Source organism: Streptomyces sp. NPDC126503, from assembly GCF_040302405.1.
Classification (GTDB): domain Bacteria; phylum Actinomycetota; class Actinomycetes; order Streptomycetales; family Streptomycetaceae; genus Streptomyces; species Streptomyces gulbargensis.
The window spans coordinates 337457-388575 of the sequence record NZ_JBEORS010000003.1; the positions used below are offsets into that span (position 1 = coordinate 337457).

The window sequence follows — 51119 nt, forward strand, 5'->3', positions numbered from 1 at the left end:
TCGTGGTGGTCCAGTCGGCGACCAGCACCTTCCAGGAGAGCTGGGCGCCGGAGCAGCACGCCTCCCTCGGGGCGCTGCGGGCGGCGGAGACGGGCCGGCCGGTCGTCCACGCGACGCTCACCGGGGTGAGCGCCGCCTACGGTCCGGACGGGCGCCGGATCGGCCCGGCGCTGGGGACGGAGGCGAGCGCGGCCGCCGTCCGCGAGCTGCCGCTCTCGGCGGCGACGACGCCGTACGTCCGGTGGGGCGCCTGGCCGGTGTACGGGGCGGTCGCCGTGGTGGGCGCCGTGTGCGCGGCGGCGGGCGCGGGGGCGTTCAGGAGGCCTGGGCCAGGGCCTCGCGGACGATCCGCTCGCACAGTTCGTGGGTGAGCAGGGCGTCCCGGGCGTCGAGGAGCCGGTCCTCGCGGACGGCGTCGAGGAAGGCCAGGACGGCCTGTTCGATGCCCCGCTGGCGGGCGACGGGCACCCAGTCGCCGCGCCGCCGCACGGTCGGCTGGCCCTTGTGGTCGATGACGTCGGAGAGGTTGACGACCTGGCGCTTGGTGTCCTGGCCGGAGACCTCCAGGATCTCCTCGGTGGAGCCGTTCATCCGGTTCATCACGCCGAGGGCGGTGAAGCCGTCGCCGGAGAGCTGGAGCACGACGTGGTGCATGAGGCCGTCGCGGACGCGCGCCCGGACGTCGGTGTGCTCGACCTCGCCGGGGAGGAGGAAGCGCAGGGTGTCCACGACGTGGATGAAGTCGTCCAGGACCAGGGTGCGGGGGTCCTCGGGGAGGCCGATCCGGTTCTTCTGCAGGATGATCAGGTCGCGCGGGTGGTCGAGGCACTGGGCGTAGGCCGGGGCGAGGCGCCGGTTGAAGCCGACGGCGAGGCTGACGGCGCGCTTCCCGGCCAGGTCCACGATCCGCTCGGAGTCGGCGTAGTCGTAGGCGAGGGGCTTGTCGACGTACGTGGGGACGCCGGCTTCGAGGAGGCGGCCGGCGATCTCGGCGTGGACGGCGGTGGGGGCGTGCACGAAGGCGGCGTCGAGCCCGGCGGAGAGCAGCGAGTCGAGGTCGTGGTGGCGCCGGGTGGCGGGCAGGTGGAGGCTGTCGGCCACCCGTTCCAGGGTGGCCGGGGTGCGGGTCTGGAGGTGGAGTTCGACTCCGGGGAGGGTGGCGAGCACCGGGAGGTAGGCCTTCTGCGCGATGTCGCCGAGTCCGATGCAGCCAACCTTCACGGGGTCTCCCTCGTCGCTGTGTCCGGGTGCGCGGACCGTGCGGGTACGGGCCGTTCGCGCCGGTCAGCTTACGCGCGCAGGCCCGGGGGTGACGGGCGGGTGCCAGTCGGCGATGCCGTCGAAGCCGCGCAGGACGAGGCCGGGGCCGAAGCGGGAGACGGCCCGGACGAGCGTGTCGCGCAGGGCGACGGCGGGGCGGGCGGAGAGCGTGGTGAGGGCTCCGGTGCGGGCGGCGGCGCGGACGAGGGCGGTGGTGCGCGGGAGCCGGTCGGCGGTGTAGGCGGCGAGGTCGCGGCCGGGGGTGAAACCGGCCCCGGGGCGGGCGTGGTGGGCCAGGACGACGGCGTCCTCGACGGCCTGGTTCCCGCCCTGGCCGAGGCTGGGCATCATCGCGTGGGCGGCGTCGCCGAGGAGGGCGACCCGGCCGCGGTGGAAGGCGGGCAGCGGGTCCGGCAGGTGGTGGACGTCGTGGCGGAGGACCCGGCCCGGGTCGGCGGCGGCGAGGAGCTCGGGCACCGGGTGGTGCCAGTCGCCGAAGAGGCGCAGGAGTTCGGCCCTCTCGTCGTCGGGCGCGTGGGCTCCGGCGGGCGCGGTGGCCATGGCGTAGGCGTAGACGCGGCCGTCCTTGAGGGGCTGGGTGCCCCAGAGGCGTCCGGCGCCCCAGGTCTCGTGCGGGGCGAAGGGCCGGGCGGGGGCGGGGACGACGAGCCGCCAGGTGGTGCGGCCGCAGTAGCGGGGGCCGGGGTGGCGGGGGAAGAGGGTGCGCCGGGTGGCGGAGTGGATGCCGTCGGCGGCGACGACGAGTTCCGCCTCGGTCTCGCCGTCCGGGGTGGTGAGGCGGGCGGGCCGGTGGTCGTCGCCGGGGTCGGTGAGGGTCGCGGGGGCTCCGGTGCGGACGGTGCCGCCGGGGAGCGCCGAGGTGAGGATCTCGACGAGCGTGGCGCGGTGGAGCAGTACGAGGGGGCCGCCGAAGCGGGCGGCGGCGGCCCGGGCGTCGGTGCGGGCGAGCCAGCGGCCGTCGGGGCGGCGCAGGCCGCCGTCGCCCTGCCAGGCGGAGAGGTCGCGGACGCGGTCGCCGAGGCCGATGACGTCCAGGGCGCGCTGGGCGTTGGGGGCGAGTCCGATGCCGGCGCCGACGGGGGCGAGGCTCGCGGCGCGTTCGAGGACGGTGACCCGCCAGCCGGCGTGGTGGAGGGCGACGGCGGCGGTGAGTCCGCCGATGCCGGCCCCGACGACGAGGGCGCGGGGGGTGGCGGCGCGGTGCGGGTCCATGACTGCTCCTCGGACTACAGGTGTAGTGATGCCGTAACTCCGACCGTACTACAGGTGTAGTCCCGGCGGTAGTGAGTAGGGTCTGCCGCATGAGTACGCGCACCTCCGGCGAGTCCCCCTCCCGCGCCGAACGGATCGGCGACGCCGCCCTGGAGCTCCTCGTGGAGCGCGGCATGCGCGGGCTCACCCACCGCGCCGTGGACGAGCGGGCCGGACTGCCCCAGGGCTCCACGTCCAACCACGCGCGGACCCGGCAGGCCCTCCTGGAGACCGCCGTCCGCCGCCAGGCGGAGCTGGAGGCCCGGGTCATCGCCCCGCACGAACTGCCGCCGCCCGGCGCCGGCGCCGAGGCCCTCGCGGACGCGCTCGCCCTGGCCCTCCACCGCTATCTCACCCACCACCGCCCGCTGCTGGTCTCCCGGTACGAACTCGCCCTGGAGGCCACCCGCCGCCCGGAGCTGCGCGGCTTCTACGACCGGGCGGGATCGGCCTTCCGCGGGCCGGTGATCGCGATGATGACGGCGGCCGGCTCGCCCGCGCCGGAACGGCACGCGCTCTCGCTCATCGCCTGGTGCGAGGGGCTGATGTTCTCCTGCGCCGCCGGCTCCTTCCACTCCGCCGTGCCCGGCCCCGACGAACTGCGCACCGGTTTCCAGGAATTGCTGCGGGGCATGCTCGGCGGCCCGGAAACCGGTGGCACGGCCCGCGATCATGGGGGACGATGCCAGGCATGACCACCGAACGCACCGCAACGACCCCGCGCGTCGACCCGTCCACCACCTCGGGCGAGCGCGAGGCGCTGGAGCAGTGGCTCGACTTCCATCGCGCGACCCTCGCGATGAAGTGCGAGGGGCTCGACGACGCCCAGCTGCGCACCACCTCCGTCCCGCCCTCCGACCTCAACCTCCTCGGGCTCGTCCGGCACATGGCCGAGGTCGAGCGCGGCTGGTTCCGTCACGTCCTCGCCGGCGAGGAGGCCGGCTGGATCTACGCGACGGAGGAGGACTACGACCGGGACATCCACGCCACCGAGGACGACACGTACGAGGAGGCGTACGCCACCTGGCAGGCAGAGATCGCCCACGCGCGCACGCTGGCGGCCGCGCACGGCCTCGACGACTTCGGCAAGGGCAAGCGCCGCGACGGCCGGACCTACAACCTCCGCTGGATCTACCTGCACATGATCGAGGAGTACGCCCGCCACAACGGCCACGCGGACCTCCTGCGCGAGCGCATCGACGGCGCCACCGGAGACTGACCCCCGGGCCCCGCCCGGTGGGCCGGTCAAGGCACGGCCACCGGCCGCTCACCCGTGCGGGGCATTCCCCGCCGGTAGGGGCGCGAAGACCGCTCCCCTGCCAGCAGAGTGGCGCGGTGCACACCCGAACCACAGCGAAGATCCTGGCCGGGGCGGCGATGGCCGCCCTGGCGGGCTGCGTCGCCGTCGACGCGCCGCCGCCCGCACCGGCCCCCGCGCCCACGCCCGCCGCCTCGGCGAACGCCGTCCGCCCCGCCCAGGGCGGGGCGCCGCAGTTCGTCGAAGGGCCGGCCCGCGAAGCTCTCGAAGCCGCGCTCCCGCCGGCCCCGCCCGCGCCACGCGCCACGCCGTCCGTACGGCCCGCGCCCCGGGCCGGGCAGTCGCCGCGCGCCGAGGCGCCACGCTCCGCCCCCGCACCGCGGCGGCCCGAGCGCCCCGCACCCGGACGGCCCGCCCTCCCCGATCCGCCGAAGCTGCCCGAAACCCTGCCGTCGATCGCTCCGCCGGTCTCCCGGGCGGAGGTCTGCGCACTGGGCGAGCGGTACGGAGGGTGGGCGCCCGGCAGCGATCAGGCGCGGATCTGCCGGGGGTCGTAAGGCTCCTGCCCCCGCCCGGCCGGCCGTCAGTCGCCGCGGAGGCGCCGTTCCAGGCGGTCGATGGCGGCCCGTACCCCGTTGCCGTAGCCGTCGTCCTCGAGCGCGTCCGAGGCCGCGCGCGCCCGGTCCAGATGGAGCCGGGCCGCCTCGGGCCGCTGGAGCTTCAGGTAGTCGGCGGCGAGATTGAGGTGGAGGGAGGGGTACAGCGCCCGCAACGCCACCGCCGAGTCGTGGGCGGCGAGCCGCTCCTCCCCCAGTTCACCGGCCGCGTTGAGCGCCCGGAGGTCCCAGGCCAGCTCGTCACCGGGATCGTCCTGGGCGTCGGCCATGTAGTGGGCGAGGGTGCAGCGGTGCAGCGGGTCCCCGTCGGGGCCGATCTGCTCCCACAGCAGCCCGAAGCGGTTGCGGGCCTCCTCCCGGTCACCGCCGTGGAGCAGCATCATGGCCTGCCCGATCCTGGTCATGACGCCGTCGTCCGCCACCTGCCGCTGCTCGGTCACCGCGACCTCCACGCACTCGCACTCCCGGAAAGACATGACGCTAACCGCAGCCGGCCCCGATCGGGCCGAGGCTCAGCCGAGGTCCGGGATCCGCCAGTCGATCGGCTCGTGGCCCTGCGCGGCGACGGCCTCGTTGATCCGGGTGAAGGGGCGCGAGCCGAAGAACTTCTTCGCCGAGAGCGGCGAGGGGTGGGCGCCCTTGACCACGACGTGCCGCTCCTCGTCGATGAGCGGCAGCTTCTTCTGTGCGTAGTTGCCCCACAGCACGAAGACGGCCGGGTCGGGCCGCGAGGCCACGGCCTGGATCACGGCGTCCGTGAACTTCTCCCAGCCCTTGCCCTTGTGCGAGTTCGCCTCGCCGGAGCGGACGGTCAGCACCGCGTTGAGCAGCAGGACGCCCTGCCGGGCCCACGGCATCAGGTAGCCGTTGTCCGGGATCGGGTGGCCGAGCTCGGCCTGCATCTCCTTGTAGATGTTCCGCAGGGAGGGCGGGGTCTTCACGCCCGGCCGCACGGAGAAGCAGAGCCCGTGCCCCTGGCCCTCGCCGTGGTAGGGGTCCTGACCGAGGATCAGGACCTTCACCCGGTCGTACGGGGTGGCCTCCAGCGCCGCGAAGACCTCGTCCTTCGGCGGGTAGACCGGCCCCTTGGCCCGCTCCTCCTCGACGAACTCGGTGAGCTGCGCGAAGTACGGCTTGCGCAGCTCCTCGCCGAGCACGTCCCGCCAGGACTCGGGCAGCATGCTGGTGTCGGTCACGGTCAACAACCTCCGGTGGACGTCCCTGTGTCTGGTACGGAACCTACCGGGGGCCACTGACAACCGGTCCCGCGGGCCGGTCCCCGCGCCTCCTACCAGCTGGCCAGGCGGCTCAGCTCCCACAGCTGCATGACGGTCTGCGGGTCGAGGGCGCGCTCGCCGCCGCCGATGTCCTCGCCGGCCGCGATGTAGAGCTTGCCCTGCCACAGGGGCAGCAGGCGGACGTCGCGGACCATGATCTCCTGGGCCTCCACGAACTCGTCCGTGACGGCCGCGCGATCGCTCTCGCGGCGCGACTGCGGGAGCAGTTCGTCGGTGATGCGGCGGCTCTCGTAGGGCGTGCCGAGGACGTTCTTCTTGCCCATGAAGGGGGCGACGAAGTTGTCCGGGTCCGGGAAGTCGGGGAACCAGCCGCGGCCGAAGACGGGGTACTGGCCCTTCTGGTAACCGTTCTGGAACTCCTTCCACGGCTTGCCGACGAGGGTGACCTTGAACAGGCCCGAGGCCTCCAGCTGCCGCTTGAGCTCGGCGAACTCGGCCGCCGTGGCGGAGCCGTACCGGTCGGTGGCGTACCCGAAGGTCAGCTGGACCGGCTCGGTGATGCCCGCCTCGCGCAGCAGCGCCTTGGCCTTGGGGACGCTCGGGGAGCCGAAGCGGTCGTAGAACTTGGTGGTGTGGGCGGCGATGCCCTTGGGGACCATCGAGTACAGCGGCTCGGCGGTGCCCTGGTAGACCGTGCTGACGAGCGCCTCGCGGTCGACGACCTGGGCGATGGCCTTGCGGACGGCCGGCTTGGCGACGGTGGCGTCCGTGGCGTTGAAGACCAGGTAGCGGATGTCGGCGCCGGTGGACTCGATGATCTGGAGGGACTCGTTCTCCGGGTTGTTGCCGTCCTGGAGCTCGACGACCTCGGCGGCGGTCAGACCGCGGTAGGTGGCGTCGATCTCCTTCTTCTTCAGGGCGGTGACCATCGCCTCGGACTCGTCGAAGTAGCGGATGGTCACCGCGCTGTTCTTGTGCTCGGCGAACCCCTTGTAGCTGGGGTTCTTGGTGAGCACGGCCGACTTGCGCTCCTCGTAGGAGTCGAGGACGTACGGGCCGGAACCGGTGATCTTCCCGTCCGTGCGGAGCTTGTCGGCCGGGTACTCGGCCGGGTCCACCAGCGACATGGCGGGGGTGGCGAGGACGAAGGGGAAGGTCGCGTCCGGCCGGTTCAGGCGGAAGACGACGCGGCGCTCGCCGACCGTCTCGACCGCCTGGAGGGAGCCCAGCATGCCGTTGGGGCCGCCCTCGTGGTCGATGGTCCGGATGCGCTCGATCGAGTGCTGCACCGCCTTGGCGTCCAGCTTGTGGCCGTTGGAGAAGGTCAGCCCTTCGCGGAGCGTGCACTCGAAGACCCGGCTGGACGTGTCCGTGAATTTGCAGTCGGCGGCGTCGCTCTGCGGGGTCGTACTGCCGGTCGGGAAACTCACGAGCGTCTGGAAGACATTTCGGAAAAGCTCCCAGGAGTTGTCCCACGACGCCGCGGGATCGAGCGTGGAGGGCGAACTCGTCGTCCCTACGACAATTCTCTTCTCCCCGGCGGATTCACTGTCCGAAAACACACCGCATCCGGACAGCAGGGATATGGACGCAAGGGCTGCAGCGGCCTGCAGACTCGTCCGGTTGAACACGTGCACGCTCCTCGTTCAGCCTGGGGTCGGCCGACGATACCGCAGCACCCCACCAGGTCAATCGCCGAGCCTGGCGGGGCACACGAGGCATTCGCTGCGTAATCGGGGCCAATCCGGACAGGAATTCCGGAGAGTGTCCGATTATCGGTCAGCCGACACCGGCGTTCAGGAAAATGCCGCCGTCGACCACGAGGGTCTGACCGGTGATCCAGGCCGACTGTTCCGAGGTCAGGAAGGCGGCGGCGCCACCGATGTCCTCGGGCACGCCGAGCCGGCCCATGGGATAGGCGGCGGCCGCCTCGGCCTCCCGCCCCTCGTACAGCGCCTGCGCGAACTTCGTCTTCACGACGGCCGGGGCGATGGCGTTGACCCGGACGACCGGCGCGAACTCGTGCGCCAGCTGGAGGGTCAGGTTGACCATCGCGGCCTTGCTCATTCCGTACGCGCCGATGAACGGCGAGGCGGAGACACCGGCGATGGACGCGATGTTCACGATCGCGCCGCCGTTCTCCTTCTGCCAGGCGTGCCAGGTGCGCTGGGCGAAGCCGAGGGCGGAGATCACATTCGTCTCGAAGACCTTGCGCGCGACACCGAGGTCGAGGTCCGCGATGGGCCCGAAGACCGGATTCGTCCCGGCGTTGTTCACCAGGAAGTCCACCCGGCCGAAGGCGTCCATCGCCGCGTCGACGGCGGCGGCCTGGTGGGCCTCGTCGTGGGCCTTGCCGGGCACGCCGACCGCCCGGTCGGCCCCGAGGCGCTCCACGGCCTCCTTGAGGGCCTCCTCGCCCCGTCCGGTGATGACGACCCGGTCGCCGCGGGCGACGAGCGCCTCGGCGATGCCGTAGCCGATGCCCCGGCTCGCGCCGGTGACGAGGGCGACCTTGCCGGACGGTTCCTGCCTTACCTGTGCGGTCATGCCCGCCTCCTCCTCTGGTTCGCGTACGTCAGTTGAGCGGGCCGCCGGCCACGTACATGACCTGGCCTGAGACGAAGCCGGCGTCGTCGCCGGTGAAGAAGGCGATGGCGTTGGCGACGTCCTCGGGGCGGCCGACGCGCTGCACCGGGATCGCGGAGGCGGCGGCGGCCTGGAACTCCTCGAAGCCCATGCCGACGCGCTCGGCGGTCTGCGCGGTCATCTCGGTGACGATGAAGCCGGGGGCGACCGCGTTGGCGGTGACGCCGAACTTGCCGAGCTCCTTGGCGAGGGTCTTGGTGAAGCCCTGGAGACCGGCCTTGACGGCCGCGTAGTTGGCCTGGCCGCGGTTGCCGAGCGCCGAGGAGGAGGAGAGCGAGACGATCCGGCCGAATCCGGCGTCCACCATGTGCTTCTGGCAGGCCTTCGCCATCAGGAACGCGCCCTTGAGGTGGACGTTCATGACGAGGTCCCAGTCGTCCTCGGACATCTTGAAGAGGAGGTTGTCGCGCAGCACGCCCGCGTTGTTCACGAGGATGGTGGGGGCGCCGAGCTCGGCGGCCACGCGCGCGACGGCGGCCTCCACCTGGGCGCCGTCCGAGACGTCGCAGCCGACGGCCAGGGCGGTGCCGCCGGCGGCGGTGATCTTCTCGACGGTGTCCTTGCAGGCCGCCTCGTCGAGGTCGAGGACGGCGACGGCGCGGCCCTCGGCCGCGAGGCGGATCGCGGTGGCGGCGCCGATGCCCCGTGCGGCACCGGTGACGACGGCTACGCGCTGCTCGGTGGTGGACATGCTTGGTTTCTCCTCGCCCTTGGATCATCCGTGGATACGGCCGGCACGCTCTCGACCCGCTCCTGCGTCCCGCACATGAGCGACCGCTTAGTATCGTCCGCAGACGAGACGCTAGAAGCCCTGGCACCCGGTGTCAACGGCCCACCGGGTGCGTACCGTCACTCCTCGGTCACGCGGGTGATCCCCGGATGGCCTCAGCGCACGAGGAGGTCGAGCAGCCGTTCCACCTCGGCCTCCGGATCGGCGGTGAGACCGGTGTGCACGGGCCCCGGCTGGACCACGGTGGAGCGGGGCGCGATCAGCCAGCGGAAGCGCCGCCCCGCGTCGTCGCGCGCCGCCTGCCCCGCGGCGTCCCCACCCAGGCAGACCCCTTCGACGGCGTGCAGCGCCGCCCGTACGCCGGTCACGTCGGCCGCGGGGTCGAGGGCGGTCAGCTTGGCCTCGTCGAGATGGGTGCGGGCCGCCACGAAGGAGCGGGCGCGGCAGTAGACGACCACCCCGGCGTTGAAGCACTCCCCCCGCTCGACACGGGGGACGACGCGCAGCAGCGCGTACTCGAAGACGTCGCGGTCGGTCACCTGGTGCTGTCCTTCTCGGGGGCGTGCGGCCGGGGTACGAGGCGTTCGGCGAGCCAGCCGGGGGGCTGCTGGGGCCGCCGCTCGGTCCGGGGGCCGAGCGTGATCCGCTCGTGGATGCTGGCCGCGCGCGGCAGCAGGGCCTCGACGTACGCGCGGCGCAGGGCGTCGGTGCTGTCGAAGCCGGGCTCGCCGACGAGCCATTCGTCGGGCACGTCGGCGGCGACCTCGGTGAGCAGCTCCTCGGTGACGAGCGGCGCGAGCTCGGCCGCGGCGGCGGCGACGTCCGGCGCGAAGGGCGCGAGCGCGTGGTCGGAGGCGTCGTACGGCTTGGCGGCGGAGGCCTGGGCGCCGGGCCAGTTGTGGTGCCAGATCATGGTGGCGCCGTGGTCGATCAGCCACAGGTCGCCGTGCCAGACGAGCATGTTGGGGTTGCGCCAGGACCGGTCGACGTTGTTGATCACCGCGTCGAACCAGACGACCTTGCCGGCCTCGCGGGGGTCCACCTCGTACGCCAGCGGGTCGAAGCCCAGCGAGCCCGGCAGGTAGTCCATTCCCAGGTTGAGCCCGCCGCTGGCCTTCAGGAGTTCCTGGACTTCCTGGTCGGGCTCGGAGAGCCCGATGACCGGGTCCAGCTGGATCGTGACGAGTTCGGGCACCCGCAGCCCGAGCCGGCGGGCGAGCTGCCCGCAGACGACCTCGGCCACCAGGGTCTTGCGGCCCTGCCCGGCGCCGGTGAATTTCATGACGTACGTCCCGAGATCGTCGGCCTCGACGATCCCGGGGAGCGAGCCGCCCTCACGCAAGGGCGTGACATAGCGGGTCGCTACGACCTCTTCCAACACTTTCCCAGGCCACCCATCTCTTCAGCCTTACCATCCACGGACGCCTTCTCCGGAGCGTAGAGGCAGGAATCACGGGTCAACGGCGCTGGGGAGGATCTGGGGGGCGGCCGGCAGACCGGTCTCCCCGCTCCCCCAGCAGACCGTCGATGGTGCCGCGCCCCTTGCTGCCAGCTTCCGGCATGAAGTGAGCATAGTAACCGAGGGTGATCACCGGCGAGGAGTTTCCGAGCCGCCGAGCGAGGGTCACGACGGGACTTCTTCTGATCGGCACTCATACGGAAACGTGCCCCCCGAGCGATCGGGGGGCATGTTCGTTCACCACCGCACCGAGAAGGAGCGGTCGCCGCCCTTGTCAGGCGTGACAACCGACGTGCCCGGCGACCCCGCCGCGACTCGGTCAGCGCTTGAGCTCACCCAGGTACTTCGCGAACTTCTCCAGGCCGTCGATGTTGCGTGGCCCGCTGATGCCCTCGTTGTAGTCGAGGATGAAGAAGTTGTTCTTCTTGACGGCGGGCAGCCCCTTCGCGTGGGGGGAGGTCTTCAGGAAGTCGATCTTCTTCTGGGCGGGCAGGTCCCCGTAGTCGAGGATCATGATGACCTCGGGCTCCGCCTTGGCGACGGCCTCCCAGTTCACCTGGGTCCACCGCTGGTCGAGGCCGTCGAAGACATTCCTGCCGCCGGCGTTCTTGATGATGTCGTTGGGCGGGACCTGGTTGCCCGCGGTGAAGGGCTGGTCGGTGCCCGAGTCGTAGAGGAAGACCGGGACCGGGTCGCCCTTGGGGGCCTTCGCCTTGACGTCCTCCACCCGCTTCTTCAGCCCACCGATGACCTCTTGCGCCTTCTTCTCGACCTGGAAGATCTTGCCCAGTCGGTCGAGGTCGGTGTAGAGCGCTTCGAACGGCGTGTGCTTCTCCGGGTACGTGGGGTAGTTGAAGCAGCTCTCGCTGTGCATGAAGCTCTGGATGCCGAGCTTGTCCAGGATTTCCGGGGTGATGCCCCGCTCGTCCTTGAAGCCCGACTTCCAGCCGGCCAGGACGAAGTCGGACTTGGCCTCGACCACGATCTCCTTGTTGAGGAGGTCGTCGCTGAGCATCTTCACCTTGGCGTAGTCGCTCGCCCAGGGGGACTCCGTCACCGGCGGGTTCGCCGGCGGCATCACGTAGCCGTGGACGTGGTCGACCAGCCCGAGGCTGAACAGCTTGTCGGCGCTTCCGCCTTCGTACGCCACGGCACGCTTGGGGATCGTGTATTCGACCGGCTCACCGCACCGCTTGACAGTGACCTTCGCGGGTGCCTTGGCGTCCGTCTCCACGTCGGCGCCGCAGCCGCTGAGCAGCAGGGCGGCCGCGAACGCGGAGCCGAGGGCGGTGTTCCGCCGCACCCGGCGGAGGGATCGAGTCATGGACATGCTTGTGGTGCCTTTCACAGGGAGGGGTCGAGCGAGTACAGCAACTGCGGGTCACCCGTCAGCGGGTGGGACACGACACTGGCCTTGACGCCGAACACGTCGTGGACGAGGTCGGTGGTGAGGACCTCCGCGGGCGTACCGGTGGTGACGAGGCGGCCGTCGCGGAGGACCCCGAGGCGGTCGCAGGCGGCCGCGGCGAGGTTGAGGTCGTGCAGCACGACCAGGACGGTGAGCCCCGAGCCGCGCAGGAGCGAGAGCAGTTCGACCTGGTGGCGCACGTCGAGGTGGTTGGTGGGCTCGTCCAGCACCAGGATCGTCGGTTCCTGGACGAGCGCCCGGGCCAGCAGGACGCGCTGGCGCTCCCCGCCCGAGAGCGTCAGGACTCCGCGCCGGGCGAGGTGGCGGATGTCGAGCCGGTCCATGGCCCGTTCGCACAGCTCCCGTTCCCGGGGGCTGAGCGCCTGGTTGCCCTGGAGGTGCGGGGTGCGCCCGAGGGCGATGACCTCTTCGACCGTGAAGTCGAGGTCGACGGCGCCGTCCTGGGTCATGGCGGCGATGACCTGTGCGGAGCGGCGCACGGTCAGGCGGGAGAGGTCCTCCTCGCCCACCCATACGGTGCCGGCGCTGGGGCGCAGCGCGCGGTACACGCACCGGAGGGCGGTGGACTTGCCGCTTCCGTTGGGGCCGACCAGGCCCACGACCTGGCCGCTTCCCACGTTCAGGGTCAGGTCACGTACCAGGCTCCTGCCGTCGGTGACGACGGAGAGCCCGTCAAGTCGGAGTTCCATCTCAGCGGCCTCCGAACATGTAGCCCTTGCGGCGCATCAGGGTGACGAACACCGGCACCCCGACGAGGGCGGTGATGACGCCCAGGGGCAGCTCTCGAGGGGCCACCAGCGTCCGGGACACCAGGTCGACCCAGACCATGAAGATCGCTCCGGCCAGGGGCGCCACCGCCAGCACGCGCGCGTGCGTGGCGCCGACGACCATGCGCACCACGTGCGGCATGACCAGTCCGACGAAGGCGATGGCGCCACTGACGGCGACCATCACTCCGGTCACGAGCGAGACCAGGACGAGCAGGGCCTTGCGGTGCCGGTCGGGACTGACGCCCAGGCTCGCGGCGGTCTCGTCCCCGAGCGCCAGCACGTCCAGCGCCCGGCCGTACCGGTACAGCACGCCGAGGCCGAGCAGGACGACCGCGGACACGACCGGAAGCGCGCCCCAGCTCGCGGCGCCGAAGCTGCCCATGGTCCAGTACAGGACCATGCTGGTCGCCTCGCTGTCCGGCGCGAAGTAGATCAGCAGGCTCATCACCGCTTGCAGACCCAGCGACATGGCGACGCCCGTCAGGACGAGACGCAGTGGCGAAAGCGAGCCCCGGCTGGAGGAGGCGGCATAGACGAGGATCGACGCGACCAGGGCCCCGATGAAGGCACCGGCCGACACCGCGTAGATGCCCAGCGCCGCCAGTCCTCCGGTGACCGTGACGGCGACGGCCCCGGCGGAGGCGCCCGAGGAGACGCCCAGTACGAAGGGGTCGGCGAGGGCGTTGCGCACCATGGCCTGGATGGCCACGCCGATGGCGCTCAGCCCGGCCCCCACGAGCGCCGCGAGCAGCACGCGTGGCGTACGGATCTCCCAGATGATCTGGTAGGTGGTCACGTCGTCCGCGGCGATGCGACCGCCGCTCACGGCCGCCCACAGGTACCGGGCGGTCTCCCCGGGCGTGATCACGGCGGCCCCCAGACCGATGGCCACCACGATCGAGACGAGGAGAACGACGAAGAGGGCGGCGCACGCAAGCGCCAGACCTTTCCGGGAGGCGAGCCGGTCCTTCACCCCTCTCCGGGGTTCGGGGGGCGCCTCGCCGGCCGGCGTATCGGCGGCGCTGCTCGCCGATGGCGCGGTGATCGCTGGCGGTGACATAGAACTCGGCCTTCCAGGTCGAACGGAACATGCTGATCGGGCGGATGGCATCCGCCGGTGGGGGGGGTGAACCGGCTCAGGGCAGGTCGATCGGCAGGGTCATGCCGTCGAGTGCGCCGGCGGAGGGGAAGTCGTCGCTCTCGGGGAGCATCCCGATGGCGTCGAGCACGACGCGGCGCAGACGCTGGGTGTTCTCGGCGAAGACCCTGAAGAGCTCGTCCTGCGCGACGCTCTCCGCCGCGTCGACGCCCGCGTCCAGGTCGGTCACGAGGGCCACCGCGGCATGGCCGAGGGCGAGTTCCCGGGCCAGGACCGCCTCGGGGTGCCCGGTCATGTCGACCAGTGACCAGCCGGCCGCCGCGAACCACTGGGACTCGGCACGGGTGGAGAACCGGGGGCCCTCGACCACGACCATCGTGCCGCCGTCGACCGCCTCGGTCCCGGCAGCGGCGGCTGTCCTGTGTGGCGGATCACGTCGCCCCTTCCGGCGCCAGGAGCGCGTCGAGGCGAGGGAAGCGCCAAGATTCCGAGGTGAACGGACGACGGGACATGGATCTCCTGTAGGTCAACCGAAGTGCGGCACCGGCTCCGCGGGCCGGGCGGCGGTCGTCAGGGGGCGGGTACCTCGGGGGCGGCGAGGCGGGGCGACGCGGGGGACTGTCCCCGTGCCCACGAGCACGGAGGCGTCGATCACGTCACGGCCCCCGGCGAGCAGAGTCTCCGAGAACCGTCGACGGGCGCGCTCCACCGCGGCGGTGGACAAGCCGCGGAACAAGCCCCCGGACGTGATGTCCGCGAGGGGCCACAAGAGGTCCGGGTCACAGGGCACGACGAGCGGGACGGGCCGGACATCGACGAAGGACAGCGAGCGAGCGGCGAGCCAGTCCCGTAAGGCTTGGGGAGTGCCGAGGTGGCGAAGCCGATCACCAGGCGGTGGGGCGTCCGCGGCACCCGGCCGTTCCGGCGCGAACGCCCGCCGCGTCACCTCGGTCAGCGGATCGAGCGCGTCCCGGGCCCAGACGGTCACGGTCATCCGCCCGCCGGGCCGTATCAGCCTCAGCAGTCGCTCCGTTCCGGCCGAAGCGTCGGCGAACAAGGAGACGCCGAGCGTGCACACGACGGCGTCGTAGCCACCACGGGGCGCCGGCCGGTCGAGAACGTCACCACGCAGGAAGCGCACATGGGACAGCCCCCGCTGGACGGCCTTCGCGCGGCCCCGCTCCAGCGAGGATTCCGCCGTGTCCACCGCGTCGATGAGGCCGAGTGGACCGACGCGCTCCGCGGCCGGGATCGCGGACGCCCCGGGGCCGCACCACGCGTCGAGGACATGCGAACCGGGGCGCAGCCGTGCTGCGTTGACGGTGGCGGCGCCGATCGGCGCCCACAAGGTGCTGAACAGTCGGTCCACATCCTCGTGTTCTCCTGCCGATCTGGCGGCCACGTCGTGCGGTTCCATTCAGACTCCCGTCCCGGATGCAGCGGATGCGGCGGGAGGAGCGTATATGAAAACGATAATCACTACTAGCCCTCTCCCCTCGGGGTCGCCGGCGGCGCGGCGACAAGGTGCCGCGCCGCCCTCGGGGGCGTGTCGGCATGAAGGGTCATCAGACGATGTTGACAATCATTTTCAAGATGCTTCATGCTGCTCGGGCCCCGCACCCTCCGCTCCGTCCAGCGGCGCGGTGCGGGGGCCACTCCATGTGATCTCCCGGGGAGCAGCATGTCCGTCCTTCGCAGCCACCGAGCGCCCGTCGCCCTCACCGGGGCGGTCGGCGCTCCACCGCTGAGCCCGTACGGCGCCGGCTCCGGCATGGCGAAAGGTTTCTCCCCCGGACCCGCGGAACAGGCAGGCGCGTCCGCCACCCGGCCGTACCGCACGACGCGGACCCTCGTCGGTCCAGCGGAACGTACGCCGGTGCGATCCACACGCCAGGGGGCCCCGTGAAGGTTCCGGCCCGCCGTGTCACCTTCCTCCGCGGACACCGGAGCACCCGAACACAGCCGGACGGTGCGGCGCTCGGGTGGCCCGGGCCGTACGGCGCCACACCATCCGAGCCCGTCACGAACGCGGCACCGCGCGAACGCGCGTGAGCCGCTCGCGACATCTCGGCGAGGACTCGCCGGTGCCGCGCACCGCGGCGTCGTTCATGAGTGACGGGCGCTTCGTCCGAGCCCGGCACCCGGCGGCGTACCGGGGCGCGACGTACCGCTCCCGCCCGGCGCGTCGTACGAGCGAAGGAGCCGGACCCCTCCGGGGGTGACCGGCCCGGCCGCTCCGACCGCACTCCGCTCCCCCCCTCGACTTCCCTTCCCATCCGACCCATGGAGGACCCATGACCGACCGGACCGCCGAGGGCGCCGCCGCGTCCCAGGACGACGTGCGCGCGCTGCTGGACTCCCTGCCCGACACCCTGCCCCGGGACGAGATCCTGGCCATCAACAGCGGCTCCAAGTCCGACATCCACACCGAGCGGACGTACGAGTACAACGGCTGGACCTTCACCCTGCCCCCCGGGGTCTTCAAGCCGGGCGACACCAGCCGCATCGTGCACGACCGGCTCCTGGACGGCACGATCCCGGTCCAGGGGCGTTCGTACGCGGCGATGGGCGTCGGCCTCGGCGTCGAGGCCGTCATCGCCGGCACCCTCGGGGCGCGGGAGATCTACGCGGTGGACGTGCACCCGGACAGCGTGGCCACCGCCGCCGCCCACTACGAGCGGATCGTCGGGGACCGGGCCGGCACCGTCTTCCGGCCGCTGGTGTCCAACCTCTTCGAGGAGTTCCCGGACTCGGCGCGCCTCGACGTCATCACCTTCAACCCGCCCGCCGTCAGCGCGCGGACGAGCGACGACCCGACCGTGGTCCGGAACGTGTGCGTGGGCGCCGAGATCGTCACACGCTTCTTCGACCAGATCGTCACCCGCGATCTGCTCGCCGCAGACGGCGAGATCCACCTGATCGTGTCCAACACCGCCGAGCTCAAGCGCATCGTCGGCCACGGCATCGACGCCGGCTTCCGCCCCGTCGTACTGCACCGCCAGACCTGGGAGGGCGACAACTGCCAGGCGTACCTCTTCAAGCTCGTCCGGCACGACGCCGCCTGACCGGAAGGACGACGACATGCACGAGCACATAGCCGAGGCCGTCAAGGAACCGGACGTGGTCACCGTCCCGCCGGGTGCGATCTGTCTCCGCTTCGAGACCATGAAGCTCTACTCGGCCCTGGGCGCGGTACGGCACCTGCTGGAGTCCGGGCAGGTCAAGCCGGGTGACACCCTCGTCGACAGCTCCAGCGGTATCTACGCCCACGCGCTCGCCCTGGCCTGCCACCGCTACGGCCTCAACTGCCACATCGTCGGCTCCACCACGGTGGACCGCACCCTCCGCGTCCAGCTGGAGATCCTCGGCGCCACCCTCGAACAGGTCCGCCCCTCCAAGAACCTCCGCCTCGACCAGAACCTCCGTGTCCAGCGGATCGGCGAACTCCTCCAGGAAAATCCGCACTACCACTGGATGCGGCAGTACCACGACGACATCCACTACCTGGGATACCGCGACATCGCCGACCTGATCCGCAAGGAAGTCCCCGAGGGTCCTCTGTCGCTCGTCGGCGGCGTCGGCACCGGCGCGTCCACCGGCGCCATCGCCACCTACCTGCGCGAGGCCGGCCGCGACGTGACCCTCGTCGGCGTGCAGCCGTTCGGCAGCGTCACCTTCGGCGCGGAGCACGTCTCCGATCCGGACATGATCATCGCCGGGATCGGCAGCTCCATCCCGTTCCAGAACGTCCGGCACGACCTGTACGACCGTGTCCACTGGGTCAACTTCGACTACGCCATGTCCGGCGCCGTCGAACTCCTGCGGGCCAGCGGCATCTTCGCCGGCCTCTCCGCGGGAGCCGCGTACCTGGCGACGCTCTGGGAGCGGGAGCGGGACGCCGACCGCACGTACGTCTTCCTCGCGGCCGACACCGGGCACCGCTACGTCGACAGCGCCTACGCCCACCACGCCGCGGCACGGGGGCTCGGCGCCATGCGACCCCACGAGGTGACGGCGCGGGGAGAGCTCAGGCACCCGTGGTCCGCCATGGACTGGCCCCCGGCCGACAGCGCACTGGTGCGTGGCGCGCCCGTCCTCGTGGCCGAGTCCGCCTAGCTTCCGTTGCGAGGGGGCGAGCCCACGCCGCTCGTCTCATTTCGACCGCTCGCGCACGACCGGAAGGTGACTCCGTGTCCTTCGACTCCCGTCATTCCCCCGATGTCCTCGACGAGCAGGTGGAACGCGGCTTCGTCCTCCTGCCGCGGCTCCTCGAAGCCGCCGAGACGGCGGGCCTGGGCGAGGCCGCCGAAGCCGTGCTCGCCCAGGTGACCCGCGCGGTACGGGACGGCAGGGCCGACGTCACCGTGTGGCCGGACGGGCACCGGCTGGAGAAGGTGGACGGCACCACCGTCCACTGGGAGCCGGACGCCCGTCCGCCCGCCGTGCGCAGCCTTTCGCCCGTCACCCACCTCGACCCGGTGCTCGACGCCCTGTGGGACGACGACCGGATCACGGCGCCCATGCGCCGGATCGTGGGCAGCGACGATCTGGGCGCGTTCACGTCCAAGCTGAACTTCAAAAGGGCGGGTGTCGGTTCGGAGTTCCGCTGGCACCAGGACCACCCGTACTGGTACTGCTGCGCGGGGCCCGGCGCCCGGGACGTCGCCACCGCGATGATCTTTCTCGACGACGTCACGGCCGACAACGGCGCACTCCAGATCCTGCCGGGCAGTCATCGCACCGGGCCCGCCCCCCGCGACCGGGGCGAGCCCACCGGTCTGCTGGTCGACGGCGCGCGCACCGACGTCCGCGGGGCCGTGACCGTCGAGGCCCCGGCCGGCTCGGTCCTGATGTTCCCCGGGCTCATCGTGCACCGCTCCGGCCCCAACCGGACCGAACGGGACCGGCGTTCCCTCTTGCTGTGCTTCCAGCCGGCCGGGCGGCCCGCACTCGCCGGCCTGCCCTACCGCGCCGAGCGCCTCTCCGACCTCCCCTGACCCCTCGTTCCCTCTTTTCCCAGGCGGCACATCCCGTGCCGCCCCTCCCCTGCCGTACACCCGAGAAGGAAACAGCCATGTCTCCCGCACCTCCGCAGTCCGTACCGGAACTCCAGCAGGCCGTCCTGGACGGGGCCTTCGGCCCGCTTCCCGGCGAACTGACCGTGACCAGCGCCTTCTGGGTCCACCACACCACCCGCCTGGCGGGCAGCCAGGTCACGTACCGCAACCAATACGTGCTGCTGCGCTCCGGGGACTCCTTCGGCGCCTGCTCCTTCGAAGCCGGCGACATCGCTCCGGACTTCTGCGCCGACGCCTCCGGGCACACCCTGGACACCCTGATCCGCCACGAGTCCGCTCCGGTGCGCGTCGCCGCGCTCGACGCCTACCTCGGACGCGTACGGCCGCACCGCGACGCGAAGGACGCCGAGGCCGTCACCCTGCCGACCGGCACACCGGAGGTGCGGGCCGGGGCGAGGGACGCGGCCGTCGCCGGGCTCCTCGACATCGCACCAGGGGCCAAGGTCGCGCTGATCGGCGTCGTCAACCCGCTGGTCGCGGCGATACGGGAGCGGGGCGGCGTCCCGCTGCCCTGCGACTTCAACCTGCGCACGACCAACTGGGGCGACCCCGTCACCGACGACATGGACCAGGTGCTGGCCGAGGCCGACGCGGTCGTCGCCACCGGTATGACCCTGGTGAACGGCAGCTTCGACCGGATCGTCGAACACTGTCGCAAGCAGGACCTCCCGCTGGTGGTGTACGCCCAGACCGGCAGCGCCGTCGCGCGGGCCTTCCTGGGTGCCGGCGTGACCGCGCTGTCGGCCGAACCGTTCCCCTTCTCCCAGTTCAGCGCCGACGCCACCACGCTGTACCGGTACCGGGTGGCGCAGGCATGAGCAGCGAGACCAAGGACCCGGAGGCGGCCGCGCGAACCGGCGGAACGCAGCCGGAGAACGAGAGCGGCACGGACGCGAAGACCACGCCCGACACCACTTCCGTCCCCGGTGACCTGGCGATGACCCGCGTCCTGTGGCCCTTCATGCTGGCCTCCGCCGTGGGTCTGGTGCCCTTCACCATCTACAGCACCTTCCTCGTCCCCATGGCCGAAGTCTCCGGGGGCGGAGTCGCGGCCCTGGGCCAGCTCCGCGGGCTCGGCGGTCTGGCAGCCCTCGCCGTGGGGACCGCTCTCGCGCCGCTGATCGACCGCGTGCGCCGGGAGTGGGCCGCCGCGGGCGGTCTCGCGGTGCTCGCGGTCTCGGCGGCACTCGGCGCGAGCGGTGAGTTCCTGCTGCTCGCCACGTTCTGCCTGCTGGTCGGCGCCGGCACGGCCGTACTCAACCCCGCGCTGACCGCCGCCGCGGCAGACCGGTTCGACGACGACGCCGCCGCGGGCCGCGCGGCGACCCTCATCACCGCCACCCAGTCGCTGACCGCGCTGCTCGCCGCACCGCTCGTGGCCCTGCCCGCCCTGGTGTGGGGCTGGCGCGGCGACCTGTGGGCCATCGCCGCGATCTGTGCCGCCCTCGCCCTGTACTTCCTCCTGCGCGGCCGGCGGAAGGCCGGGCAGGAGGCCGCCGAGAAGACGGAGCGGCCCGGCTACCTGGAGTCCTTCCGGCTTCTCGGCGCCCTGCCGGGCGTGGTGCCGCTCATCCTCGTCGCCATGCTGCGCACGGCCGCGTTCATGGGCTATCTCGCCTACCTCGCCGCCTTCTACGACGAGCGGTTCGGGCTCGCCCCCGAGCCCTTCGCGATCGTGTGGACGCTCAGCGGCACCGCCTTCTTCCTCGGCAACCTGCTCGCCGGACGGCTGCTGAGCTCCGACCGGGCGACGATCCCGGCGGAGCGCCTGATGACGTTCGGGCTGATCGTGGCACTGGCCGCGCTCGTCGGTGTCTTCTTCACCCACACGCTGTGGCTGGCCCTGCCTCTCACGGCCCTGGTCGGCGCCGGTCACGCGACGGTGGCGGCCTGTGTCACCACCCTGCTGGTACGGCGCTGCGGCTCGGTGCGCGGCACGGCGCTCAGCGTCAACGCCGCCGGGATGAGCTTCGGCGTCTTCCTCGGCGCCGGACTGGGCGGTGTGGGCCTGGCCCTCGGCGGCTTCGCCGGCACGGCGGCGGCCCTCGGCGGACTGACCCTCGTCGCCCTCGTCCTCGCCCGCGTCGCGGCCCGCTCCCCCGCTCCCGCCGGGGACTGAACGGAAGCCCACCGCGAACCGTGAGCCCGGCACGCGGTGGGCTCCGACGAACCGGAACAGCCTTCAGCAGGGGGTCGGCCATGACCGTCACACCACCGGAGACGAACCGGCGCACGTCCCGCCAGCGCGCCGCCGTGGAACAGGCGCTGGCCGACCACGCGGAGTTCGTCTCGGCGCAGGAGCTCCACGGGACGATGAACGAGTCGGGCGCCCGCGTCGGTCTCACCACCGTGTACCGCGCACTCCAGGCCCTGGAGCAGTCCGGTGCCGCCGACGTCGTCCGCGACGAGGTCGGCGAGCGGCTCTACCGGTACCGCCGCCCCGAGGCCGGCCACTGCCACTACCTCCTGTGCCGCCGCTGCCGCCGCCACGAGCCGCTCGACACGGGCGCCGTCGAGGAATGGGTCGCCACCGTCGTACGGTCGTCGGGCTTCGCGGACGTCGAACACACCCTGGAGCTGACCGGGGTCTGCGCCGGTTGCCGGAACGGAGAGGAAGAGGGCGTGCCGATCAGGACGATGTCGTCACGACCGGTCGACTAGGCTCCCCGGCGTGTCCGGTCCGACGTTGGTGATCGAGTTGGCGGCGCCGCTCTCCCCGGCTGCGCTGCGGGAGTTCCGCGCGTTGATGGTGGGGCTCTCCTCCCACTTCGACGAGAAGCGGCCCGGGTTCTTCGACGTCAACGTGCCCGCTGAGCGACTGGGCGCCGAGGACAGGCGGGAGAAGGACGGGCGGAAGCCGTTCCCGCTTCCCCTCCTCGGCGACACCGTCACGGACGAGAGCCTCACCGCTCTGGTGGGGTACGACCCGCAGCGCGAGGATGGGCGTCGGCCCTTCATGGTGTACGTGATGGGGCCGGGTGTCGGCGACGAGAGCATCTTCGAGGCCGAGCATGCGGACGAACCCGAGGTGGAGGCCGTCCTCGGCTTCAGGCCGACCCATGCCGTCAATGTCAGCGCCTGCTGTAATCGCGCGATCGACCACGTGGCCACGGCCCTGCTGACCGCCGCTGTCATGGACGTCGTCGGGGGCGTGGCCAAAGCCGAGCTGCTGGACGGACAGGCGTCGGTCGTCGCCGGCCTTCCGGGGGTGCTGGGGATCACGGACGACGACTGGACGGCGCTGGGAACGGCGGAGTTCCTGCGGGCCTGGGTCGGGCACCCCGCCTTCCGCCTGCTCAAGTAGCCCGGACAGACACGGGCGCGTTCCCCGCGTTCGGCGGCCGGGACGCGGGTGCAGGGCGTCGATGTCGCGCCACGTGACGTAGATGCTGCTCCGCCGCACGGCGCGCGAACCGTTTTCCCGGGAAGTCCTGAGAGGCCCCCACGAAGAAGTGTGGCGCCACCTGAAGGCCGGAGCCGGCCGCCCGGACGTCATCACCTCTCTCACCCGAGTCTTCGCCACGCCACGACGACGTGGCCGGATCCTTTGCACCATCGGCCCGCGGGCCAGTGGTGGGCGGGGGGCCGCTGCCGGAAGACTGACTGCGCTCCGGCCTGCCGGACCGGTCCGCGCCCTCGCTCGCCACGTGAGCGGAGAGGTCCGGTGCCCGTCCGGTACGCCGACGACGTTCCGGTCCCCCGCCGCGCGCCACACGAACGGTTCGCCATGACCACCTACGGCATCCTCCTGTTCGACACCGTCGAGGAACTCGACTTCGCCGGCCCCTGGGAGGTCTTCACCACCTCCGCCGCCCTGCGCGAAGGGCAGGACCGCGCCCTGCTTCTCGCGGAGCGCCCCGGCCCCGTCCGCTGCGCCAAGGGGATGCGGGTCCTGCCGGACCGCACCCTGGACGACCACCCGCCGCTCGACGTGCTCCTGGTGCCCGGAGGATCCGGCGCCCGCGAGACGGAACCGCACAACCCGCGCGTGACTCACTGGATCAACTCCCGGTCCGCGCGGGCCCAGTGGGTCGCCGGCGTCTGCACCGGCGCCTTCCTGCTGCACGCCGCCGGGCCGGCACGCGGCCGCCGGGTCGCCACGCACTGGCAGTACGAGGCAGCGCTGGCGGCGCGCGGCGACGTCACCGTCGTGCCCGACGCCCGGTACGTCGTGGACGGCCGCCTGGTGACGAGCCAAGGAGTGTCCGCGGGTATCGACAGCGCGCTGTGGCTCGTGGGCCGACTGCACGGACGCGACCACGCCCGCGCGGTGCGGCGCGAGATCCAGTACGACCCCGCGCCTCCGTACCTCGCGGACGAACCGCTCGCCTTGTGACCGGCAGGCGCCTCCCGGGCGCCGCGACAGACGGCGGGACGGGCGCGCTTCGCCGCCACCCATTGCCCAGGGTGCGCAGGTGCGCGAAGGAGACGCTGCACTTCGAGGTACCCCACGATTTAAGTGAAAATGATTATCGCTTACTCTAACGGTCGACGTCCTTGATCGGCACGACCGGAAGACGAGAACCCGAACCATGAGAAGACCCCGTCGTCGGTTCATAGCCGGCCTGCTCCTCGTCCCGCTGCTCACCGGCTGCTTCGCCTCCGGCGACGGCGGCTCCTCGGCCTCCGGGCCTTCGGGCTCCGGCGAGGGTTCACGACTGCGCGTCGCGATGGCCTTCGCACCCGCGGAGAACTTCTCCCCGTACGGACGGGACGCGTACCTCCTGACCAAGCTGGGTGTGAGCGAGGGGTTGACCCGTCTGGATGCCAACGGCACGGTGGTGCCCGCGCTCGCCGAGTCGTGGCGCAGCGAGAACGGCGGCAGGAGCTGGGTGTTCACCCTGCGGGAGGCCAAGTTCCAGGACGGCGGCGACGTCACAGCCGAGGCCGTCGCCACCGCCCTCACCCACGCCGCCGCGGCCGAGCCGACACCCTCCGCGCTCTCCGGCGTGAAACTGACCGCCACGGTCGCCGGTGCCGGCAAGGTTCGGGTGGGCACCGGCGAGGCCGACCCCGCGATGCCGCTGCGGCTGACCAACCCGAGCCTGGCGGTGTTCTCCCCCAAGGCGTACGACACAAAGGGGGCCGCCAGTCCGGTCGGCACCGCCACCGGCCCCTTCGAACTCACGAAGACCACCGGCGACACGGCGGCCACCCTGGAGCGCTTCGACGACTACTGGGGCGGACGCGCCCAGGCCGCCGGCATCGACGCGAAGTTCGTCTCCGACGGCACCGCCCGCGCCAACGCCCTGCGCACGGGCGATGTGGACATCGCCGAGACGCTCCCCGTGGCCCAGGTGTCCTCCCTGGACAAGGGCACGGCCCACGAGACGAACACCGCCCGCAACACGAGCCTGTACCTCAACACCAGGTCCGGCGTGTTCACCGACGCGCGGCTGCGTGCCGCCGCTCGCGAGGCCATTGACGCCTCCACCCTCGCCGAGGACGTGTACGAGGGGTACGCCGAGCCGGCGCAGGGGCTCTACGGCCCCGCTCTGACCTGGGCCGCCGACAAGCGGACCGAGCCGACCGGCCGGGCCGAGGCCGCCGACCCCGACGGCAGGACCATCACGATCGCGACCTTCAACGACCGGCCGGAACTGCCCGAGGTGGCCCAGGTGCTGCAGCAGCAGCTGGAGAAGGCCGGGTTCGAGGTGAAGCTTGAGGTCCGCACCTACGCCCGGCTCGAAGGCGACCTGCTCGCCGCGAAGTTCGACGCCGCCGTCGTCTCCCGCAACATGATGCTCGACACCGGGGATCCGGTCACTGTCCTGGCCAGCGACCACACCTGCGGCGGCAGCTACAACCTGTCGTTCCTGTGCGACAAGAACGTCGACAGGCTGGTAGCCGCCGCCCGGGCCGAGTCCGACCCGGCGAAGCGGCAGGACGCCGCCCTGACGGCGGAGGCGGCGATTCTGAAGACCGACGCGGAGATCCCCCTCGTCCACCTGAAGGTCGTCTCCGGGATCAGCACGTCGGTCAGGGGCGCGCTGCTCGACCCGTTCGAGCGGCAGCTCATCGGCACCGGCACCCGGCGCTGAGCAGTATGTCCGTCGGCTTCGGCGGTTCCTCCGCCCTGCTCGCCGCCCTGCGTGTCCTCGCGCGGGGCGGCGGCCTCGCCCTGCTGTGGCGGACCGTCCTCACGGCCGCCCTGGTGTGCGCGATCGGCCTGTTGCCCTGGCTGTCGCGCACCGACCCCGCGCTGACCGTGCTCAAGGCCCGCTCGGCGGAACGCGACCCGGCCCCGGAGACACTGCACGCGATCCGCGCCGAACTGGGCATGGATGACAGCCCGTTGGCCCTGCTCGGGCACTGGCTGGGCGGGCTGCCGCACGGTGACGCGGGCCAGTCATGGGTCTCCGGCACCGACGTGCTGCCCGCCGCCGCCCAGGCCCTCGGCGTCTCCCTGCTGTTGATGGCCGGGGCCCTCGCCGTCGCCGCCGCCACGGCCGCCGCGGTGTGCGCCCGTACCCTGTGGCTCGGCTCGCGGCGCCGGCTCGGCGACCACCGTCCGGGCGGCACCGGGACCGCGGTGCTGGCCGCGCTGCCCGAGTTCCTCGTCGCCTCCGTGCTGGCCTCGGTGATCGGCGTACAACTCGGCTGGCTGCCCGCCCTGGGCTGGTACGGACCCCGGTGGATGGTGCTGCCCTCGCTCGCCCTCGGCCTGCCCGCCGGTGCCCTCCTCGGGCGCATGCTGGACGACCTGCTGCCCAGCGCGTTCGCCGAACCCTGGGCACTGGCCGCCACCGCCCGAGGCCTCCCGCCGAAGTCCGTCGCCCGCCAGGCGCTGCGCCGCTGCGTACCCGGACTCCTGCCCAACCTGGGACTGTTCGTGGTCGGTCTGACCGGCGGCTCCGTCGCCGTCGAGCAGATCCACGACATCCCGGGCCTCGGCCGGCTCACCCTGCGCGCCGCCCTCGCCCAGGACCTGCCCGTCCTGCAGACCGGCACGCTCGCCCTGGTCCTGCTCGCGGCGGCGACCGGCTTTCTGGCCCGGCCGGCGGCCCGGCTCCTGATCGGGCCCGCACTGCGCGACGGCGCCCTGCAGTCCCTGCACCGGCCGACCCCGCCCGCGCGCGGCATCGCGCCTGTGCTGTACGGGGCGCTGCTGCTGGCGGTCATCGGATTCGGCCTGCCGCGCGACCCGCTCGCGCTGGACACCGGCGCCCGGCTGAAGTCCCCCTCCTGGACGCATCCGTTCGGTACCGACGCCCTCGGCCGGGACATCCTCGCCCGCATCGCCCACGGTGCGCTCGACACCCTCGGTACCGCCCTCGCGGTGACCGCCCTCGCCCTCGTGGCCGGCATACTGCTGGGCCTGCTGCCCCGGCTGTCCGCTCCGGTCGTCGACACCGTCAGCGCCCTGCCGCCCGTCCTCGCCGGTCTCCTCGTCACCGGGATCGCGGGCAGCGGCCCGTGGACACCCGCGCTGGCCGTGGCCGTGGTCGCCTGGTCCCCCCTGGCCACCCACACCGCCGCCCTTCTCCAGCAGGAGCGCGCCTCCACCCACGCGGCGGCCACCCGCGCGCTCGGTGCCGGATCTCGGTACCTGCTGCGGCGCGTGCTCCTGCCCGCCGTCCTGCCGTCCGTCACCCGCCACGCCCTGCTCCGGCTCCCCGGCATCGCCCTCGCCCTGGCCGCCCTCGGCTTCCTCGGCCTGGGCGCCCAGCCGCCCTCCCCCGAGTGGGGCCTGCTGCTCGCCGAGAACCAGCCCTACGCCGAACGCGCGCCGTGGGCGGTCCTCGCCCCCACCGCCGTCCTCGCCCTGCTCGGCGCGCTGGCCGTGACCGCGGCCGGCGGTGTGCGCCTGCCCCGCCCGAAGCGGAACTCCCGGCCCGCGGAACGGCCCGGACCTCCCGCGCCGCAGGTTCCGCCGGACATGGAGCCGCCGCGTGCCGGCGCCGTCCTCACCGCCGCGTCCGCCTCCCCCTCACACACCTCATGAGCGACCTGATGACCCGCGTCCTGCACCGCCGCTCCGCCGCGCGATCCCCGCGCGAGCGGACCTGGAAGCACCTCTCACCGCTCCTGCGGCTGCTGATTTTGACCCAACTCGCCTTCAACGTCGGTTTCTACGCCGTCCTGCCGTTCCTCGCCGCGCACCTCGGCACCGTGATCGGCATGGCGGGCTGGATGGTGGGCTTCGTCCTCGGCCTGCGCACCTTCAGCCAGCAGGGGCTGTTCGTGGTCGGCGGCTGGCTCGTCGACCGGCACGGCGTACGCCCCCTCGTCCTCGTCGGCTGCGTGCTGCGGATCGCCGGCTTCGCCGGCCTCGGGTACGCGGAGGCGACGTGGACCGTGATCGGCGCCGTGCTGCTGATCGGGTTCGCCGCCGCCCTGTTCTCCCCGGCGGTGGAGTCCGAGGTCGCCCGGCAAGCGGTGATCTGGGAGGAAGAGGGACACGGCTCACGCACCCGGGTACTGGCCCTGCTCAGTGCGGCCGGGCAGGCCGGTGCCTTCGTCGGCCCGCTCCTCGGCGCCCTGCTGCTCGCCGTGGACTTCCGCACCGTCTGCCTCGCCGGAGCCGGGGTCTTCGTCCTCGTCCTGGCCGGGCACATGCGGCTGATGCCGCAGCACATCCCCGGCCGGGTCCGCATCCGGGAACGCGGTGGAATGCGCGTGCTGCTGGGCAACCACCGCTTCCTCTCCCTGTGCTGCGCGTACGGCACCTACCTGCTCGCCTACAACCAGCTCTACCTCGCCCTGCCGGACGAGGTGCAGCGCGCTACCGGGTCCCAGGAGGCCCTGTCCTGGCTGTTCGCCCTGTCCTCCCTGGTGGTCGTGTGCGCCCAGCTCCCCGTGGCCCGCTGGGCGAGCGACCGGCTCGACCTGCGCCGCTCCATGGCCACCGGACTGCTGATCATCGCGGCCGGCTTCGCGGTCGTGGCCGCGGCCCGCCCCGCCGGGTGGACGGGAACCTGGGCCCTGCTTCCCGCCGCGGGATACGTCGTCCTGCTCACCCTCGGCCAGATGCTCGTCGTCCCGGCCGCCCGCGCCTGGGTGCCCGACCTCGCCGAGGACGGCCGCCTCGGCCTCTACACCGGCGCCCTGTCCTCCCTTTCGGGCCTGATCGTCCTCATCGGCAGTTCCGCCGGCGGCTTGCTCCTCGACCCGGGCCTGCCGCCGGCCGTACCGTGGCTCGTCCTCGCTGCCCTGCCCGTCCTGGCCGTGGCCCTGCTGCCGCGCCTCCCGGGAAATGCCGAAGGCGGGAGGGACGGGGCTCCGGTCCGTTGACGCTCCTCACCGGCACGTGACGTTCCGCTCGTCTCCCTTTCCGTGCGGGAGAAGGCGAGACGTACGCTGTCGGAGCAGCTGGTTCGCCCCCGCCCGCCAGGCGGGAAGGCGTCGCAAGAGGGAACCCGGTGGGAATCCGGGACTGCCCGGATGACCTTCCTCGCCCCGGTACGGGCCGCGTCCTGCCCACCGCCGCGCTCGGCGGCGCCGTCTTCCTCGTCTGGGCGGACATCGCCGCCCGCGTCGTCGCCGCGCCCCTGGAGATACCCGTCGGCGTCCTCACGGCCCTGTGCGGCGGCCCGTTCTTCCTGTGGCTCATGCGCCGCAACGCCCGGCGGACCGACGAGCGGGGAGCGGCATGAGAGCCACCGAACTGGCCGTCGACAGCCTCACCCTCACCGCCGGTGTCCACCGCCTGGTCGAGGACGTCTCCCTGACCGCCGGCCCCGGTGAGGTCATCGGCCTCGTCGGCCCGAACGGCAGCGGCAAGTCCAGCCTGCTGCGCGCCGTCTACCGCGTCCTGCGCCCCGCGACCGGCAGGGTCCTCGTCGACGGCACCGACGCCTGGACCCTGCCCGCGCGGCGACTCGCCCGGACCGTGGCGGCGGTGGTGCAGGAGCCGGGCGCCGACTTCGACCTCTCGGTGCGCGAGGTCGTCGCGATGGGCCGCACCCCGCACAAACGACTGCTCGACGGGGACACCGCCGAGGACGCGGCCCTGATCGAGACCGCGCTCGCCTCGGTGGGCGCCACGGACCTGGCCGACCGCCCCTTCGACCGGCTCTCCGGCGGGGAACGCCAGCGGGTGCTCATCGCCCGCGCCCTCGCGCAGCAGCCGTCCCTCCTCGTCCTGGACGAACCGACCAACCACCTCGACGTGCGGCATCAGTTGGACGTCCTCGGCGCCCTGCGGGACCTGCCCGCCACCGTCCTGATCTCTTTGCACGATCTCAACCTGGCCGCGTACTACTGCGACCGCCTGTACGTCCTGCACCACGGCAGGGTCACCGCCTCCGGACCACCCGCCGAGGTCCTCACACCCCGGCTCCTGCAGGAGGTGTACGGAGTGGCGAGCGAGATCACCGTCCACCCCCGCACAGGCGCGCCGCAGGTGACCTTCCTCCCCCGACCGACGCCTGAGCTGTCCGCATAGGTACGTCCCCGGAGCGTCCCCGGAGCGCCGGGCGCCGAGGCCGCGGCGGTCGTGCGCCCCCCGGTGCCCGGGGGGCGGCGTACGTCGGCTCAGGCCGCGATGGTGAGTTTCACCGGTTCGATGCCGGTCTCACTGTGCCGCTCGGCCCAGTTCTCCAACGCTGTGCGGCAGGCGTGGTCGAGGTGATGGAGCCCTGACAGGTCGAGTTCGACCGGGCGGTCCTGCGGGAGGGACTCCAGGGTGTCGAGGATCTTCGGCAGGCGGAGGAAGGTGGCGTTGCCCGCCAGGTGCGCCTGAATGGGACCGGCGCCCCTGTCGACGACTTCGAGCTTGACGTGCGACGCCTCCCAGGCGGTCTTGACGACCGCCAGGGCGAGACCGATCAGGACGCCCTCGAACATGTTCACCACGACGATGGCCACGGCCGTGACCACGAGGATCACCGCTTCACCCTTGTGGTCCCGCCACAACACGGCGACCTGGCGGAATGGGATCAGCTTCCAGCCCGCGTGCACGAGGATGCCGGCGAGCGCGGGCAGGGGGATCAGCGCCAGGACGAACGGGAGCGCGGCGGCGAACAACAGCAGCCACACGCCGTGCAGGACCCGGGACGCCTTGGTCTTCGCGCCCGCGTTGACGTTGGCGGAGCTGCGGACGATGACCGCGGTCATGGGCAGGGCGCCGAGCAGGCCGCAGATCGTGTTGCCCGCGCCCTGGGCGACCATCTCCTTGTCGTACTCGGTGCGTGGACCGTCGTGCAGCCGGTCCACGGCCGCCGCGCTGAAGAGGCTCTCCGCCGAGGCGATCAGCGCGAACGCGATGATCGTGCCCCAGATGGCGGGGCCGGCCAGTTCACCGAAGGCATCGGCGCCGGGTGGCTGGATGACACCGAGCAGGCCCTCCACCTCCACGGTGGCGACCGGCAGTCCGAGCCCGAGGGTGGCGGCCGTCGCCAGTACCACCGCGGCGAGGGCCCCGGGAACGGACCGCACCCGCTTCGGCAGCTTCTTCCACAGCACGATGACGGCGATGGTGCCCGCACCGATCGCGAGCGAGGCCAGGGCCTCGGCGCTCCCGAACGCGTCGGCGAACGCGCGGGGCAGGCCCGTGATCTTGCCGAGGCCGGTCTCCGGAGCCTTCAGGCCCGCCGCGGCGTAGATCTGCCCGGCGATGATCACCAGTCCGATACCGCAGAGCATGCCCTCGACGACGGAGACGGATATCGCCCTGAACCAGCGACCGATCCTGAGGAAGCCCATGGCGAGTTGAAGCAGGCCGGCGAAGAGCACGATCACGCCGAGCGTGCCCACGCCGAACTCGCTGACCGCCTCGAAGACGATCACGGTCAGACCGGCGGCAGGCCCTGACACCTGGAGACTGCTGCCGGGCATGAGGCCGGTCACGAGACCACCGACGATGCCGGTGACGAGACCGAGTTCGGCCGGGACGCCGGAGGCGACCGCCACCCCCACACACAGGGGCACGGCGACGAGGAAGACGACGATGGAGGCGAGGAAGTCGTCACGTACATGAGGAAACTTGGACAGCACGGTCATCACCTGCTTCCTCAGAGCGTCTCGAACGTGTCGGTCACCGCGCGGTGTTCGCGCACGACACCGGTGTGGACCTCGTAGTACCAGCCGTGCAACCGGAGTTCACCGGTCCGCAGGCGCTGCTCCACACAGGGGTAGGAGCGCAGCCGCAGAAGCTGCGTCAGGACGTGATGCTGCACGGCCTCGGCGACCGTCGGGTCCGTCGGATCGGAGCAGGTGGGCTCGTCCGCGGCGTGCGCAAGCCAGTCCCGCACCGCGGGCACGGCGTCGAGATCATCACCGCGCACCACGGCGCCGACCGCGCCGCAGTGGGAGTGGCCGCACACCACGACGTCCTGGACGCCGAGAACTTCCACGGCGTACTCGATCGTGGCCGCCTCGCCGGTGGGGGTGCCGGAGGCGTACGGGGGAACGATGTTGCCCGCGGTGCGCAGTTCGAAGAGCTGTCCGGGGCGGGCGCCCGTGATCAGGGCCGGGACGACCCGGGAGTCGGAGCAGGTGATGAACAGGACCTCGGGGGACTGGCCGGCGGCGAGGCCGCCGAGCTCCTGAGGGCGCTGCCCGAAGGCACGTGCGTTGTCGATGAGGGGCTGCATGGTGTGGTGAATCCTCCTGGCGCGCCGCCAGGGCGCGTCGGGCGTGCATGACAGAGATGTGGGGGGCTGTCCGATCGGGTCAGGAGCGGAACATCGGAGTTCCGGCCCCGAGAAGAGCTGCGGATCTACTCGACACGCGGCCGGGCACGGCGCTGGGCACGGTTCGTGCGAGCCGGGTCACCGTTCTCCGGGCCGGGACCAGCAGCGACCGGCGGGCCGGCCCGGGCGTGCGTCTCCGTGTGGTGACGGTGAACGCCTGGGGTGACCCGATCGGGTCACCCCACGCCGGACGGGCCGGAAGCATCGAAAGCCTCCTCGTGCGGTTCCGGGCCGAGCGGGGTGGTCCCGGCCTGGCTGCCGACAGTGGACTGGGAAGGGTGTGCGCGTACGCGAAGCGAGCCGAGGCGGCGACAAGCGGGGACATGGACAGCGGGAGGCCGTAGCGCGCCGAGGCGCTCCGTGCCGTCGCGGCCCGCCGTACGCTCGTTCGTTCCGTTACGTTCACGCCTATAGTCCAGACCAAAAGATGGTCAACAACTGGTCAAGAAGACAATAGACGCGCAAAGTTGTGCGTGGGGTTAACTCCAGCCGTCGGACAGAAATGAGCCCTGAAAGCGAGGGGTTTTGGCCGGATCCGTGTCCGTGCGCCAGGGGACCAATGGCACGGCCCATGATGGGCCGTAAGGGTCGGCATCCCGGTCACGGTCACGCTGGCGCCCTACGCATCGGACAGCCACGGCGGGGAGGCCGCTCGCCCCCCGGGCCGCGCTCACCCGTCCGCCACGGGGTTCGGCCGCCCGGCCGCGCGGCCCGGCCCGCGGGTACAGACTGGCGTCATGGGCCAGTCCACTGCCCCGGAGGCACCGTCCCGCCGGTTCCGCCCGGTGCCGGAGAGCGTCGCGCCGGCCCGGCGGTTCGTGCGGGCGACGCTCGCCGGCACCGCACCGGGGATCCCGCCCGATCTGCTGGACACCACGGAACTCCTCGTGAGCGAGCTGGTGACCAACGCCCTGCTGCACGCCCGGACCGAGATCGAGGTCGCCGCCCAGGTGTCCGGCGCCCGTGTCCGCGTCACGGTCGGGGACCGCAGGCCGTCGCGCGCGCTGGTGCCGCAGGGCTGTCCTCCGTACGCCGGTACGGGGCAGGGGCTGGCGCTCGTCGCCCGGCTGGCGTCCCGGCACGGCGTCGAGCGGGGCAGGGACACCAAGACGGTGTGGTTCGAGCTGTGGCCCGGCGGGACGCCGCACCCCTCGGCCTGGGAACTCCCCGCGCCGCCCGCCGGCGCGGCGCCGACGGTGACCCTCGTCGACGTACCGGGCGCGCTGTACGCCGCCGCGCGCCGGCACCGGCACCTGCTGCTGCGGGAACTGACACTCGCCTCCGGCGCGGGAGAGGACCTGGTCCCCCCGCTCGACCTCGCCACCGCCCACGACATCAGCAATGTGATCAGCGGGTGCGTCAGCGCGGCACTGCGCGACGAACGCGCCGAAGGGGAGATCCGCACCCTGCCCCTGGCCATGCCCGCCGACGCCGCGCCGGCGGTCGAGGCCCTGAGCCACGTACTGGACGTGGCGGAGCGGGCGGCGCAGGACGAGCGGCTGCTCGCCCTGCCGGCGCTCCCCCGCAGCCGCGTCTTCCACCGGTGGCTGTTCGACGAGATCACCGGCCAGCTCGCGGGCAGACAGCCCACCGCGTGGACCGTGGTGCCGCGCGAGCCGGGCGCCGGACCCGCCGAGCTGGTGCCGTGGACCTCCGCGCACGTCCACGCCGGCCGGGCGCCGACGATCGCCGCCGACGAGCGGAATCACATCATCGCGGTGAACGGTCCCGCCGCCGACCTCCTGGGCTGGCACGCGGACGAGCTCGTCGGGCAGCGGCTCACCGCCATCATCCCCGAGCACCTGCGCGCGCGGCACATCACGGCGTTCACGTCGCTGCTGCTCAGCGGGGAGCCGCGCATCCTGGGCCGCTCCGTCCCGCTCCCCGCGCTGCGCCGCGACGGGAAGATCGTCCCGGTCCGGCTCTTCATCCAGACGCAGGAGACGGCGGACGGCCGCACGGTGTTCGTCGCCCAGCTCGCGCCCCGCGCCGCCACCCCCAGCGGTCCCGGGGCCCGACGCCCGGGCGACAGGCGCCCCGCCGTCCCCCGGGAGGAGGCCGGCCGCCGGCGCGTCGGAGCGGCCCCGCCCATACCGCACCGGCTGTCGCTGCTGGCGGAGACCTCGGCGGCGATGAGCAACGCCCACGGTCTGGACGACGTCCTTCAGCGGGTCTGCCAGGTCCTCACCCGCCGGCTCGCCGACTGGTGCGCCGTCGACCTCTTCACCGAGGACGGGCTCGTCGAGCGGGCGTGCGTGGTGCACCGCGACCCGGGCGCGGCACTCGCGGAGGACTTGGAGGGCGCCCTGCCGCCGCTCACGGACGCGGCGCGGGGGCCCCTCGCCCGTGCGCTCAGCGGCGCCGGCCCGCTGCTGCTCACCGAGCCCCCGTCGTCCGACGGAGGAGGTCCGCTGGACGCCGACTTCGGGGCCCTGTTCGAGCGGCTCGGCGCGAGCAGCGCCGTCGTCGCCCCGCTGCGTGCCCGCCGGGAGACCATCGGCGCGCTGACCGTGGCGCGAACGCGTCGGGACGGGGCGTTCACCGAGGAATACCTGCCGCTCGTCGACGAGCTGGGCCGGGCCATGGCCCTGGGCGTGGACAACGCGCGCCTCTTCCAGGACACCCGGAACATCGCCGAGCGGCTGCAGCGGTCGCTGCTGCCCGTACTGCCCGAGGTCCCCCGTCTGGAGCTGGCGGCCCGGTACGCCGCGTCGTCCGCCACCGCGCAGGTCGGCGGTGACTGGTACGACAGCTTCATCCTGCCCACCGGCGACACGGCGCTCGTCATCGGTGACGTGACCGGGCACAACCTGGACGCGGCCATCGCCATGAGCCGGCTGCAGAGCATGCTGCGCGGCATCGCCGTGGACCGCCAGGAGCCGCCCGAGGTGGTGCTGCACCGTCTCGACATGGCGAACCACACCCTGCACCAGGAGGCGACCGCGACCTGCGTCTACGGACTGATCAAGGGCGCGGAGGAGGGCCCGTGGGAGCTGGTGCACTCCTCGGCCGGGCACCTGCCGCCGCTGCTCGTCACGGACGACGGCCGTACCCGTTTCCTGGAGGACGGCTCGGGGCTGCTCCTCGGCGTGGACCCGCACGTCCCCCGCCCCACCGCGCACGACGCCGTCCCTCCGAACGCGACGGTTCTGCTCTACACGGACGGGCTCATCGAGCGCCGCGACGAGTCGCTGGACGACTCCATGGAGCGGCTCGGGCGGCACGCCGCGGGTCTGGCACGCGAGCCGCTCGACGTCTTCTGCGACGAGCTGCTGATCGGGCTCGGCGCCGACAGCGCCGACGACATCGCGATCCTCGCGGTACGCCCCACGCCGCTGTGACACAGCGTTTGCCGCCCCCCGTGGGGTGCGACCGCCCCGCTCAGGGCGTCGGCCGCTGCCTCAGGTGCCGTCCCCGTCCGCCACTCCCGCGCCCGGCCGGCGGTCCACGCGGTGGCGGAGGAAGACGACTCCCGAGTCGAACACGCGGGTCTCGACCCGGGTGAGATCCACCCGGCGCCCGGGCCGGGGGAAGTACGGGACGCCCCCGCCGACCAGCACCGGGTAGACCCTCATCCGGTACTCGTCGATCAGGTCCGCCGCGGCCGCCGCGGCGGCGAGAGCCGCTCCGCCGATCGCGATGTCGCCCTCACCCGGTTCGGCGCGCAGTCGCGCGATCTCCTCCGCCGGACCACCGGTGGCCAGGCGGGCGTTTCCGCTCACGGCGTCCAGTGTGGTGGAGAACACGACCTTGGGGAGGCGCCTCCAGAGCGCGGCGAACTCGCGCGTGGGGAAGTCGAGCGACGGATTCTGATCGACGCCCTCCCAGTAGAGCATCGTCTCGTAGAGCCGCCGTCCCATGAGGTGGACGCTGAGGTTCCGCACCTCGTCGGTCGCGAAGCGGAACACCTCCTCGTCGGGGACCGTCCAGTCGAAACCGCCGTCCGGCCCGACGACGTAGCCGTCGAGTGAGACGCTCATCGCATACGTCACGCTGCGCATCGGAAGTCCTTCCCGGTGGGAGATCCGACGGTACGTCCGCCGGGCGCGCCAGGGGCCGTACGCCGCGTCCTCGGGGCCGCCGTGGAGCCGCCGGGCAGGCCCGGCACCCCTCCTGACGAGGCAGGGGACGCACACCGGGACACCACGCGCAACTCCGCTCACATGAGCACCACAGGCATATGTTCGCCGATGCCGGGCACCCGTTCGGGCACACCGGCAGCGTCGACCCCGACGGGGCCGGTCGGAGAGCAAGTCGTCCATGAGGAGGCGCCGTGACCGTCCGGATCGGGGTCGAGGAAGAATTTCATGTGATCGACGTCGAGAGCGGGGAACTCGTTCCCCGTGCCGACGCGATCCTCAGCAGGCTGACCCGGCACACCGGCGCGTACACGCGAGAGCTGGCCCAGTCGGCCGTCGAGTCGAACAGCGGGGTCCACGCGTCTCTGCAGGATCTGTGGGCGGACCTGTCCACCTCGCGCCGGCGGCTCGACCGGGCCGCCGCGTCCCAGGGCCTCGCGGTCGCGGCCGTGGGGACCGCGCCGCTGACGCGGCTCGGGACCGTGCCGACCACCGTCGACGAGCGCTACCTGCACATGACGGACGAGTACCGCCGGCTGGTCGGCGAACAGCTGATCTGCGGCGCGCAGGTGCACGTGGACGTACCGGACCGGGACACGGCGGTACGGGCGATGTGCGCCGTCGGCCCGTGGCTGCCGGTGCTCCTGGCCCTGTCGGCGAGCTCCCCCTACTGGCTCGGGACCGACACCGGTTACGCGAGCTGGCGGACCATGGTCTGGCAGCGCTGGCCCACCTCCGGGCCCGCCGGGTGCTTCGCCGACGCCGCGGCGTACGACCGCGCGGTCCAGGAGCTGATCAGCTCCGGTGTCATCAGCGACCCGGGCATGATCTACCACGACATCCGGCCCTCCTCGCACCTGCCGACCCTGGAGCTGCGCGTCTGCGACGCCTGCCCCCGGGTGGAGACCGTCGTCCTGATCGCCGCCCTCTTCCGGGCCCTGGTGGTGGACGCCTGCGCCGCCGTCCGGGAGGCCGGTGACGCGGGCTGCGACGGCCGCCACGAGTGGCTGCGGGCCGCCACCTGGCGCGCCGCCCGCTCGGGTCTCGAAGGCGACCTGGTCGATCCGGAGACCCGGCTCGCCGCGCCCGCCCCGGCCGTGGTCCGGAGCCTGCTGCGCAAGGTCCGGCCGACGCTGGAGGAGTTCGGCGACTGGGAGGCGACGCTCTCCCTGGCCGAGGACGCCCTGGCCCGTGGCAGCGCCGCCGCGGTGCTGCGCGCGAAGGTCGCCCAGGAGGACCTGCTCGCCGGCGTGGACGCCGTCCTCGCCGAGACGCGCGGCGAGAAGCTCCTGCCCGCCCGGGCCGGCCGCCGGGTCCGCCCGATCCCCACCGGCTGGGACGGCCGGCCGGCCGCCAGCGCCTCCTGAGCCGCCGGCACCGGCGCCGGCGCCGACGACGGACCCTCCCCCCCCAGAACGTACGAGAACCAACACGCACCGCCGCACCACCGAGGAGTGACCCAGAATGCGAAAACGCCCTGATGCCCAGCCCTGCCCTGTGCGCGTCGTCGACGTCCCGGGAGGTCCGGCGTGTGCGGCCTGAGCGGTGAGATCCGCTTCGACGGAGGGCGGCCCGACCTGGCCGCGGTGGAGCGCATGACCGACCGGCTGGCGGCGCGCGGCCCCGACGGGCGGGGCCTGTGGAACCGCGGCGCCGTCGCCTTCGGACACCGGCGGCTGAAGATCATCGACCTCTCGGAGCGGGCGGCCCAGCCGCTCACCGACGAGGAGGCGGGCCTGACCTGCGTCTTCAACGGGTGCATCTACAACTACCAGCAGCTGCGCGACGAGCTGCGCGGCCTGGGCCACCGCTTCGAGACCACCTCGGACACCGAGGTCGTGCTCAAGGCCTACCGGCAGTGGGGCACCGGCTTCGTGGAGCACTTCGCCGGGATGTTCGCCATCGCGGTCGCGGAGCACGCCACGGGCCGGGTGGTGCTCGCCCGCGACCGGCTCGGCATCAAGCCGATGTACCTGGCGGAGCGGCCCGGCCGGCTGCGGTTCGCCTCCACCCTCCCCGCGCTCCTCGCGGGCGGCGAGGTGGACACCTCCCTCGACCCGGTCGCCGTCCACCACTACATGAGCTGGCAGTCCACGGTGCCCGCCCCGCGCACCGTCCTGGCCGGGGTGCGCAAGCTGCCGCCCGCGACGGTCCGCGTGATCGAACCGGACGGCCGGCACCGGGACCACCGCTACTGGCAGCCCTCCTACACCCGCCGCGCCGACCTGGCCGGCATGGGCCCGGACGAATGGCGGGACGCCGTCCTCGCGTCGCTGCGCACCGCCGTGCGGCGGCGCATGGTGGCCGACGTGCCGGTGGGCGTGCTGCTCTCCGGCGGTCTGGACTCCAGCCTGATCGTCGCCCTCCTCGCCGAGGAGGGGCAGAAGGACCTGGCCACCTTCAGCGTCGGCTTCGAGTCGGAGGCCGGCGAGGACGGCGACGAGTTCCTCTACTCCGACCAGGTCGCCCGTCACTTCGACACCGACCACCACCAGCTGATGGTGCCCTCGGACCGGGTGTCGACCGCCCTGGACGGCGCGGTCGCCGCCATGAGCGAGCCCATGACGAGCCACGACGTGGTGGCCTTCCACCTCCTGTCGGAGCAGGTCTCCAAGGACGTCAGCGTCGTGCAGAGCGGCCAGGGCGCCGACGAGGTGTTCGGCGGTTACCACTGGTACCCGGCGCTGGCCGAGGTGCCGCGCGAGGACGAGCCCGAGCGGTACGCCGACGTGTACTCCGACCGGTCGCACGCCGAACTGGCGAAGATCCTCCAGCCGCACATGCTGGCCCCCGGCGACCCGTCACGGGAGTACATCCGCCGCCACATGGCGGAACCCGGCGCCGAGACGGCCCTGGACGCCGCGCTCCGCACGGAGACCCACGTCATGATGATCGACGACCCGGTGAAACGGGTCGACAACATGACCATGGACTGGGGTCTGGAGGCACGGGTGCCGTTCCTCGACCACGAGCTGGTGGAGCTGGCCGCCGCCTGCCCGCCCGAGCTGAAGCTCGCACAGGGCGGCAAGGGCGTCCTCAAGGACGCCGGGCGCACGGTGCTCCCGAGGAGCGTCGTGGACCGGCCGAAGGGCTACTTCCCGGTGCCCGCCATCCGCCACATGGCGGCGCCCGTCCTGGGTCGCGTCCGGGAGGCCCTCACCTCCCCGGCCGCGCGCGGGCGGGGGCTGTTCCAGGAGGAGTACGTCTCCCGGCTCCTGGCCGCACCGGACGACCACCGCACGAACCGGGGCGCCAACGCCCTGTGGCAGATCGCGCTGCTGGAGATATGGCTGCAGACACACGGCATCGACTGACCGCCGACGGCGCGGCGGGGACCGCCACGGCCCCGTCCGCCCAGCCGCTGGCCACCGCGGCCGGCCCCCTGGACGCGCCCAGGGGGCTGGTGGCGCACGCCTGCTGGTACCCGTCGGTGGATCCGAGCGGGGAGTACGCGGCGTTCATCTGCGACCGCGGGGGCGTGCCGCAGCTGTGGACCGCGCCGCTGGGCGGCGAGGAGGCCCGGCTGCTGGACGCCGGCCCGGACCACGTGACGGAGGTGTCCTGGTCGCCGGACGGCCGGTGGATCGCCTATACGGTCGCGCCGGGCGGCAGCGGTCACACCCGGGTGCTCTGCGTGCGGCCGGACGGTTCCGACCGCAGGATCCTGGCCGGCGCGGAGGCGGGATCCTCGGCGTACCTCGGCTGCTGGACCCGGGACGGCTCGGGACTGGCGGTCACCATCGCCGAACCCGCCTCCGACCGGCCCGACCCGGCCGACCTCGCCGAGCGCCCCGCGGGCTGGACGGAACGCGACGGACACGCCATCCTCCTCGACGCCGGCGCGCACGGCGGGGAGGGCGGCCCGCCGGTGCGGGACGTGCTGACCGCGTACCTGCTCGACCCGGCCGGTGTCACCGCCCCCGCGCTGCTGGCCGAGGAGAGCGAGGCCGCGACGCTGCGCGTCTGCGACCTCAGCGCGGACGGCCGCCTCGCCCTGCTGCGGCGCGGGCCGCGCGGGGGCCGCGAGGCGGTCGTGGTGCGCCTCTCGGACCGCGCGCCCCTGTGCACCCTGCCGGTCGCCGACGGCGACCCGTGGATCGGCCGCTTCTCCGCGGACGCCGGGACGCTGTGGCTGCGCAGCGACCACGACCGGGAGTTCGCCGCACTCCTCGCCCTGGACCTGGACGCCTCGGGGGCCCCGACCGGTCTGCGCGTGCACACCGCACGCGAGGCGTGCGACCTGGAGCTGCTGTCGGCCGTGGAGCACGGGGGACGCCTGGCCCTGGTGTGGAACGTCCACGGGACGAGCGAGCTGGAGACCCTGCCGGTCGACGCGCCGAACGGGACGCCGCCCGCGCCCCGGCCCGTGCCGCTGGGCCACGAGGTGGTCACGCGCGTCGTGCCGGCGGGGGCGTACGGGATGCTCGTGGCCCTCTCCGGCTCCCAGCGGCGGCCCGGGGTGTGGCACGTACCGGGGGTGGCGCCGCCGGTGCGCACGCCGTGGTCGGCCCGGGACGAGGAGACCGTGCCGCCGGGGCCGCCGCCCGTTCGGCCGGTTCCGCTGCGGCCGACGGCCCGGGACGGGCTGCTGCTCGGCGGCTGGTACCACCGGGCGCCGGGCCGCCCGCCCGGCGAGCCCGCCCCTTGCGTCCTCCACCTCCACGGCGGCCCCGAGGAACAGGAGCGGCCGGTCTTCGACCCGCTCTACCACGAGCTGCTCGGGCGGGGACTCGACGTCTTCGCGCCCGATGTCAGGGGGTCGTCGGGCTGGGGCCGTTCGTTCCGGGACGCCGACCTCGGCGCGGGCCGGTTCGACGCCATCGAGGACGTGGCGGCCTGCGCGGCGCACGTCGTCGAGGCGGGGCTCGCGGACCCGCGCCGCCTCGCGGTCATGGGCCACTCCTACGGCGGATACCTCACCCTCGCCTCCCTCGTCTGGCACCCGGACCTGTTCCGTACGGGCGTCACCGTCTGCGGCATGTCCGACTTCGGGACCTTCTTCGCCGGTACGGAGCCGTGGCTGGCGGAGTCGGCCACGCACAAGTACGGCCATCCGGAGCGGGACCGGGCGCTGCTCCAGGCGCTGTCCCCGATGAGCCGCGTCGACGCCCTGCGGGTGCCGCTGCTCGCGGTGCACGGCGCGCACGACACCAACGTCCCGCCCGGCGAATCGGAGCAGATCGTCCTCGCGGCCCGCGAGCGCGGCCTGGAGGCCGAACTGCTCCTGCTGCCCGGGGAGGGGCACGACTTCCGGCGGACCGAGAGCCGGCGGCAGTTCCGCCGCACGGCCGCCGACTGGCTGGAACGCCGGCTCATGTCCTGAGCGGTGGGCCACGGTGGTGCGGAGGGCGCGGCGTCAGAACCCGAGGGACTCCCGGAGGAGCAGGACGGTGCCGCGCCCCGGGGCGGGCTCGCCGTGGAGGACGAGCAGGCGGTTGAGGGCGCTCGGCCTGCCGTACGCCTCCCGGGCGCGGGCGTCCTCCAGCGGGAGCGCGTGCTCCTCGACCCGGCGCAGGGCGGTGGCCAGGTCGGGCACGACCTTCTGCGCGCCGACGACCCACACAACCCGGGTGGCGCCGCCCGCGTTGGCGGGGAGCTGGCTGCCGCTGCCGGAGGCCAGGACGAGCGAGCCGGTCTCGGTGACCGCGGCGACGCTGTTGACGACGACGTCGGGGGAGGCGAGCAGCCGCCGGAAGGTGTCGGCGCCCTCGGCGGTGGTCCGGTCGAGGGCGAGGAGGCGCGGTTTGACCGCGTCGTAGGGACCGGTGGCGTTGATGTCCTCCTCGATGCCCGACAGGCGGAGGGTCTCGCTCGCTCCGGTGAGCACGGAGGCGCCCTCGGGGATCAGTTCCCTGACGCGGGCGCGCGCCGCCGCGGCGTCGTCGAGGATCTCGGCGGCGAAGCCGTTGGTCCGCAGCGCGGCGGCCACCCGCTCCAGCCGCTCGGCGGTGGCCGGTTCGCCGAAGGACGCGGCCGGGAGCGCCGGCGCGGGGGCCGGTTCGGTTCCCGCGCTCCGCGCCACGGAACCGGGAGCGCTGCCCGTCAGCGGGGAGGTGTCCAGGTACCTGACCTCGTACACCCGCTCGTCGAACTTCCAGCCCTCCTCTGTCCGCCGGTAACGGTCGTGGTAGACGGCGTAGTTGAGGCCTTCGCGACCGTCGAGGGTACGGGCGATCTCCTGGATGTAGGCACGGCCGGTCGCCGTGTCGCCGTCCAGCCGGACGGTGCCCGGGTGGGAGTTCTGCACGAAGAAGTCCCACTGGCTCTGGAGGTGTTCGCCTCCGGCGAGGATCTCCTCGCGGCCCGTGTGCTCGGCGGGGATGCCGGGCATGCGCAGGACCCCGTCCGGGGTGAACAGCGAGGCCAGCCGGGCCCGGTCGCGCATCATCACGGCGTCGGTGAACTCGGCGCGCAGTGCCTCGATCCCGACGCGGTCCAGGGCGGCCTGGAGGTCGTTCATCGGAGGTCCCCTCTCGTGTCGTGTCGCCGCCCTCGGCGGTGCGGCACGGATACGACGACGCGGCGCCCCGGAGTGTGAGGCGGGCCCGGCGGGGGCCGCCGCCTTCCGGGGCGCCGTCATGTCGTCGTGTCGTCGTGTCGTCGTGTCGTCGCGAACCAGGGGGCGGCAGCGGATGACGTGGGGTCGGGGCCGGGGGTCGGTGCGGGACACCACAGCCCCGCCGCTTCCCTAGGTGGTGCGGGCCAGGGCCGTCCACACGAGCGCCGTCGCGGCGCCCAGCGCGACGGCGGAGCCGAGGGCCGCGGCGACCAGGCGCCGCCGCAGGCAGGCGTAGCGGCCGCTGTACTCGCGGCGGAGTTCGTCGGCGCGGACGACGGCGGCCTGGAACATCCGCCGGCGCAGGGCCAGGTGCTCCTGTGCGAAGACCCGGGCGATCTCCTCCGCCTCGTGCGGCCCCAGCCAGGGGAACCGGCCGACGAAGGCGGCACCCGCCTCGGCGGCCTCGGTGCGGGCGTGCTGGGCGAGGAGGTAGCCCTCCATGCGGGCGATGCCGGCGGCGGCCTCCGCCCGCAGGTCGTCGTGTCCGCCCGCGCCGCCCGTCCCTGAGGCCACGGGCGGGCCGCCGGGGTGGCTCGGGGAGCCCTGCGGGTCACCCGGACCGGTCACGGCCATGGGGGTCAGGCCTCCCGGTCGGGGCCGCTGCCCTGCGTGGGGCTCTGGGCGGCGTCGGGGTCGTCGATGATGTCGCGCTTCTGCCCGCCGCCGTGGGCGAGGGCCGCCAGGGTCGGGAAGTTCAGGTCGAAGGCGGGCGATTCCGAGCGGATGCGGGGCAGGGTCACGAAGTTGTGGCGGGGCGGCGGGCACGAGGTGGCCCATTCCAGGGACCGGCCGAAACCCCAGGGGTCGTCGACGGTGACGCGCGGGGCCGTGCGGGCGGTCTTCCAGACGTTGTAGAAGAACGGCAGGGTGGAGGTGCCGAGCAGGAACGCGCCGATGGTGGAGACGGTGTTGAGAGCCGTGAAACCGTCGGCGTTCAGGTAGTCCGCGTACCGGCGGGGCATGCCCTCCGCGCCCAGCCAGTGCTGGACGAGGAACGTGGCGTGGAAGCCCACGAACAGCGACCAGAAGTGGATCTTGCCGAGGCGTTCGTCGAGCATCGTGCCCGTCATCTTCGGCCACCAGAAGTAGAACCCGGCGAACATCGCGAAGACGACGGTGCCGAAGACCACGTAGTGGAAGTGCGCGACGACGAAGTAGGAGTCGGTGACGTGGAAGTCCATCGGCGGCGAGGCGAGGATGATGCCGGTCAGACCGCCGAAGAGGAAGGTGACGAGGAAGCCGATCGACCACAGCATCGGCGTCTCGAAGGAGAGCGACCCCTTCCACATGGTGCCGATCCAGTTGAAGAACTTCACGCCCGTCGGCACGGCGATCAGGAACGTCATGAAGGAGAAGAACGGCAGCAGCACCGCGCCGGTGGCGAACATGTGGTGCGCCCACACGGTCACCGACAGGCCGGCGATCGCGATGGTGGCGCCGATGAGGCCGACGTATCCGAAGAGCGGCTTGCGGGAGAAGACCGGCAGGATCTCGGTGACGATGCCGAAGAACGGCAGGGCGATGATGTAGACCTCGGGGTGCCCGAAGAACCAGAAGAGGTGCTGCCACAGCAGGGCCCCGCCGTTGGCCGGGTCGAAGACGTGCGCCCCGAACTGCCGGTCCGCCTCCAGCACCAGGAGCGCCGCCGCGAGCACGGGGAAGGCGAGCAGGACGAGCACCGAGGTCAGCAGGATGTTCCAGGTGAAGATCGGCATCCGGAACATGGTCATGCCGGGCGCGCGCATGCAGATGATCGTGGTGATGAAGTTGACGGCGCCGAGGATCGTGCCGAAGCCGCTGAGCGCCAGGCCCATGATCCACATGTCGCCGCCCACGTAGGGGGTGCGCTCGCCCCCGCTGAGCGGCGTGTACGCGGTCCAGCCGAAGTCGGCCGTGCCCTGCGGGGTGAAGACGCCGGCGAACGCGATCAGGCCGCCGAAGAGGAACAGCCAGTACGAGAACATGTTCAGGCGCGGGAACGCCACGTCCGGGGAGCCGATCTGCAGCGGCATGATCGCGTTGGCGAAACCGGCGAAGGTCGGAGTGGCGAACAGCAGCAGCATCACCGTGCCGTGCAGGGTGAACGCCTGGTTGTACTGCTCCGTCGAGACGAGTTGGAGGCCGGGCCGGGCCAGCTCCGCCCGGATGACGAGCGCGAGGATCCCGCCGAGGATGAAGAACACGAACGACGTGATCAGGTAGAGGTGGCCGATCTTCTTGTGGTCGGTCGTGGTCAGCCAGTCCACGACGACCCTCCCCCGGCTTCTCCTCTTCACGGGCACGAGGGTGGGCGGCTCGGTGGAGGTGACCATGGAAACTCCGCTGGAGATGGGGAAGAACACGGCTGGGCAGGCCGACCGTAGAGCACGCGGACGCGGCAAACCGCCCGGACACGGGCATTCCCCAAAAATCACCTCATCGCACCGTGTCGGGTCGCTCCTGCGGCCGACCGGGCGGAAAGGGGCGGGCGGCACGGATGGGGCGCCGGAGCGGGGGAAGCCGCAGGATGTCCGGCCGCTCACGGAGCCGTCCCCGAACGGGTGTCCCGGGTGGGTTCCCGGGCCGCCCCGTGGACAGGGCCTCCGCGGACGGCCGGACCGGCGCGCCACGCCGCCACCCCGTGTCCCGGTCACGTCCCCCGTCACCGTCCGACGAAGTGGAGAGCCCCGATGACAGCGCTCCCTCCCCCGCCCGATCCGGCAGCGTCCCCGGCGGCGGCCCCGCCCGTGCCGCCCGGGGCGCTCCGCGCGGCGGTGCGGCGCGAGACGGATGCCGTCCTCGCCGACCTGGCGGAGTGGGTCCGCGTCCCGTCCCTGTCCTGCCTGCCCGACCACGCGGTGGAGGTGACGCGCTCCGCCCGTCTGCTCCAGTCCTTCTTCCGCGGCGCCGGGTTCCCGGTGGCCGAGGAGTGGCCCACCGAGGGACTCCCGGCCGTGTACGCCTGTTGGCCCGCCGCCGACCCGGACGCGCCCACGGTGCTCGTCTACAGCCATCACGACGTCAACGCCGTCATCGAGGAGGACTGGCGCGAGACCGCGCCGTTCGCGGGTGTGCTGCGCGAGGGCCGGCTCCACGGCCGGGGCGCCTCCGACGCCAAGGGACAGGTGATGTGCCACCTGTGGGCGTTGCGGGCCTGGCTCGCCGCCACGGGGGACTCCGCGCCGCCCGTCACCCTGAAGTTCCTGGTCGAGGGCGAGGAGGAGATCGGTTCCGTCCACCTCGGGGAGCTCCTGGAGCGGCACGCCGACGCGCTGCGCGCGGATGTCGTCATGGTCTCCGACACGATGCTGTGGTCGCTGGACCGTCCGGCGGTCTGCGCGGGGGTACGGGGCTCGGTCAGCGCGACGCTCACGGTGCGCGGGACGCGGGCGGACGTCCACAACGGGGCCGTCGCCGGGGCCGTCGGCAACCCGCTCACCGAACTGTGCCGCGTCCTCGGGGCGCTGCACGACGGGAACGGACGCGTCACCCTCGGCGGTTTCTACGACCGGGTGGAGTCGCCGCCGGACCACGAGCGGGCACGGCTGGCCGGCGCGGACCTGGACGAGTCGGAGTGGACGCGCAGGACCGGGGCGCTCGGAGCGCCCGGGGAGGCGGGGTACGGCATCACGGAGCGGGTGTGGCTGCGACCCGCCGTCGAGGTGACCAGCCTGTCCGGCGGGCACCCCCGGCTCCCCGGACTCGGCGTCGTGCCCGCCACCGCCACCGCCGGTCTCGTCCTACGGCTGGTGCCGGACCAGCGGGCGGACGAGGTCGCGGAGGGCCTGCGGGAATGGGTGGCGGCGCGGGTCGGCCCCGGCTTCACGTACGAGCTCGACCTCCCCGGCACCCGGTCCGACCCTTACACCACGCCGGCCGGCCACCCCGCCTTCCGGGCCTTGGAGCAGGCCGTCGGCGCGGGCCGGGACCGGCCCGTCGCCCGGATGCGCAACGGCGGCGCGGCGCCGGCCGCGCAGCTCGCGCGGGCGCTCGGCGCACCGGTGCTGTTCTACGGCACGGGCCTGCTGGAGGACCGGTGGCACAGCGGCGACGAACGCGTCGAGGTGGAGGCCCTGGCCCAGGGCGCGCAGACGCTGGCCACGTGGTGGAGTCTGCTGCCGGACGCGCTCGCGGGTGACTGAAGGGGCGTCCGGGTCACACCACGGGGCCCAGCACCCGCGTCAGACGTTCCTGGAGGACGTCGAGGCGGGGGCCGGACGCGGCGATCGTCACATGACGCCAGGTGAGGCCGTCGGTGGGCGCGCCCGCGTACAGGACCGCGCCCTCGCCCCGCCCGGCCGACCAGCCGAGACCGCTCTCCTCCAGGAGCCCGACGGCCTGTTCGAAGGTGTACGGGGCGGGGGCCCGCCGGCGGCTCATGCACCAGGCCGGGTCCTTCGCGCCCGCCGCCCGCGCGAGCCGGGTGACCATGGCGTGCGGGGTGGTGGTGGCGGTGCGCCGCACGTTGCTCTCGTTGGCGTGGAGGACGCCCTGCCGGGTGACGACGGCGTCCAGGGAGAACGGGCCGGCGTAGCCGTGCCGCCCGAGGTGCGTACCGAACAGGCGGGCCCACTCCTCCAGTTCACCGCGCGCCGCGGCCGCCGGTCCGCGCAGGGGGGCCTCGTAGCCGGTGAACGAGCCGTCCCGGGTGCGCATCTCGCCGCTGAAGAGGACCGTCGTCCCGCCGGGCCCCGTCCAGGCCTGCGTGCTGAGCGAGTGGGCCACGTCCACGCACTCCTCCACGACCCAGGTGTCGTCCACGGGCGGCAGGGACAGCGGCCCCGGCGCCTCCCCGGGGCCGGCGGCCCGGACGAACGTGAGGCCGTGGCCTCCGGCGGAGCGGTCGGGCTTCACCACGACCTCGCGGTGGTCCCGGGTCATGCGCGCCACGAGCGCGTCCAGCTCCGCGTGGCGGCAGACCCGCCCCTCGGGCACGCGGAGGCCGAGCGTGGCCGCCACGGCGCGGAAGCCGGACTTCGTGTTGAGCTGCGAGGTGACCTTCAGCGCCTCCGGGGTGGGCTCCTCCCGCCCGTACGGGGAGACCGGGATCCCGAGGTCACGGGCGAAGGCGGCCGCGGACTCGTCCAGGGCGGTCGGCAGGAGCGCGATCCCCGGCCGGGCGGCCACCAGTTCCCGTACGGCGGGCAGCAGGCCGGCCCGCTCGACGGCCTCCGCGAAGGGGACGCCGGGGCACGGAGGCACGGGGACGACGGTCACGTCCCCGGCCGACAGGCCGAGCAGGCGGGCCGCGTACTCCTGGAAGGCGCCGGTGAGCGGGACGGGGGTCAGGAGGACGTCCCCGGGCCGCAGCAGCCACATCGTGCGCGGTGCCTGTTCGGCCCACTGGCCGAGGACGGCCGTCGCCCGCAGCCCGACCGCAAGGTCCGAGGCGAAGTTCGCGTGCACGAGCAGCGGTCCGGCGTGCTCCGTCGCGTCCCGGTCCGCTCCGGGGGCGGCCGGCCGTGGGGGCGGAGGTGTCGTCCGGTCGGTCGTCATGGTTCTCCTGCGTCTCGCCGGGGAGCCCGGGCCGGGGCCGGTCCGCCGGCACCGGGGGTGGTGCGCCCGGGGCTTCCGGTCGTCGGCCGTCACCTGCCGGGGCCGGCCGCCGGAGCCCCGCCGCCACCGTACCTCCGGGTCTCCGTCGGCACGACCGGCCGGCGGCCCCGTGTCCCCCGGGGGTGCGGGCGGGCGGTGGGCCCGGCGCGGCCATGGCGTACGCTCCGGCCGTATGCACGTGGTCGCGGTTCTCGCACTCGACGGTGTCTCGGCCTTCGATCTCGCCATCCCCTGCCAGGTGTTCGCGATACCCCGGGCGCCGGACGGCACGCCCGCGTACGAGGTCCGCGTCTGTGTCGACCGGGACATGGCGGCGACGGCGGGGCCGACGACCCCTTTCCGCATCTCCTCCTCGTACGGCTGGGAGGAGGCGCTCGGCGCGGACACGGTGATCGTCCCCGGCATACCCGCCGAGCTCACCCCGGACCCGCGCGCGGTCGCCATCCTGCGGGAGGCGGCGGCCGGCGGGGCCCGGATCGCGTCGATCTGCACGGGCGCCTTCGCCCTCGCGCACGCCGGGCTCCTGGAGGGGCGCCGGGCGACGACCCACTGGCGGTTCGCCGACGCCCTCGCGGAGCGGTTCCCTGGCACGGTCGTCGACCCGTCGGTGCTGTACGTGGACGAGGGCCGGGTGCTCACCTCCGCCGGGATCGCCGCGGGCCTGGACCTCTGCCTCCACCTGGTGCGGCGGGACCACGGCGCGGCGGTCGCGGCGGGGACGGCGCGCGTCCTGGTGATGCCGCCCCAGCGGACGGGCGGCCAGGCGCAGTTCATCGAGTACCGGGCGCCGGAGACGGACTCCGCCGACCTCAGCGCGACCCTGGACTGGATGCGCGGGAAGCTCGGTGAGCCGCTCACCCTGGCCGACATCGCCGCGCACGCGATGATGAGCCGCCGCAGCCTGGCCCGGCACTTCCGTGCCCAGACGGGGACGACTCCGCTGCGCTGGCTGCTCGCCCAGCGGGTGCAGCGCGCGCGGGAGCTCCTGGAGACGACGGGGCTGCCGATGGCGAGGGTCGCGGAGGCGACCGGGTTCGGGTCGGTCGAGACGCTCCGCCACCACTTCGCGCGCCAGGTGGGCACGACCCCGTCGGCGTACCGGGCGGCCTTCCGCGCCTGAGGGGGCACGGTCCCGGGGCGGTGCGCACCGGGCCTGGCCGTATCTTGCGCACCAGGGGCACGGACGCCGGTGTCGGCGCCCGCCTCCCGCCGGAAGACTGGTCGCGTTCCCGCCCCGCACCGTCCTCACGGAGGTTCGTCATGCCCTCTCGCACCCCGCCGCTCCGCGCCGGACGCCCGCTGCGCGTCCACACCGTGCTCTACGACGGCGTCGAGGAGCAGGACTTCGCCGGGCACATCGAGGTCTTCGGCATCGTCGGCGAGGAGCGTCTCGCGCAGTCCTTCGTCACGGTGGGCGGCTCGCGCCGCGTGACCACCTCCGCCGGTATGGAGATCCTCTGCCGGGACGCCTGGTCGCCGCACTCCGCCGACGTGATCATCGTCCCCGGCGGGGGGTACGGCGAGGGGTCCGGCCTCCAGCGGGAGATCCGGCGCGGCACCCTGCCCCGCGCCCTGGCGGCGGCCCGCCGGGACGGCCTGGTCCTGGCGGCGGTCTGTTCGGGGACCATGCTGCTCTCCGCCGCCGGCATCACGGCCGGGCGCCGCTGCACCACGCACCACATCGCCCTGGAGGACCTCCGCGCGCAGGGCGCGCGGGTGGCCGGGGGCCGGGTCGTGGACGACGGGGACCTCGTGACCTGTGGCGGCGTCACCTCCGGCATCGACCTCGGCATCTGGCTCGTCGAGCGCTTCCTCGGCCCGGACACCGCCCTGTTCGCGGAGGAGGTCCTCGAGTACGAGCGCCGCGGCACCGTGAACACGGCGTGAACCGCCGCACCCCTCCCGGCCCCGCACCCGATCCCCGCACCCCGTACCGACCTTCAGAGGTGAACCGCGTGAACCGACGTACCCTGCTGCGCACCGCGACCGCCCTCGGCGCCGCCGGCCTCGCGACCGGCAGCACCACGGGCCCGGCCGCCGCCCGTGGCACGGCCCCCTCCCCCGCCACCGCTGCCGGGCGCGCCGCCGGGTCCGGCGATCCGCTGCGCGTCCAGGTGGTGCTGTTCCCCGGCGTGGAGGAGCTGGACCTCGCCGCCCCGTACGAGGTGTTCTCCGCCTCGGACTTCTTCACCGACCGGGCGGTGGACGTCCGGTACGTCGCCCTGGACGGGCCGGGGACGATCACCGCCGCCTTCGGGACCACCCTCCGCGTGGAGCACGGCTGGGCCCCCGACGAGGCGGACCTCCTCGTCGTGCCGGGCGGCGGCTACGCCCGGCGGGACGACCCCGGGGTGTGGGCCGAGATCCGGCGCGGCGCCCTGCCGCGCGCCCTCGCCGGGGCCGGCCGTCCCGGTCTGACCATCGCCGCCCTGTGCACCGGCGTCATGCTGCTCTCCGCCGCGGGGCTGACCCGCGGCCGGCCCTGCACGACGCACCACCGGGCCCGCGCCGATCTGGAACGCCAGGGCGGGGTGCTGAAGCGGGCGAGGGTGGTGGACGACGGGGACCTGGTGACCGCCGGGGGCGTCACCTCCGGGCTCGACCTCGCGCTGTGGCTGGTCCGCCGGGAACTCGGCGTCGACGCGGCGCTCGGTCTGGAGTCCATGCTGGAGTACGAGGCCCGGGGCACGGTCTGGACGGCGGGCCCGCCCCGCAGTTGACGGACCGTCCACCCGCGCGGCCGGGGCATGGGCGGCGCGGTCGGGGGTACCCGATGCACATCAACCCCCGAGGAGGAACACCATGGGTCTGGGACTGTGCATCATCCTGATCGCCATCGGGGCCATTCTCACCTTCGCGGCCGACTGGGAACTCGACGGAGTCAACCTCGACCTGGTGGGTCTGATCCTGATGGCCGTCGGCATCATCGGGACCGCGGTCTACACGAGCATCCTGCGCCGCCGCCGGATGGTGGTCCCGCCCGTCGCCCCGACGGTGACCGAGCAGGAGCGGCGCGATCTGCTCTGACGGTCCGCCGGCGGGCCCGGCAGACTGGGTGGCATGACCGTCGAACCGCTGCCCGTGCGCGTCCTCCGCGCCGGCGAGACGCCGGGCGTGGCCGTGCCGCCGGTCGCCGGCGGCACGGCGGCCTCGCTCTGGCTCGTCCGGGTGGCACCGGACCCGGGGGCGTACGACCTGCTCGACGCCGGTGAACGGGCCCGCTGGAACGCGTTCGTACGCGAGGACGACCGGGCCCGGTACCTCGCCGCGCACGGTGCCCTGAGGCGACTGCTCGGCCGTTTCCTGGACGTCCGGCCGGAGGAGGTCGTCCTCGTCCGGGAGCCCTGTCCGCTCTGCGGCGCCCCGCCCCGCCGCGCGGGCGGGGGGGGGGGCGCCCGGGATTTAAGGCGAAGGCACACCCGGGGCCGGGGGGTTGTTTTGTAGTCGACAACACA

Annotated in this window: 46 protein-coding genes and 2 pseudogenes (1 of these 48 cut by a window edge); 27 read left to right on the forward strand and 21 right to left on the reverse strand. The window is 73.2% G+C overall.

What is annotated here, in order from left to right:
- Positions 1–371 carry the 3' end of an apolipoprotein N-acyltransferase gene (gene lnt / locus ABTY40_RS06705; RefSeq protein WP_352058499.1) on the forward strand. The gene continues 1258 nt to the left of window position 1, outside the view, so 371 of the gene's 1629 nt are visible here — the last part of the coding sequence; the start codon falls outside the window, past its left edge; its stop codon occupies positions 369–371.
- Here lnt and ABTY40_RS06710 read toward each other — a convergent pair.
- On the reverse strand, positions 316–1221 hold the full coding sequence (locus ABTY40_RS06710) for a Gfo/Idh/MocA family protein (RefSeq protein WP_352058500.1): 906 nt from the start codon (positions 1219–1221) through the stop codon (positions 316–318). The genes lnt and ABTY40_RS06710 overlap by 56 nt on opposite strands.
- A 63-nt stretch (positions 1222–1284) precedes the next feature.
- Positions 1285–2493: an FAD-dependent monooxygenase gene (locus ABTY40_RS06715; protein ID WP_352058501.1), complete on the reverse strand. Its 1209-nt coding sequence runs from the start codon at positions 2491–2493 to the stop codon at positions 1285–1287.
- An 89-nt stretch (positions 2494–2582) separates the two neighbouring features.
- On the opposite strand from ABTY40_RS06715, the gene ABTY40_RS06720 reads away from it, so the two are divergent.
- From ABTY40_RS06720 to ABTY40_RS06730, 3 genes are all read left to right on the forward strand, one after another.
- The gene (locus tag ABTY40_RS06720) at positions 2583–3227 is read left to right on the forward strand and encodes a TetR/AcrR family transcriptional regulator (RefSeq protein ID WP_352058502.1); all 645 of its coding nucleotides are present in this window, start codon (positions 2583–2585) and stop codon (positions 3225–3227) included.
- Positions 3215–3751 (forward strand): DinB family protein, encoded by a 537-nt coding sequence (locus tag ABTY40_RS06725; protein WP_352058503.1) that lies wholly within the window; start codon positions 3215–3217, stop codon positions 3749–3751. Before ABTY40_RS06720 ends, ABTY40_RS06725 begins: the two co-directional genes overlap by 13 nt.
- Positions 3752–3867: 116 nt before the next feature.
- On the forward strand, positions 3868–4347 hold the full coding sequence (locus ABTY40_RS06730; protein WP_352058504.1) for a hypothetical protein: 480 nt from the start codon (positions 3868–3870) through the stop codon (positions 4345–4347).
- A gap of 26 nt (positions 4348–4373) precedes the next feature.
- On the opposite strand, the gene ABTY40_RS06735 is transcribed toward ABTY40_RS06730, so the two are convergent.
- The 12 genes and pseudogenes from ABTY40_RS06735 to ABTY40_RS06795 all read right to left on the reverse strand — a co-directional run bounded on the left by ABTY40_RS06735 (position 4374) and on the right by ABTY40_RS06795 (position 15195).
- On the reverse strand, positions 4374–4811 hold the full coding sequence (locus ABTY40_RS06735; protein ID WP_502990507.1) for a hypothetical protein: 438 nt from the start codon (positions 4809–4811) through the stop codon (positions 4374–4376).
- A gap of 108 nt (positions 4812–4919) precedes the next feature.
- Positions 4920–5603 (reverse strand): uracil-DNA glycosylase, encoded by a 684-nt coding sequence (locus ABTY40_RS06740; RefSeq protein WP_352058505.1) that lies wholly within the window; start codon positions 5601–5603, stop codon positions 4920–4922.
- Positions 5604–5695: 92 nt separating this feature from the next.
- Positions 5696–7276: an ABC transporter substrate-binding protein gene (locus tag ABTY40_RS06745; protein ID WP_345286467.1), complete on the reverse strand. Its 1581-nt coding sequence runs from the start codon at positions 7274–7276 to the stop codon at positions 5696–5698.
- A 148-nt stretch (positions 7277–7424) separates the two neighbouring features.
- A complete protein-coding gene (locus ABTY40_RS06750) occupies positions 7425–8192 on the reverse strand; it encodes an SDR family oxidoreductase (RefSeq protein WP_352058506.1) in 768 nt (255 codons plus the stop codon).
- Between the two features lie 28 nt (positions 8193–8220).
- Positions 8221–8982 (reverse strand): 3-oxoacyl-ACP reductase FabG, encoded by a 762-nt coding sequence (gene fabG / locus ABTY40_RS06755; protein ID WP_352058507.1) that lies wholly within the window; start codon positions 8980–8982, stop codon positions 8221–8223.
- Between the two features lie 194 nt (positions 8983–9176).
- Positions 9177–9560, reverse strand: coding sequence for a DUF3037 domain-containing protein (locus tag ABTY40_RS06760; RefSeq protein ID WP_352058508.1), 384 nt, complete (start codon positions 9558–9560; stop codon positions 9177–9179).
- Complete coding sequence (locus ABTY40_RS06765; RefSeq protein ID WP_352058509.1) at positions 9557–10402, reverse strand: HipA family kinase; 846 nt, start codon at positions 10400–10402, stop codon at positions 9557–9559. Before ABTY40_RS06765 ends, ABTY40_RS06760 begins: the two co-directional genes overlap by 4 nt.
- Before the next feature lie 397 nt (positions 10403–10799).
- Entirely contained in the window at positions 10800–11810 is a 1011-nt protein-coding gene (locus tag ABTY40_RS06775) for an ABC transporter substrate-binding protein (protein ID WP_352058510.1), read from the reverse strand.
- 14 nt (positions 11811–11824) lie between these two features.
- Positions 11825–12598 carry an ABC transporter ATP-binding protein gene (locus ABTY40_RS06780; protein WP_352058511.1) on the reverse strand — a complete coding sequence of 258 codons (774 nt, stop codon included), beginning with the start codon at positions 12596–12598 and terminating at the stop codon, positions 11825–11827.
- 1 nt (position 12599) lies between these two features.
- The gene (locus ABTY40_RS06785) at positions 12600–13739 is read right to left on the reverse strand and encodes a FecCD family ABC transporter permease (protein WP_352058512.1); all 1140 of its coding nucleotides are present in this window, start codon (positions 13737–13739) and stop codon (positions 12600–12602) included.
- Positions 13740–13815: 76 nt separating this feature from the next.
- A pseudogene (locus ABTY40_RS06790) lies at positions 13816–14199 on the reverse strand (phosphorylase family protein); the annotation flags it as partial.
- A 105-nt stretch (positions 14200–14304) separates the two neighbouring features.
- Positions 14305–15195 carry a class I SAM-dependent methyltransferase gene (locus ABTY40_RS06795; RefSeq protein ID WP_352058513.1) on the reverse strand — a complete coding sequence of 297 codons (891 nt, stop codon included), beginning with the start codon at positions 15193–15195 and terminating at the stop codon, positions 14305–14307.
- 877 nt (positions 15196–16072) lie between these two features.
- Between ABTY40_RS06795 and ABTY40_RS06800 the strand changes: the two genes are divergently transcribed.
- The 13 genes and pseudogenes from ABTY40_RS06800 (at position 16073) to ABTY40_RS06860 (ending at position 29243) form a co-directional block, all read left to right on the forward strand.
- Positions 16073–16843: a class I SAM-dependent methyltransferase gene (locus ABTY40_RS06800; protein ID WP_352058514.1), complete on the forward strand. Its 771-nt coding sequence runs from the start codon at positions 16073–16075 to the stop codon at positions 16841–16843.
- Positions 16844–16859: 16 nt separating this feature from the next.
- Positions 16860–17894, forward strand: coding sequence for a pyridoxal-phosphate dependent enzyme (locus ABTY40_RS06805; RefSeq protein WP_352058515.1), 1035 nt, complete (start codon positions 16860–16862; stop codon positions 17892–17894).
- A gap of 74 nt (positions 17895–17968) precedes the next feature.
- On the forward strand, positions 17969–18775 hold the full coding sequence (locus tag ABTY40_RS06810) for a phytanoyl-CoA dioxygenase family protein (RefSeq protein ID WP_352058516.1): 807 nt from the start codon (positions 17969–17971) through the stop codon (positions 18773–18775).
- Positions 18776–18852: 77 nt separating this feature from the next.
- Complete coding sequence (locus ABTY40_RS06815; RefSeq protein WP_352058517.1) at positions 18853–19674, forward strand: Rossmann-like domain-containing protein; 822 nt, start codon at positions 18853–18855, stop codon at positions 19672–19674.
- Positions 19671–20975, forward strand: coding sequence for an MFS transporter (locus ABTY40_RS06820; protein WP_352058518.1), 1305 nt, complete (start codon positions 19671–19673; stop codon positions 20973–20975). Before ABTY40_RS06815 ends, ABTY40_RS06820 begins: the two co-directional genes overlap by 4 nt.
- 80 nt (positions 20976–21055) lie before the next feature.
- Positions 21056–21517 (forward strand): Fur family transcriptional regulator, encoded by a 462-nt coding sequence (locus ABTY40_RS06825; RefSeq protein ID WP_352058519.1) that lies wholly within the window; start codon positions 21056–21058, stop codon positions 21515–21517.
- A 10-nt stretch (positions 21518–21527) separates the two neighbouring features.
- Positions 21528–22160 carry a DUF6368 family protein gene (locus ABTY40_RS06830; protein ID WP_352058520.1) on the forward strand — a complete coding sequence of 211 codons (633 nt, stop codon included), beginning with the start codon at positions 21528–21530 and terminating at the stop codon, positions 22158–22160.
- A 423-nt stretch (positions 22161–22583) separates the two neighbouring features.
- Complete coding sequence (locus tag ABTY40_RS06835) at positions 22584–23192, forward strand: DJ-1/PfpI family protein (RefSeq protein WP_352058521.1); 609 nt, start codon at positions 22584–22586, stop codon at positions 23190–23192.
- A gap of 196 nt (positions 23193–23388) precedes the next feature.
- Complete coding sequence (locus ABTY40_RS06840) at positions 23389–24897, forward strand: ABC transporter substrate-binding protein (protein ID WP_352058522.1); 1509 nt, start codon at positions 23389–23391, stop codon at positions 24895–24897.
- Positions 24898–24902: 5 nt separating this feature from the next.
- A complete protein-coding gene (locus ABTY40_RS06845) occupies positions 24903–26801 on the forward strand; it encodes an ABC transporter permease subunit (RefSeq protein WP_352058523.1) in 1899 nt (632 codons plus the stop codon).
- Positions 26798–28090 carry an MDR family MFS transporter gene (locus ABTY40_RS06850; protein ID WP_352058524.1) on the forward strand — a complete coding sequence of 431 codons (1293 nt, stop codon included), beginning with the start codon at positions 26798–26800 and terminating at the stop codon, positions 28088–28090. The genes ABTY40_RS06845 and ABTY40_RS06850 overlap by 4 nt, the downstream gene beginning before the upstream one ends.
- A 176-nt stretch (positions 28091–28266) precedes the next feature.
- Positions 28267–28452, forward strand: a pseudogene (locus tag ABTY40_RS06855) (iron chelate uptake ABC transporter family permease subunit); the annotation flags it as partial.
- Entirely contained in the window at positions 28449–29243 is a 795-nt protein-coding gene (locus ABTY40_RS06860) for an ABC transporter ATP-binding protein (RefSeq protein WP_352058525.1), read from the forward strand. The pseudogene ABTY40_RS06855 and the gene ABTY40_RS06860, both read left to right, overlap by 4 nt.
- 89 nt (positions 29244–29332) lie before the next feature.
- On the opposite strand, the gene ABTY40_RS06865 is transcribed toward ABTY40_RS06860, so the two are convergent.
- Together ABTY40_RS06865 and ABTY40_RS06870 are read right to left on the reverse strand one after the other, a co-directional pair.
- Entirely contained in the window at positions 29333–30799 is a 1467-nt protein-coding gene (locus tag ABTY40_RS06865) for a SulP family inorganic anion transporter (RefSeq protein ID WP_352058526.1), read from the reverse strand.
- A gap of 11 nt (positions 30800–30810) precedes the next feature.
- Positions 30811–31392 carry a carbonic anhydrase gene (locus ABTY40_RS06870; RefSeq protein ID WP_352058527.1) on the reverse strand — a complete coding sequence of 194 codons (582 nt, stop codon included), beginning with the start codon at positions 31390–31392 and terminating at the stop codon, positions 30811–30813.
- 836 nt (positions 31393–32228) lie between these two features.
- Here ABTY40_RS06870 and ABTY40_RS06875 point away from each other — a divergent pair.
- Positions 32229–34832, forward strand: a complete 2604-nt coding sequence (locus ABTY40_RS06875) for a SpoIIE family protein phosphatase (protein WP_352058528.1) — start codon at positions 32229–32231, stop codon at positions 34830–34832.
- A 60-nt stretch (positions 34833–34892) separates the two neighbouring features.
- Here the strand turns inward: ABTY40_RS06875 and ABTY40_RS06880 are convergent, their stop codons facing one another.
- Entirely contained in the window at positions 34893–35492 is a 600-nt protein-coding gene (locus ABTY40_RS06880; protein WP_352058529.1) for a dihydrofolate reductase family protein, read from the reverse strand.
- Positions 35493–35764: 272 nt separating this feature from the next.
- Here ABTY40_RS06880 and ABTY40_RS06885 point away from each other — a divergent pair, with 272 nt between their 5' ends.
- From ABTY40_RS06885 to ABTY40_RS06895, 3 genes are all read left to right on the forward strand, one after another.
- Positions 35765–36937 (forward strand): carboxylate-amine ligase, encoded by a 1173-nt coding sequence (locus ABTY40_RS06885; RefSeq protein ID WP_352058530.1) that lies wholly within the window; start codon positions 35765–35767, stop codon positions 36935–36937.
- A gap of 162 nt (positions 36938–37099) precedes the next feature.
- Entirely contained in the window at positions 37100–38884 is a 1785-nt protein-coding gene (locus ABTY40_RS06890) for an N-acetylglutaminylglutamine amidotransferase (protein WP_352058531.1), read from the forward strand.
- Positions 38857–40893, forward strand: coding sequence for an alpha/beta fold hydrolase (locus ABTY40_RS06895; RefSeq protein WP_352058532.1), 2037 nt, complete (start codon positions 38857–38859; stop codon positions 40891–40893). Before ABTY40_RS06890 ends, ABTY40_RS06895 begins: the two co-directional genes overlap by 28 nt.
- Positions 40894–40926: 33 nt before the next feature.
- Here the strand turns inward: ABTY40_RS06895 and ABTY40_RS06900 are convergent, their stop codons facing one another.
- The 3 genes from ABTY40_RS06900 to ctaD form a co-directional block, all read right to left on the reverse strand.
- Positions 40927–42030, reverse strand: coding sequence for an LUD domain-containing protein (locus tag ABTY40_RS06900; protein WP_352058533.1), 1104 nt, complete (start codon positions 42028–42030; stop codon positions 40927–40929).
- A 228-nt stretch (positions 42031–42258) separates the two neighbouring features.
- Positions 42259–42702 carry a hypothetical protein gene (locus tag ABTY40_RS06905; RefSeq protein WP_352058534.1) on the reverse strand — a complete coding sequence of 148 codons (444 nt, stop codon included), beginning with the start codon at positions 42700–42702 and terminating at the stop codon, positions 42259–42261.
- Between the two features lie 5 nt (positions 42703–42707).
- The gene (ctaD, locus tag ABTY40_RS06910) at positions 42708–44441 is read right to left on the reverse strand and encodes an aa3-type cytochrome oxidase subunit I (RefSeq protein ID WP_352058535.1); all 1734 of its coding nucleotides are present in this window, start codon (positions 44439–44441) and stop codon (positions 42708–42710) included.
- Between the two features lie 357 nt (positions 44442–44798).
- Between ctaD and ABTY40_RS06915 the strand changes: the two genes are divergently transcribed.
- Complete coding sequence (locus tag ABTY40_RS06915; RefSeq protein WP_352058536.1) at positions 44799–46250, forward strand: M20/M25/M40 family metallo-hydrolase; 1452 nt, start codon at positions 44799–44801, stop codon at positions 46248–46250.
- Between the two features lie 13 nt (positions 46251–46263).
- Here ABTY40_RS06915 and ABTY40_RS06920 read toward each other — a convergent pair whose 3' ends face one another.
- A complete protein-coding gene (locus ABTY40_RS06920) occupies positions 46264–47604 on the reverse strand; it encodes a preATP grasp domain-containing protein (protein ID WP_352058537.1) in 1341 nt (446 codons plus the stop codon).
- A gap of 232 nt (positions 47605–47836) precedes the next feature.
- On the opposite strand from ABTY40_RS06920, the gene ABTY40_RS06925 reads away from it, so the two are divergent.
- From ABTY40_RS06925 to ABTY40_RS06945, 5 genes are all read left to right on the forward strand, one after another.
- Positions 47837–48784: a GlxA family transcriptional regulator gene (locus ABTY40_RS06925; protein ID WP_352058538.1), complete on the forward strand. Its 948-nt coding sequence runs from the start codon at positions 47837–47839 to the stop codon at positions 48782–48784.
- 140 nt (positions 48785–48924) lie between these two features.
- A complete protein-coding gene (locus ABTY40_RS06930; protein WP_352058539.1) occupies positions 48925–49551 on the forward strand; it encodes a DJ-1/PfpI family protein in 627 nt (208 codons plus the stop codon).
- A gap of 68 nt (positions 49552–49619) precedes the next feature.
- Positions 49620–50384 carry a DJ-1/PfpI family protein gene (locus tag ABTY40_RS06935; protein ID WP_352058540.1) on the forward strand — a complete coding sequence of 255 codons (765 nt, stop codon included), beginning with the start codon at positions 49620–49622 and terminating at the stop codon, positions 50382–50384.
- An 82-nt stretch (positions 50385–50466) separates the two neighbouring features.
- Positions 50467–50691, forward strand: coding sequence for a DUF6458 family protein (locus ABTY40_RS06940; protein WP_345286503.1), 225 nt, complete (start codon positions 50467–50469; stop codon positions 50689–50691).
- A gap of 33 nt (positions 50692–50724) precedes the next feature.
- On the forward strand, positions 50725–51108 hold the full coding sequence (locus tag ABTY40_RS06945) for a 4'-phosphopantetheinyl transferase family protein (protein ID WP_352058541.1): 384 nt from the start codon (positions 50725–50727) through the stop codon (positions 51106–51108).
- Positions 51109–51119: the final 11 nt, after the last annotated feature.

What these genes read in the sequence shown, in the direction of transcription:
- ABTY40_RS06715 (WP_352058501.1), bottom strand. Translation starts at nt 2,493, where the DNA reads ATGGACCCGCACCGCGCCGCCACCCCCCGCGCCCTCGTCGTCGGGGCC.
- ABTY40_RS06720 (WP_352058502.1), top strand. Translation starts at nt 2,583, where the DNA reads ATGAGTACGCGCACCTCCGGCGAGTCCCCCTCCCGCGCCGAACGGATC.
- ABTY40_RS06725 (WP_352058503.1), top strand. Translation starts at nt 3,215, where the DNA reads ATGCCAGGCATGACCACCGAACGCACCGCAACGACCCCGCGCGTCGAC.
- ABTY40_RS06735 (WP_502990507.1), bottom strand. Translation starts at nt 4,811, where the DNA reads ATGACCAGGATCGGGCAGGCCATGATGCTGCTCCACGGCGGTGACCGG.
- ABTY40_RS06750 (WP_352058506.1), bottom strand. Translation starts at nt 8,192, where the DNA reads ATGACCGCACAGGTAAGGCAGGAACCGTCCGGCAAGGTCGCCCTCGTC.
- fabG (WP_352058507.1), bottom strand. Translation starts at nt 8,982, where the DNA reads ATGTCCACCACCGAGCAGCGCGTAGCCGTCGTCACCGGTGCCGCACGG.
- ABTY40_RS06775 (WP_352058510.1), bottom strand. Translation starts at nt 11,810, where the DNA reads ATGTCCATGACTCGATCCCTCCGCCGGGTGCGGCGGAACACCGCCCTC.
- ABTY40_RS06780 (WP_352058511.1), bottom strand. Translation starts at nt 12,598, where the DNA reads ATGGAACTCCGACTTGACGGGCTCTCCGTCGTCACCGACGGCAGGAGC.
- ABTY40_RS06785 (WP_352058512.1), bottom strand. Translation starts at nt 13,739, where the DNA reads ATGTCACCGCCAGCGATCACCGCGCCATCGGCGAGCAGCGCCGCCGAT.
- ABTY40_RS06795 (WP_352058513.1), bottom strand. Translation starts at nt 15,195, where the DNA reads ATGGAACCGCACGACGTGGCCGCCAGATCGGCAGGAGAACACGAGGAT.
- ABTY40_RS06800 (WP_352058514.1), top strand. Translation starts at nt 16,073, where the DNA reads ATGACCGACCGGACCGCCGAGGGCGCCGCCGCGTCCCAGGACGACGTG.
- ABTY40_RS06805 (WP_352058515.1), top strand. Translation starts at nt 16,860, where the DNA reads ATGCACGAGCACATAGCCGAGGCCGTCAAGGAACCGGACGTGGTCACC.
- ABTY40_RS06815 (WP_352058517.1), top strand. Translation starts at nt 18,853, where the DNA reads ATGTCTCCCGCACCTCCGCAGTCCGTACCGGAACTCCAGCAGGCCGTC.
- ABTY40_RS06820 (WP_352058518.1), top strand. Translation starts at nt 19,671, where the DNA reads ATGAGCAGCGAGACCAAGGACCCGGAGGCGGCCGCGCGAACCGGCGGA.
- ABTY40_RS06825 (WP_352058519.1), top strand. Translation starts at nt 21,056, where the DNA reads ATGACCGTCACACCACCGGAGACGAACCGGCGCACGTCCCGCCAGCGC.
- ABTY40_RS06835 (WP_352058521.1), top strand. Translation starts at nt 22,584, where the DNA reads ATGACCACCTACGGCATCCTCCTGTTCGACACCGTCGAGGAACTCGAC.
- ABTY40_RS06840 (WP_352058522.1), top strand. Translation starts at nt 23,389, where the DNA reads ATGAGAAGACCCCGTCGTCGGTTCATAGCCGGCCTGCTCCTCGTCCCG.
- ABTY40_RS06845 (WP_352058523.1), top strand. Translation starts at nt 24,903, where the DNA reads ATGTCCGTCGGCTTCGGCGGTTCCTCCGCCCTGCTCGCCGCCCTGCGT.
- ABTY40_RS06850 (WP_352058524.1), top strand. Translation starts at nt 26,798, where the DNA reads ATGAGCGACCTGATGACCCGCGTCCTGCACCGCCGCTCCGCCGCGCGA.
- ABTY40_RS06860 (WP_352058525.1), top strand. Translation starts at nt 28,449, where the DNA reads ATGAGAGCCACCGAACTGGCCGTCGACAGCCTCACCCTCACCGCCGGT.
- ABTY40_RS06865 (WP_352058526.1), bottom strand. Translation starts at nt 30,799, where the DNA reads ATGACCGTGCTGTCCAAGTTTCCTCATGTACGTGACGACTTCCTCGCC.
- ABTY40_RS06870 (WP_352058527.1), bottom strand. Translation starts at nt 31,392, where the DNA reads ATGCAGCCCCTCATCGACAACGCACGTGCCTTCGGGCAGCGCCCTCAG.
- ABTY40_RS06875 (WP_352058528.1), top strand. Translation starts at nt 32,229, where the DNA reads ATGGGCCAGTCCACTGCCCCGGAGGCACCGTCCCGCCGGTTCCGCCCG.
- ABTY40_RS06880 (WP_352058529.1), bottom strand. Translation starts at nt 35,492, where the DNA reads ATGCGCAGCGTGACGTATGCGATGAGCGTCTCACTCGACGGCTACGTC.
- ABTY40_RS06895 (WP_352058532.1), top strand. Translation starts at nt 38,857, where the DNA reads ATGGCTGCAGACACACGGCATCGACTGACCGCCGACGGCGCGGCGGGG.
- ABTY40_RS06900 (WP_352058533.1), bottom strand. Translation starts at nt 42,030, where the DNA reads ATGAACGACCTCCAGGCCGCCCTGGACCGCGTCGGGATCGAGGCACTG.
- ABTY40_RS06905 (WP_352058534.1), bottom strand. Translation starts at nt 42,702, where the DNA reads ATGGCCGTGACCGGTCCGGGTGACCCGCAGGGCTCCCCGAGCCACCCC.
- ctaD (WP_352058535.1), bottom strand. Translation starts at nt 44,441, where the DNA reads ATGGTCACCTCCACCGAGCCGCCCACCCTCGTGCCCGTGAAGAGGAGA.
- ABTY40_RS06915 (WP_352058536.1), top strand. Translation starts at nt 44,799, where the DNA reads ATGACAGCGCTCCCTCCCCCGCCCGATCCGGCAGCGTCCCCGGCGGCG.
- ABTY40_RS06920 (WP_352058537.1), bottom strand. Translation starts at nt 47,604, where the DNA reads ATGACGACCGACCGGACGACACCTCCGCCCCCACGGCCGGCCGCCCCC.
- ABTY40_RS06925 (WP_352058538.1), top strand. Translation starts at nt 47,837, where the DNA reads ATGCACGTGGTCGCGGTTCTCGCACTCGACGGTGTCTCGGCCTTCGAT.
- ABTY40_RS06930 (WP_352058539.1), top strand. Translation starts at nt 48,925, where the DNA reads ATGCCCTCTCGCACCCCGCCGCTCCGCGCCGGACGCCCGCTGCGCGTC.
- ABTY40_RS06940 (WP_345286503.1), top strand. Translation starts at nt 50,467, where the DNA reads ATGGGTCTGGGACTGTGCATCATCCTGATCGCCATCGGGGCCATTCTC.
- ABTY40_RS06945 (WP_352058541.1), top strand. Translation starts at nt 50,725, where the DNA reads ATGACCGTCGAACCGCTGCCCGTGCGCGTCCTCCGCGCCGGCGAGACG.